Genomic DNA, 47,174 nt, shown 5'->3' with positions numbered 1-47,174 from the left:
GGATGATCGCACCAAATAATTGGCACTGACATTCATCGGCACACTGTTGAGTTCTCAAAGAACACGCACACACCATCGCGTTCCAGACTGTGTCTGACCCGCTCCGGGGCAACCGTTCCAATCTATCACCTTCGACCGGCGGACCGCAACTCGTGCGTTCCTCGATCTTCGGCTGTTCTGAGTGACGTTCAGGACACCACTGATCTCCGAACCTCTCGGTCCGGGGCGGTGTCCCTGTCGCTCGAACGAGGACTAAGTTACGCCCACGCTTCCGGGCCGTCAAATCGCCTGGTCAACGGCCCGGAAGCGAGTCAGAACCTTCGCGGTCAGCTGCGGTGCACGCGAACGCCGGCGAAATTACGCTTCCCCCGGCGGATCACGAGCCAGTGCCCGTGCAGGAGCTCTGCGTCGGACGGTGTCCACTCCTCCGACGAGACGCGGACGTTGTTGACCGACGCGCCGCCCTCCTTGACCGTGCGGCGCGCAGCGCCCTTGCTCTCGCACAGACCGGTCGAGACGAGCAGGTCGACGATGGTGCCGGGCTCCCCCGGACGCAGGTCCATCACCGAGGCCTCCGTGAGCGCCGCCGCAAGGGTGGGCTCGTCGAGGTCCGCGAGTTCCCCGCGCCCGAAGAGAGCGCGACTCGCCAATTCCACGGCTACGGTGTTCGCAGCGCCGTGGACGAGCGTGGTCATCTCCGCCGCGAGCCGCTTCTGGGCCTCGCGTGCATGGGGACGCTCGGCCGTCGCGGTTTCGAGTTCGGCCAGTTCCTCGCGGTCGAGGAACGTGAACCACCGCAGGTACTTGACGACATCGGCGTCCGCGGCATTCACGAAGTACTGGTACCAGGCGTACGGACTGGTCATCTCCGGGTCGAGCCACAGGCTTCCCCCGCCCGTGGACTTCCCGAACTTCTTGCCGTCCGAGGAGGTCACGAGTGGGACCGTCAGCGCGTGGACCGATGCTCCGTCGGTCCGTCGGTTCAGTTCGACGCCGGCGATGATGTTGCCCCACTGATCCGAGCCACCGACCTGGAGCGCGCACCCGTAGTCGCGGCGAAGCTGCACGTAGTCGTTCGCCTGCAGCAGCATGTAGCTGAATTCGGTGTACGAGATGCCGTCGCCTTCGAGCCGCCGCTTGACGGTGTCGCGTGCCAGCATCACGTTCACCGAGAAGTGCTTGCCGATGTCGCGCAGGAAGTCGACCGCCGTCAGGCGCCCCGTCCAGTCCAGGTTGTTCGCGACGACGGCACCGGTCGGCGAATCGTCGAAGTCCACGAAGCGTTCGAGTTGTCCCCGGATCCGATCCGCCCAGTCGGCGACGGTATCGGCGGAGTTCATCGTGCGCTCCCCCACGTCCCGAGGATCGCCGATCAAGCCGGTCGCTCCGCCGGCGAGGACGATCGGACGGTGGCCCGCGCGCTGGAATCGCTTGAGTGCGAGAAGCGGCACGAGGTGACCGGCGTGCAGGCTCGGTCCGGTCGGATCGAAGCCTGCATACAGGGTGATCGGACCTGCGTCGAGATCGCGTCGGAGTGCATCGAGATCGGTCGATTGGGCAATGAGCCCGCGCCAGGTCAGTTCGTCGAGAATGTGCTCAGTCACCGCTCGATCATCCCATTCGTGTTCGGAGTGCCGGCGCCCGTGGGCTCCGTCGATACGCCGAGACCCCCGGAGAGCCCGGAATCCACAGACGCCACGGCCGGTCTGCAGCGACGCTGATACCCACACGCGGGCCGGAGGCGACATCGACGTCGTCCCGTCGCTCGGGTAGTTCGAGGCGAACCCGCGACCGCGGGGAGAACACGTCGAGACCGTTGTCGGAGATATCCAATCCCAGTGCCGCGGCGAGGTTTCCGGGTCCGCGTGCAAGCTTGTCGGACGGCATCCCCGGGGTCCGTCGCCGGCTCGCGCACTGTTCGCCGTCCACGATCTCGCCGCCGCGCAGCAACACGGCGGCGGCCACGCCGTCGGGTCCGACCGAGATGTTGGCGCACAGATGCAGGCCGTAGCTGCGGTAGACGTACAGATGGCCGGCGGGCCCGAACATCACGGCGTTGCGTGCGCTCGGACCCCGATACGAATGAGCGGAGGGGTCGGGCCACGGACCGTCCTCCGGTCCGCCGTACGCCTCGACCTCGGTGAGCCGAATGGCGACATCGCCCACCCGGACCACAGCACCGAGCAGCGCACGAGCCGCCTCGACAGGGTCGAGGGATTCGAGGTACTGCGCGCTCATCGCGGCGGGGTCGGTCAGTCTCGGGTCCAGCCGGGAACACCCCGCGTGACGTAATCCTCGTGCTCTGCGTCACCGACGGCCACGGCCTCGTCGATCAGGAGAACCGGGATGCCGTTCTCGATCGGGTAGGCGCGGCGCAGCCGAGGGTTGTAGAGGACCGTGTCGTCGACGAGAAGCAGCGGCCCCTTGTCCTCGGGGCAGGCAAGAATGTTCAACAGCGTGGGATCGACGGCCACGGGGGTCCTTCCGACTTCGTACACAACGGAACGGGTTCAGCCTACCGGGCGGCGGGCGTGGCCCCCGCCGTGCCCGCTGCCCATTTCGTGGCGACCGCCTTGGTGAACCGCTTGTAGGTGCCGGTGTCCCGGTCCGCGTACCACGAGCGAACGGTCGGGGTCGGCAGGCCGTGTTCGCGCAGCTTGTCGGCGGCGGGACGGTAGGACGGCCCGATCGGGATGGACGGGACGATGTGCACCAGATCGGGGCGCTCCGCTTCGGGAACGACGTCGAGAGCGGCCGTGATCTCCGCTGCCGTCGGGGCCTTCTTACCGCGCAACGTACACGCGGCCACCGCGATATCGCTGTCCCCCAGAGTGATTCCGTACGAGACTGCAAGATCGATACGCGGAATCATCCCGAGCATGTCGATCACCGGCTGCGAGTACACCGGTCCGTGCGCGGTGACGACCACCCCGCGTTTGTTGTCGAGAAGCCAGTAGTCACCGTCCGCGTCACGGCGGAACAGGTTTTCGGTGGCGATCCACACGTCACCCGGTTCGAACACACCGCGCATGACGTCGCCGAGCGCTTCGTTGGACGCACCAGGTTTGCCGAGGAGAAGTCCGACCTCGCCGTCGGCGCACGAGCGTACGAAGCCACGGTCGTCTTCGATGAGCCGTCCGGTGAGCGGGTCGTAGGCCGCGAGACCGACCGCAGCGCTGCCGGGGAGCGGGCGTCCCTTGGATCCCACTTTCGAACCCGACACGTTGGCGAGGATCACGTCACCTTCGGTGGACGCGTAGAACTCGACCACCCGCGCGGGAGCAAAACGTTCGAGGGTGCGCCACCACAGCCCGGGCGGCATGCCGGAGCCGATGAACAATCGGATGGGGTGGCTGGCGTCGATGTGCAGGGAAGGGCTGTCGAGCACCTCTCGCATCATCGACCACGTGTACGTGACCACCGTGACGCCGTAGCGATGGACTTCCTCCCCGAACTTCGCCGGGTCCAGTCCGTTCGACAAGGCGATCCGCGCTCCACCCGCCAATGCACCGCCGAAGCTCACGAGCAGGCCCGACGAGTGATGCAGCGGTGCCAGGCAATACATCGTGTCGCGTCGCCCGAGCGACGCAGCGGTCGCCGTACCGAACGCCGACAGCGCCCAGCGATAGTTGGTGACCCGCTTGGTTTCGAGTGTCGGACCACTCCCCACGAAGAGGACGAACGCCAATTCGCGGGCGAGGCCCGGATCCGGGACGTACCAGCCCGGCAGGTGCACCCCGGAGATGTCGGTCCGCTCGAGATCGACGACGTCGGCGCCGGGCTCGACGTCGAGGTCGCGGACGTCGCCTCCACCCAGCACGAGAACCGGCAGGCCCGTGCCGATAGCGAGGTCGAGGTTTTCCGGGTCGGAGACGAGTTTTTCCACACCGCCGAGTCGGGCGGCGGCGGCCGCGTCCGGTCCAGGGGGGATCAGGACCGATACCGCGCCGAGACGGGAGACGGCGGCCACCGCCGCCATGGCGCTGGGCCGGACGTTCATGAGCACACCGACACGCATCGCCGGCCGGACGCCGTTGTCGACCAGACCGAGAACGATGTTGTCGATGCGGCGGTTGACCGCTTGGTAGGTGTAGACCCGGTCCTCGAAGATGAAGCACTCGCGCTGAGGCCCTCTCCTCCCCTGTTCTGCGAGGAGGCTGCCGACGGAGACACGGGTGCGGGGCTGGATCTGTCCCAGGCGGGCGAGACGCGGAAGTGCTCGCGCGGCTTCGCCCGACAGGTCGCGGGCACCGCGCACCGCGCCGGCCGCGACCTCGGCGATCCCCTTCCCGATATCGGCGCCGACATCGGCGAGCGTGGCGACCGTGTGCGCCACCCGGCTACTGATGGAGACGCCGGTCGCGCCCTCGTCGCTCGGCTCCGGCGCGGTCATGGGACTGACCCCGACGGGCCGGTCCCCGATTCCCTCCCGCCACTGCACCCATTCGCTCGTCGCAGGCCACGTCTGTTGCGCTGCAACGGATCCGACGACGAGACCGAAATGGCCCGCGCGGAGCGAATATTCGTAGACCTCGGCGCGCGGCGACGCTCTGCGAATTCCGCGTACTGCGAGAGGCTGGCCGATGTCGTCGACTTCTCCGAGGAACGCGAGGATGGGGCAGGTGATCTCCGCGAGCGTCACGGGCTTGTCGTTGATCACGAAGCCCCCGCTGACCATGCGGTTGTGCGCGACGAACTGGCGCAGCAGGTCGGCAACCGCGGGTCCGGACCACGCGACCCAGCCCTCGGTGTCGAGGAACCTGCGCTGGGGCTCCCGCGGAAGGAGAGCTTCGCGGTCGTGGAGCTGCCGGAGGAAGTCGATACGCGACCGCACCGTCTTGACCGGGTCGAGGAACTGGAATCCGGTACGAGCCATCCAGCCTGTGATCGCGAGACGGTTGAAGACGTGATCGGCCAGGAAATCGGCCGAGAGTGTCGCCACAGGGCCGGGGATGCCGAAGGGCAGTGCGGCGAGGGTATCGACGGGACTGCCGAAGGTGATGAGGCTGGCGATGTTGCGGCTGCGGCGATAGGCGGCAGCCTGGTAGCAGAACATGCCGCCCTGCGAGTAACCCCCGAGGTGGACGTCGCGTCCGGTGTACGCGTGAATCCGGTCGACGATTTCGTCGAGAGCGAGGATGTGGTCGGTGAGGGTGCGGTCCCACCCGCCTTCCTCTTGGTCGGGCGAGCCGAAGTCCACCACCCAGGGATCGAGTCCCGCGGCGTGCAGGACACCGACCGCACCGCTGTCGCGGGTGACGTCGTAAACGTCCGCGGACATCATCATCGGCGGCACCAACACCACGGGTGGACCGGACGCGGCGGTGTCCGAGTCGGGGAAATAGCGCCGGAGACGGTACATCCCGCACCGTTCGACGACCTGATACGGAGACGACGAGGTGCCCGGTTCGAGCCCCCCGAAGCGGATGACTTCGAGACCGTTCTGCGCCGTCGCGATGAGCCGACGCATCGGTCCGGTCACCGCTCTACCGTCCAGTCCCACGATCGCTTCCCTCCACGATGCCCATGACCCCGGTACATGACGGGTGTACGCGTAAGCCTGCCATATCCGTGATCCGGTCCCGGGCAATTCGGACGCCGCCCGGTCCCGGGCTATTCGGATGCCGCCCGGGACCGGAAGAGGAACAGACGCAGCGCGGCGCCCGCCTACGCGAGGGGCGTCAGGCCCGCACCCAGGCCCGCAGCGCCGCCGCGGTCTCGCGCACCCTGCCGAGTTGCTCGGCAACGCGGACTCCCGCGGTGCCGCCGCGAGCGTTCCGCGACGCGATGGAGCCCTCGACCGTGAGAACTTCACGCACCTGAGGGGTGAGCGCGGGATCGACTGCCGCGAGTTCGGCGTCGGTGAGGTCTTCGAGCCCCACCCCGCGCGTCTCCGCTGCCCGGACGCAGGCGCCGGCAGCTTCGTGGGCCACCCGGAACGGGACGCCCTGGCGCACCATCCACTCGGCGATGTCGGTCGCCAAGGTGAATCCTGCGGGCGCGAGTTCGGCCATCCGTTCGGTGTGGAACGTCAGCGTCGACACGAGCCCGGTGATCGCCGGAAGCAGAAGCTCGAGCTGGGCGACCGAATCGAAGACCGGTTCCTTGTCTTCCTGGAGGTCCCGGTTGTAGGCCAGCGGCTGTGCCTTGAGCGTCGCGAGCAGGCCCGTGAGGTTTCCGATGAGCCTGCCCGCCTTGCCGCGGGTGAGTTCGGAGACGTCGGGATTCTTCTTCTGCGGCATGATCGACGATCCGGTGGACCATGCGTCGGCGAGGGTGATGTACCCGAACTCCGGTGTGCTCCAGAGGATCACCTCCTCCGCCATCCGCGAGAGGTCGACCGCGATCTGAGCGAAGACGAACGCTGCTTCTGCGGCGAAGTCGCGCGCACTGGTCGCGTCGATGGAATTGTCGGCGGCAGCGTCGAATCCCAGATCGGCGGCGATTGCCTCGGGGTCGAGCCCGAGGGACGAGCCCGCGAGCGCACCCGACCCGTACGGCGAGACAGCCGTGCGCCGGTCGAAGTCACGCAGACGATCGACATCACGCAGCAAGGGATGCGCGTGCGCGAGCAGATGGTGCGCGAGCAACACCGGCTGCGCCGCCTGCAGGTGGGTCTTGCCCGGCATCACGGCGTCGGGGTGCGCGGCGGCCTGGCCTGCGATGGCCTCGACGACATCGAGCACACCGTCGCCGATACGCCGCGCGCTATCGCGCAACCACATGCGGAACAGCGTCGCGACCTGATCGTTGCGGGAGCGCCCGGCGCGCAGACGTCCGCCCACCTCGGGGCCGACCCGCTCGATGAGACCGCGCTCGAGTGCGCCGTGCACGTCCTCGTCGGAATCCGACGGGACGAACGCGCCCGATGCGACATCGGCGGCGAGGCCCTCGAGCCCGTCGAGCATGGTCGCGAGGTCGTTGTCACTCAGTAGCCCGGCCCGATGCAGGATCTTGGCGTGCGCCTGGGATGCCCGCACGTCGTAGGGCGCAAGCACCCAGTCGAAGTGGGTCGACTTGCTCAATGCCGCCATGGCGGCGGCCGGTCCGGATTCGAACCGGCCGCCCCACAGCGCACCTTCGTTGGTGCCGTGGGTGGCCATGACTACAGGCCCAGATCGCGCTTCGCGGCGACCTTCGACGACAGGCCGTGGATCTGGACGAAGCCCTTGGCGTTGGACTGGTCGAAGCTGTCGCCCTCGTCGTAGGTGGCGAGGTTGAAGTCGTACAGCGATTCGGGGCTGCGGCGTCCGTTGACGGTGATGTGCCCGCCGTGCATGGCCATCCGGATGTCGCCGGTGACGCGTTCCTGCGTGTTCTGGATGAACGCGTCGAGCGCGTACTTGAGCGGGGAGTACCAGAGGCCGTCGTAGACCAGCTCGCTCCACCGCTCTTCGACACGGCGCTTGTAGCGGCCGAGCTCACGCTCGAGGGTGACGTGCTCGAGTTCCTGGTGCGCGGTGATCAGCGCGATCGCGCCGGGCGCCTCGTAGATCTCGCGGCTCTTGATGCCGACGAGGCGGTCCTCGACCATGTCGAGCCGGCCGACACCCTGTGCGCCGGCGCGCTTGTTGAGTTCCTGGATCGCCTCGAGCACGGAGACGGGCTTGCCGTCGATCGCGACGGGACGGCCCGCTTCGAAGGAGACGATGAGCTCGTCGGGGGCCTGCCAGTTGAGGGTGGGGTCCTCGGTGTAGTCGTAGACGTCCTTGGTGGGGGCGTTCCACAGGTCCTCGAGGAAGCCGGTCTCGACGGCGCGTCCCCACACGTTCTGGTCGATGGAGAACGGGGACTTCTTGGTGACGTTGATCGGCAGGTTGTGCTCGGCGGCGAAGGCGATGGCCTTCTCGCGGGTCCAGGCGTAGTCGCGCACGGGTGCGATGACCTGCAGGTCGGGAGCGAGGGCACCGAAGCCGACCTCGAAGCGCACCTGGTCGTTGCCCTTGCCGGTGCAGCCGTGCGAGACGATGGTGCCGCCGTACTCCCGGGCCGCCTTCACGATGTGCTTCACGATCAGCGGACGGCTGATCGCGGAGACCAGCGGGTAGCGGTCCATGTAGAGCGCGTTCGCCTGCACGGTGGGCAGGCAGTACTCGTCGGCGAACTCGTCCTTGGCGTCGACGACGACGGACTCGACGGCGCCGCAGTCGAGCGCACGCTGACGCACCACTTCCATGTCCTCGCCGCCCTGACCGAGATCTATGGCGACGGCGACGACCTCCTTGCCGGTCTCCTTGCCGATCCAGCTGATGGCAACGGAGGTGTCCAGCCCGCCCGAGTAGGCGAGTACGACGCGATCGGCCATTGTCTTGTGCTCCTTCTTTTCTTTCGTGTACGTCTCTCGACGTGATGGTTCAGGCCAGTGATTCGAACAGGGCGGCCAGTTGCGCCCCTGTCATCGGTTCCCGGGCGATCACCGCAATGGTGTCGTCCCCGGCGATCGTGCCGACCACCTCCGGTAATGATGCCCGATCGAGTGCGCTGGCCAGATAGTGCGCTGCCCCCGGTGGCGTCCGGAGGACCGCGATGTTGCCGCTGGCGTCGGTGGAGACGAGCAGTTCACCGAGTAGCCGGGATAGTCGATCCGTGCCGCCGGACACTCCGCGGACGGGGCTGCCGTCCTCGGGCACGATGTACACGCCCGCTCCCCCGTCTGCGCCGCGCAGCTTGACGGCACCGAGTTCTTCGAGGTCACGGGAGAGGGTGGCGGTGGAGACCTCGATGCCTTCGGCCGCGAGGAGTGCCGCGAGTTCGGTGTGGCTGCGCACCGCGCGGGTTGCCAGGAGCGCGGTGATACGCGCCTGCCGCGCGGCCCGAGTCGGGGCGGCGCTGCCGGCCCGTTCGACGGCTCCCTCCGCGGTGTTCACGTTCAGCTCCTGCGCTGCTCGAGCAGCCACACGAGCAGGGCCTTCTGTGCGTGGAGCCGGTTCTCGGCCTCGTCCCAGACGACGGAGCGGGGTCCGTCGATGACCTCTTCCGTGATCTCCTTTCCGCGGTAGGCGGGCAGGCAGTGCAGCACGATCGACGCGGGATCGGACAGTGCCAGCAGCGTGTCGTCGAGCTGGTACGGCCGGAAGGGGGCCTCGCGGTCCTTGCCGTCGACTTCCTGCCCCATCGACACCCAGGTGTCGGTGACGAGGACGTCGGCGCCGGTCGCCGCTGCATGGGGATCGTCGGTGACGGTGACGCTGCCGCCGGTCTCCTCTGCCCGCGCGCGGGCTGCGGCGACCACTTCCGGGTCGGGAGTGAAGCCCGTCGGGGACGCGATGGTGACGTGGAGGCCGGCGGTGACGCCTCCCAGCATCAGCGAGTTCGCCATGTTGTTCGCGCCGTCACCGAAGTAGGTGAGTTTCAGCCCGTGGGTGCGGCCCTTGTGTTCGCGGATGGTCTGGAGGTCGGCGAGCACCTGACACGGGTGGAAGGTGTCGGTCAGCGCGTTGACCACGGGCACGGTGGAGTGCGCCGCGAGGGTCTCGATGCGGTCCTGCCCGAAGGTGCGCCACACGACCGCTTCGGCGAACCGGGAGAAGACGCGCGCGGTGTCCTCGAGCGTTTCGCCTTTGCCGATCTGCGTGGACCCGGCGTCCACGACGATCGCGTGACCGCCGAGCTGGGCGATGCCCGCGTCGAACGAGAACCGGGTGCGGGTGGAGGGCTTGTCGAACAACACCGCCACGCTGTAGGGGCCCTCGAGCGGACGCCGCGACAGCGGGGCTTTCTTGAGTTCCGCTGCCAGATCGAGGATTTCGTTCTGTTCGGCGGGAGTCAGGTCGTCGTCACGCAGAAGATGTCTCAGCACGGTGCGTCAGTTCCCTTCCCGGTCGGCGTTGTCGAGGATGGCGGGTAGCGCCGCGACGAAGCTTTCGGCCTGGCGCTCGGTGAGGATGAGCGGCGGCGCGAGCCGGATGACGTCGGGCGCCGGGGCGTTGACGAGGAACCCGGCCTCGCGCGCGGCGGCTTCGACCGCTGCGGACTTCGTGTCGGTGAGGACCACACCGAGAAGCAGGCCGGAGCCCCGCACGTGCGACACGAGGGGGTGCCCGAGGGACTCGATGCCGGTGCTCAGTGTCTTGCCGACGGCGTTGACGTGGTCGAGCAGGTTCTGCTCGTCGATGGTGCGGAGGACGGCGAGGGCCGCGGCGGCGCACACCGGGTTCCCACCGAACGTGGTTCCGTGCTTGCCCGGCTGGAAGAGGTCCGCGGCCGGCCCGGTCGCGAGGACCGCACCGATGGGCAGACCGCCGCCGAGACCCTTGGCGAGGGTCATCACGTCGGGCACGACTCCGGCTGCCTGGTGGGCGAAGAAGGTGCCGGTGCGGGCGATGCCGGTCTGGACTTCGTCGAGCACGAGCAGCGCGCCGCGCTCACGGGTGATGCGGCGGGCTTCCGCGAGGTAGCCCTCCGGCGGCACGACGACCCCGGACTCCCCCATGATGGGTTCGAGGAACACGGCGGCGGTGTTCTCGTCCACCGCGGCGTCGAGCGCGGCGATGTCGCCGTAGGGAACGAACTCGACGCCGGGGGGCATCGGCTCGAACGGTGCCCGTTTGTCGGGCTGACCGGTCAGCGCGAGGGCACCCATGGTGCGGCCGTGGAACGCCTTCTCACAGGCGATGATCTTCGGCCGGCCGGTGAGGCGGGCGATCTTGAACGCCGCTTCGTTGGCTTCGGTGCCGGAGTTGCAGAAGAAGGCTCGCCCGGGGTGTCCGAAGTGCCCGAGGAGTTGTTCGGCGAGTTCCACTACCGGTGCGGAGGCATAGAGGTTGGACACGTGGCCGAGCTGCCCGAGCTGAGCTGTGACGGCCTCGAGGATCGCGGGATGCCGGTGGCCGAGGCTGTTGACCGCGATGCCCCCGAGCAGATCCAGGTATTGCATGCCGTCGGCGTCGGTGACGACCGCGCCGTCGCCGGCGACGAGCGCCAGCTTGGGGACGCCGTAATTGTTCATGAGCGAGCCTGCCCAGCGTTGCTGCAGCTCGGACGTGCCGGTCATGCGTTTCCTTCCGTGACGGGGAGCACCGTCGGGCTGTGCGTGCCGGTGCCCCGGGCAGGGGTGACCATGGTGCCGATGCCTTCCTCGGTGAACAGTTCGAGCAGCACCGAATGCGCCTGGCGACCGTCGATCACGTGAGCGGTCGGTACCCCGCCCTGGACGGCGCGCAGGCACGCCTCCATCTTGGGGACCATGCCGGAGTCGAGGGAAGGCAGCAGTTCGGCGAGCGTGTCCACGTCGATGGACGAGGTCAGCGACGAGCGGTCGGGCCAGTTCGTGTAGAGCCCCTCCACGTCGGTGAGTACCACCAGTTTCTCGGCGCCGAGGGCCTCGGCGAGCGCGGCCGCGGCCGTGTCGGCGTTGATGTTGTGGACGACGCCGTCGATGTCGGGCGCAACGGTCGACACCACGGGGATGCGACCGGCGGCGATCAGGTCGAGGACGGCGGCGGGGTCGACGGTGGTGACGTCACCGACGAGCCCGATGTCGGTGTCCGTGCCCTCCACGACGACGGTGCGACGGGTTGCGGTGAACAGCCGCGCGTCTTCGCCCGAGATCCCCACGGCGTAGGGGCCGTGCGCGTTGATGAGGCCGACGAGTTCGCGTCCGACCTGGCCGAAGAGCACCATCCGCACGATGTCCATCACCTCGGGGGTGGTGACGCGGAATCCGCCGCGGAATTCGCCTTCCAGCCCGAGCCGCCGCAGCATGGCGTTGATCTGGGGTCCGCCACCGTGCACCACGACGGGGTGGATGCCGACGGTGCGCAGGAACGCCATATCGGCCGCGAACGCCGTTTTGAGGTCGTCGTCGATCATGGCGTTGCCGCCGTACTTCACCACGACGATCTTGTCGCGGAACTTCTGCAGCCACGGCAACGCTTCGGCGAGGACGAATGCTTTCTGCTGTGCGGACACGTTCGCGATGAGGTCTGCGGCCATGTCGGCTCCGGTCACGTGCGCGGTCACGACGAGTAAGCCGAGTTCTCTTCGACGTACGCGTGCGACAGGTCGGTGGTGCGGATCGACACCTCGGCGTCGCCGAGCCCGAGATCGATGTCGAGCGCGATATCGATACCGGTCAGGTCCACCTCGCGGGCACCGGGGGCGCCGACGCCGCCGATGCACACGGGCTGCCCGTTGAACGTGACGGTGATCGTGTTCGGGTCGAGTTCGATCGGGGCGATCCCGATGGCGGCGAGCACCCGTCCCCAGTTGGGGTCGGAGCCGAACAGCGCGGTTTTCACGAGGCTGTCGCGGGCGACGGTCCGGGCGCCGATGAGCGCGTCGTCTTCGCTCGCGGCACCGCGCACGGTGACGGTGACGCGTTTGGTGACACCTTCCGCGTCGGCCATCATCTGGTCGGCGAGACTGTCGCAGACGCCGAGGACCGCGGCGTCGAGTTCGTCCTGTGTGGGGCTGACCCCGCTGGCGCCGGAGGCGAGCAGCAAGACGGTGTCGTTGGTTGAGGTGGCACCGTCGATGTCGAGTCGGTCGAACGTCTTCCGGCTGGCGTGGCGCAGCGCCGCGTCGAGTTGTTCCGGGGTGGCGACGGCATCGGTCGTGAGCACGCAGAGCATGGTGGCGAGCGCCGGGGCGAGCATGCCCGCGCCTTTGGCCATGCCGCCGACGTTCCAGTTCGCCGCGTGGTGGAGCGCCGCCTGCTTAGGGACGGTGTCGGTCGTCATGATCGCGTGGGCGGCGTCGGTGCCGCCGGAGATTCCTCCGGCGAGTTCGTGGACGATCTCCTGCACGCCGGTGAGGACCTTGTCCATGGGCAGCCGGTCGCCGATGAGCCCGGTCGAGCACACGGCGATCTCACCCGCGCCGGTCTCGGTGCCCCAGTTGCTCAGTGCGTCGGCCAGCGTTTCGGCCGTGGTGTGGGTGTCCTGGAATCCGCCGGGTCCGGTGCATGCGTTGGCACCGCCGGAATTGAGGATCACCGCGCGCAATGCGCCGGTGGTGAGGACCTGCTGGGACCACAGGACGGGAGCGGCTTTGACCTTGTTGGTGGTGAAGACGCCTGCCGCGGCGAGCTCGGGTCCCTCGTTGAGGACGAGGGCGAGATCGGCGTTGCCGTTGGCTTTGATCCCGGCCCGGATGCCGGCGGCGCGGAACCCTGCCGGGGCGGTCACGCCCTGGGTGCGGATGAGCCGTCCTCCGGCGATCTCCTCGGCGTGTGCGTACGCGGCGTCCACGCTGTCCTCCGTGGTGGTGCTGTCGGTCAGATCGGTCACGGCGCCACTCCTACGGTGGACAGGCCGGCGGCCTCGGGCAGCCCGAGCGCCAGGTTCATGGACTGGACCGCAGCTCCGGCGGTGCCCTTGGTCAGGTTGTCGAGCGCGGCGATCACGATCAGCAGGCCCGCGTCGGGGTCGACGGTGACGGCGAGCTGAACGGCGTTGGACCCGATCACCGAGCCGGTGGCGGGCAGCACCCCTTCCGGTAGCAGGTGCACGAATGTTTCGTCCCCGTAGGCCTTTTCGTAGACGGCGCGCGCTTCCTCGGCGGTAGCCGTGGTCGGCGCCGTGCAGGTGGCGAGGATGCCCCGGGGCATGGGTGCGAGAACGGGGGTGAACGAGACGGAGACGTCGGTGCCGGCGAGCACTGAGAGATTCTGCTTGATCTCGGGGGTGTGGCGGTGGGCGCCGCCGATGCCGTAGGCCCGCACCGATCCCATCACTTCGGAGCCGAGCAGGTCGACTCTCGGCGACTTGCCCGCGCCGGAGGCACCGGACACCGCGACGACCTGCACGGACGGTTCCACGATGCCGGCTGCGACCGCCGGAGCGAGAGCGAGCAACGCGGAGGTGGGATAGCAGCCGGGTACGGCGATGCGGGTCGCGCCGATGAGCTTGTCGCGCGCGCCGGGCAGTTCCGGCATGCCGTACGGCCAGGTGCCCGCGTGGTCGGTGCCGTACCAGCGCGTCCAGTCATCGGAGGAGGTCAGCCGGAAGTCGGCGCCGCAGTCGATGACGACGGTGGTCTCGGGCAGTTGCTCGGCGATGACCGCGGAGTGGCCGTGCGGCAGGCCGAGGAAGACGACGTCGTGCCCGGCGAGGCTGTCGAGGTCGGTGGGTGCGAGAACCCGGTCGGCGAGCGGCAGCAGATGCGAATGGAATTCGCGGAGGGTGGCTCCGGCGTTGCTCCCGGCGGTGAGTGCACCGATGACGAGTGATCCGTCCTGGTACGCGGGATGGCCGAGAAGGAGGCGCAGGATCTCGCCGCCCGCGTAACCGCTCGCTCCCGCGACGGCCACCCGGAGCGGCGCCTGCGGCGTCGCCGTGAATACCGGTGAATTACCCATACGATTGATTATGCACGATGATGCAAACTATTTCATCCAGCTCTGGGTCACACCCAGTTCCGGGTCATTCCGAACGCAACGACCGCCGGATCTCCGCGAGCTTGTCGGCCGCGGCTGCCTGCCGCGCCTCGTACTCGTCGTCGAGGGTGCGCCCGGACACGCTTTCCCTCGCCAGTTCCTCTGCGCCGATCGCTGTCGCCGAACGGTGCTCGATCTTCTCTCGCACCGAGTCCAGCGTGGGCACGCCGTCGCGGGTGTACCCGGTGATCTCCTCGATCGTCGGCGCCCGCGTCCCCGAACCGACGGGGCCGGGATCGGTGGCCGGTTCGGGCTCGGCGGGCGGCACGTCCGGGATGTCCGGCGACGGCGGCACGTCGGGCACCGTGGGAGTCGCGGGTTCGGCCGGTGTGACGTCGGGCGCAGGCTCGTCCGGCGTCTCGGGCTCCGGTGTCCGGCCGTGGTTCCGTTCGTCGCTACTCATACATCCAGGTTACGTCGGACGGACCGAGAGCGGGGGCGCCGAGCCGTGACCCGGCGCGCCCCCGCCGAGGACAACGTCAGCGACGCATCTCGGCACCCACGGAGGCAGCAGCCGCAGCGACCGCAGCGTCACGGGCAGCGCTCGCCTCGTCCTCGGTGAGCGTGCGATCGGGCGCCCGGAAACGCAACGCGAACGCGAGCGACTTGCGGTTCTCACCCACCTGCGCGCCTTCGAACACGTCGAACAGCCTGATGTCTTCGAGCAGTTCGCCGCCACCCGCGCGCAACGCGGACTCGACCGACGCCGCCGGCACCTCCGCGTCGACCACCACCGCGACATCCTGCAGCACCGCCGGGAACGGCGAGACCACCGGAGCGGGCAGCGACTCGGAGATCGGGAGGGCGTCGAGATCGAGCTCGAAAGCACACGTGCGCGCCGGAAGGCCCGCCCGTTCGACGACGGCCGGATGCAACTCACCGGCGTGGCCGACGACCACCCCGTCGACGAGCAACTCGGCGCAACGACCAGGATGCCACGGAAGATACTGCGCCGCACGCCGTTCCAGCTGCACACCCGCGGCCCTGGCAATGGTCTCCGCGGCCGCGAAGGCGTCGGACGCCTCTGCGGCACGTCCGGATCCCCACGGTCCCGCGGGCTCGCGCATTCCCGCGAGCGCACCGCCGACGTGCACGGGCTGCGCCGGGAGCGACTGCTCGAGGGTCGCGATCTCGTCGTCGCTGGGACGCCGGTCGACCGGCAGCGGCGCGACCGCCACCGTGTCCGGACCCGGCTGCACCACCTGGGCGATGGAGAACAGCGCCAGGTCGCGCTGACCGCGCGAGACATTGCGCGCGAGCACCTCGAGGAGGCCGGGCAGCAAGGTGGTGGCCAGTTCCGGGCGGTCCGATTCGAGCGGGTTGAGCACCTTGGTGGTGACGCGGCGCGGATCGTCGGCGTCGAGTCCCCAGGTGTCGAACACGCCGGTGGGCAGGAACACCGGGGCGAGTACCTCGACGTAACCGTCGTATGCCAGCGCCTTGCTGACGGCGCGGCGACGCTTCTGGCTCGGCGTCAGTCCCCGTCCTGCGGGAGCGGCCGGGAGCACCGACGGGATCTGTTCGAGTCCCTCGAGGCGAAGCACTTCCTCGACGAGATCTGCGGGCTGACGCAGGTCGGGGCGCCACGACGGCGGCGTCACCACGAGCTGACCGTGGCCGTCCTCGCCGACACCGACCTCCACGGCACACCCGATCTGGGTCAGGCGACGGGCGGCGGTGCCGTTCGGGTAGGTGACCCCGGCGATGCGGTCCGGAAGGTCGATGTCCATCCGGATCGACACGGGTTCGGTCGGAACGACGATGTCGGTGAGGGTGGGCTCGACGGTGCCGCCGGCGATCTCGACGAGCAGCGCTGCCGCGCGATCGAGTGCGGCGCGGGCGACGGCGGGGTCGACGGTGCGCTCGAAACGCTTCCCGGCTTCACTGCTGAGCTTGTGACGCCGGTTGCCGCGGAACACGGCGAGCGGATCCCAGGTCGCCGCTTCGAGCAGGATGTCGGTGGTCGCGTCCCCGACTTCGGTGGTGGCGCCGCCCATGATGCCGGCAAGGGAGATGACGCCGGAATCGTCGCAGATCACGACGTCCTCGGGATCGAGGTCGCGCTCGACACCGTCGAGGGTGGTCAGCTTCTCCCCCGCCCGAGCCCGGCGCACGACGATATCGCCCTGCAGGGTGGCCGCGTCGAACGCGTGCAGCGGCTGGCCGAGTTCGAGCATCACATAGTTCGTGACATCGACGGCCGGGGAGATCGGGCGCACACCGGCGGTGTGCAGGCGCCGTTGCAGCCACCACGGGGACACTGCGTTCGGGTCGATGCCCGTTACCCGGCGTGCCGCGAACCGGGTGGCGTCGGTCTCCGGCTCGAGCCGGATCGGGTAGGCCTCGCCACCGTCGGCGGGCAGCGGGGTGACCTGAGCGGGGTCGACGAATTCGAGGTCGAAGCCGCAGGCGAGTTCGCGGGCCAGTCCGCGCGCGGAGAAGCAGTAACCGCGGTCCGGAGTGATGTTCAGTTCGACGACCGTGTCGCCGAGCCCGAGCAATTCGTTCGCATCCGCGCCCGGCTCGGCACTTCCCGGTTCGAGCACCAGAATGCCCGAGTGGTCGGTGCCGATACCCAGTTCGCTCACCGAGCAGATCATCCCGTCGGAGACCTGCCCGTAGGTCTTGCGGCTCGCGATGGCGAACCCGCCGGGAAGCACCGCGCCGGGGAGTGCGGCGACCACGAGGTCACCTTCGGCGAAGTTGCGGGCACCGCACACGATGCCGCGGGGCTCGTCTTCGCCCACCTCGACCTTGCAGAACCGGATGGGCTTCTTGAACCCCTCGAGTTCGGTGATCTCGGCGACCCGTCCGACGACCAGGTTGTCGATGCGTTCGAGGGTTTCGATGTCCTCGACCTCGAGCCCGACCCGGACGAATCCCGCGTCGAGTTCCTCGGGCGTGACGTTCCACTCCGGGGTGGCACGCTGCAGGATCTCGGTCAGCCAGGACTGCGCTATTCGCACTTGGGTTCAGCTTTCTCGTTCGTTCGGGGACGGATGGAGGTGGCGGGCGTCAGCCCTGCACACCGAAGGGCAGGGTGAAGCGCACGTCGCCTTCGACGATGTCGCGCATGTCGGGGATGCCGTTGCGGAACTGCAGCGTGCGCTCGAGACCCATGCCGAATGCGAATCCGGTGTACACGTCGGGGTCGATGCCCGAGGCCCGCAGCACATTCGGGTTCACCATGCCGCAGCCGCCCCACTCGACCCAGCCCGCGCCGCCCTTCTTGTTCGGGAACCAGACGTCCACCTCGGCGGACGGCTCGGTGAACGGGAAGTAGTTCGGACGCATCCGCGTCCGGGTCTCCGGTCCGAACAGGGCACGCGCGAACGCATCGAGCGTGCCGCGCAGGTGGCCCATGGTCAGACCCTTGTCCACCGCGAGACCCTCCACCTGGGAGAACACCGGGGTGTGCGTGGCGTCGAGTTCGTCGGTACGGAACGTGCGGCCCGGGCACACCACGTAGATCGGGATGTCGCGGTGCAGCATCGTGCGCACCTGCACCGGGGAGGTGTGGGTGCGCAGCACCTGACGCGACCCTTCCGGTGCGATGTGGAAGGTGTCCTGCATCGTGCGGGCCGGGTGGTCGGGCAGGAAGTTGAGGGCGTCGAAGTTGAAATGTTCGGTTTCGACCTCGGGCCCTTCGGCGATTTCCCATCCCATCGCGACGAACACGTCGGCGACCTGGTCGGAAATGATGCTGATCGGGTGCCGGGCACCGAGCGGGCGGCGAGTCGCCGGCAGCGTCACGTCGACGGCCTCGGCGACGAGGACCGCCGCGTCACGCTCGGCCTGCAGTTCCTCCTTGCGGGCGTCGAATGCGGCCTGCGCGGCGGTGCGGTGGGCGTTGACCCGCTTGCCCGCGTCGGCGCGCTCCTTGCCCGGCAGCGAGCCGAGCGCACGCTTGGCGAGGGAGATGGGCGCCTTGTCGCCGAGATGGTCGACCTTCGCCCGCGCGAGCGCGTCGAGGTCGGCAGCGGCCGCGAACGCCTCGATCGCAGCCTTCTCGGCCGCAGCGAGGGCCTCCTCGGTCAAGGCGCTCGGATCGACTGCCGGCGGGGTGCCGCCTTCATTCTTGGCCACGACCGGTGCAACTCCTTCTTCGGGCGAACGATGGTTCGAAATGTTCTCGCGGGCGCCGCCGCGACCGGATGGTCGACGGCGCACCGACAAATCCTATGTGATGGGTCCGGAGGCCCGAGTCTGCACCGGGGGCCGGTGCTGCACCCGGGAGCTGGCGTACAGGCAGATCGACGCTGCGGTAGCGAGGTTGAGAGACTCGGCACGACCCCGGATCGGGATACGGACCCGATGGTCTGCCCGCGCGGCGACCTCCGGATCGAGACCGTGGGCCTCGTTACCGAACAGCCACGCCGTGGGACGGGCCAGCAGTTCGTCGGCGTCGTCGAGTTCGACCTCGCCGTCGGCGGCCGTCGCGAGGATCTGCACGCCTGCGCCGGAGAGGGCGTCGAGAACACGCAGGGTGTCCCGCTCCCGCGCAACCGGCAGGTGGAAGATGCTGCCTGCCGACGCACGCACACACTTCCCGTTGTGCGGGTCCACCGAGTCGCCGGCGAGGATCACCGCGTCGGCGCCGACAGCGTCCGCGACACGGATCAGGGTGCCGGCGTTGCCGGGCTCCGCCATCGCGACGGGCACCGCCACGAGCCGGGGGCGCGGCGACAGTGCCGCCTCGAGAGGGACGTCGAGGGTGTCGCAGACGGCCACCAGTCCCGGCGGGGTCACCGTGTCCGACAGACGGGCGGCGGCTTTCTCGGTCACGGTGGCGACGCGCACCCCCGCGCGGTGCGCGGCGTCGACGCAGTCGCGGTAGCGTTCGGCCGCGGCTTCGGTGACGAACAGGTCGTGCACGTGACCGGCCGCGAGCGCTTCGGTGACGGAGTTCTCACCCTCGGCGAGAAACCGCCCGTTTTTGCGTCGTTCCGCGGCCCGCAAGAGTTTCACAGCAGAAACGACCCGCGGGGTGCGCTCGGTGAGCGGATCCACGGGCCGTTCCTGTGTTGTGTCGTCGTTCAGCGTCGTGCTCAGGCAGCCGGAGCGTTGACGTCGGCCGGCAGCGCAGCCTTGGCGAGCGCGACCAGGCCGGCGAATGCCTCGGCGTCGGAGACGGCGAGCTCGGCGAGGATCTTGCGGTCGACCTCGACACCCGCGGCCTTGAGGCCCTGGATGAAGCGGTTGTAGGTGATGTCGTTGGCGCGGGCCGCCGCGTTGATACGGCTGATCCACAGCTTGCGGAAATCACCCTTGCGGGCGCGACGGTCGCGGTAGGCGTAGGTCAGCGAGTGAAGCTGCTGCTCCTTGGCCTTGCGGTACAGACGCGAGCGCTGCCCGCGGTAGCCCTTCGAGGCCTCGAGAATCGAACGGCGCTTCTTCTGGGCGTTGACGGCCCTCTTCACGCGTGCCACTGGTTAAGTCCTGTCAAAGTTCGGGGGACGACATTGTTTCGTCCCCGGAGAGCGGGAAACGGTCGGGGAAGCTCAGAGGCCGAGCAGGCGCTTGACCCGCGGGGTGTCCGCGGGCGCGACCACTGCCACGCCGTCGAGACGGCGAGTGACGGTCGAAGGCTTGTGCTCGAGAAGGTGGCGGCGCCCGGCCTTCTGGCGCAGGATCTTCCCGCTGCCGGACACCTTGAATCGCTTCGCGGTGCCGCTGTGGGTCTTCGACTTGGGCATGGAGTCCTCAGTTCTTGTCGGTGTGTACATCGGTGCTCGCACGCAGCACCGGGTGTGCTGGTTCGAGCGGCTAGCTGCTTGGGGCGTCGCCCTGCTGCGGCGCCGGCGGCGGGGTCGCAGGGGCAGATGCCTGCGTTGCCTGCGCGGTGCTCGAGGGCTGCGCGGTGTTGACCGGTGCAGCATGGGCGGCTTCCTGCGCCTTCGCGCGGGTCTTCGCGCCCTTGTGCGGGGCCAGCACCATGGTCATGTTGCGACCGTCCTGCTTCGCGGAGGTTTCGATGAAGCCGAGTTCGGCGACATCCGCACCCAGACGCTGCAGCAACCGGTACCCGAGTTCGGGACGCGACTGCTCACGGCCACGGAACATGATGGTGACCTTGACCTTGGACCCGGCCTCGAGGAAGCGAACGACGTTGCGCTTCTTGGTCTCGTAGTCGTGATCGTCGATCTTGGGCCGGAGCTTCTGCTCCTTGATCACGGTCATCTGCTGGTTCTTGCGCGATTCGCGCGCCTTCTGCGCGTTCTCGTACTTGAACTTGCCGTAATCCATGATCTTGCAGACCGGCGGCCGAGCGTCGGGCGCCACCTCGACGAGGTCGAGGTCGGCTTCGATAGCCAGGCGGAGTGCATCTTCAACACGCACGATGCCGACCTGTTCCCCGCCAGGTCCGACGAGACGGACCTCGGGAACTCGGATGCGTTCGTTGATGCGGGTCTCAGCGCTGATGTGGCCTCCTAGGTAGAACGGTGGGTCGGTGTGACCGCACCGCAGCAGGTGGCCCGAGTTCCTCGACGAAAAGACCCCGCTGTGGTGCCGAGGCTCCACGCGGGGTCCGATACCGACCGGTCGACGAACGGCAGTTGCACTGCACATACGCCCCAGCATCCCGGAGGATGCGGCATCCGCGGTGCGAGCACCGGGAAGACCGGACCACTGAACTGCATCTATTGTGCCGCCAGAGGTGGGAGTCGGACTCCACTTTGCTGCCCATGCTGGTATGCACGGGCGGTCGTGGGGACAAGTCTAGCAAAGATGCACGTCGGCATCGAATCGCCCCGCGAGCGACCACCCGAACTGCGTCGCTCCCGGGCGCAGTGGGATCCTCGATGCATGACCGAGGCACCCGATTCCCAGGACCCGAACGTAGCGCCGGACGACGTGCGCGAACTCGCCGAGATCCCGGCCGTCGAGGTGATCAGCCGCGCTGCCGTGATGTTGATGAGTTCGGCCGCCGAGAAGCTGGGTCTCGGCGACGCCGACCCCCAGCAGAGCAGCCACCTCGATCTCGACGAAGCACGACGTGTGATCACTGCGCTGGCCGGCCTCGTCACGGCTTCCGTGGAATACCTCGGACCGCACGCCGGACCGATCCGCGAGGGCCTGCAGGCACTGCAGCGCGCGTTCCGTGAGGCATCGTCGACTCCCGACGAGCCCGGATTCGGTCCCGGCGAGAAGTACACCGGCCCCGTCTACTGATCCCACCCGCACAGCACGACACCCGGGACGCAGCGCTCGGCGCCGCTCCCGGGTGTCCTGGTGACTATTTCGCCGCGACCTTCTTCTTCGCCGCCCGCTTCCGGGCCGGAGCCTTCTTCGGCGCGGGCGGTACAGGCGCGAGTGCCTCGGCGAGGAAGCGCCCGGTGTAGCTCGCTTCCACCTCGGCGATGTCCTCGGGCGTGCCCTGTCCGACGACGGTGCCGCCCCCGGCTCCGCCTTCGGGGCCCATGTCGATCACCCAGTCCGCTGTCTTGATGACGTCGAGATTGTGCTCGATGACGATGACGGTGTTGCCCTTGTCGACAAGCCCGTTGATGACACCGAGCAGTTTGCGGATGTCCTCGAAGTGCAGGCCGGTGGTCGGCTCGTCGAGGATGTACGCGGTGCGCCCGTTCGACCGCTTCTGCAGTTCCGCCGCGAGCTTGACGCGCTGGGCTTCGCCGCCGGACAGCGTGGTGGCCGGCTGGCCCAGCCGCACGTATCCCAGTCCCACCTCGGTGAGTGTCTTGAGATAGCGGTGGATCGAGGTGACGGGCTGGAAGAACTCGGCCGCCTCCTCGATCGACATGTCGAGAACCTCGGCGATCGTCTTGCCCTTGTAGTGCACCTCGAGGGTTTCGCGGTTGTACCGCGCCCCGTGGCACACCTCGCACGGCACATAGACGTCGGGCAGGAAGTTCATCTCGATCTTCAGCGTGCCGTCACCGGAACACGCCTCGCAGCGTCCGCCCTTGACATTGAAGGAGAAGCGCCCCGGCTGGTACCCGCGCACCTTCGCCTCGGTGGTGGCCGCGAACAGCGTGCGGATCTTGTCGAACACCCCGGTGTAGGTCGCGGGGTTGGACCGCGGCGTGCGACCGATCGGAGACTGGTCGACGCGCACGAGCTTGTCGAGCTGGTCGAGGCCGTTGATGCGGGTGTGCCGGCCGGGCACCTGGCGCGCCCCGTTGAGCTTGTTCGCCATCACCGTCGCGAGAATGTCGTTGACCAGCGTGGATTTACCCGAGCCGGATACGCCGGTCACGCAGGTGAGCACACCGAGCGGGAACGACACGTCGATGTCGTGCAAGTTGTTTTCGCGCGCCCCCACGACGGTGATCTGCCGCTTCTGGTCCACGGGACGGCGGAGCGCCGGGATCTCGATGGCTTCGCGGCCGGACAGGTACGCGCCGGTCAGCGACTCGGGGTTGTCGAGCAACTCCTTGTAGGTGCCGCTGTGCACCACCCGGCCACCGTGTTCGCCTGCTCGCGGACCGATGTCGACGACCCAGTCGGACGCACGGACGGTGTCCTCGTCGTGCTCGACGACGATGAGCGTGTTCCCGAGATCGCGGAGCCGCGTGAGGGTGTCGATGAGCCGGCGGTTGTCGCGCTGATGCAGGCCGATGGACGGTTCGTCGAGCACGTACAGGACACCGACGAGGCCGGAGCCGATCTGGGTGGCAAGCCGGATGCGCTGCGCCTCCCCGCCCGAGAGGGTCGCGGCGGCGCGGGAGAGCGAGAGGTAGTCGAGGCCCACGTCGAGCAGGAATCCGAGCCGCGCTTGCACTTCCTTGAGCACCTGGCCGGCGATGGCCGCTTCGCGGCTGCCCAGGGTGAGGGTGTCGAGGAACTCGGCGCATTCGGCGATCGACAGGTCGCACACCTCTGCGATCGACCTGCGGTCGTGGTTGCCGGCGGTGATGGTGACCGAGAGGATCTCAGGACGCAGCCGAGCGCCTTTACATGCGGGGCAAGGGATTTCCCGCATGTACCCGTCATAGCGTTCCTTCATCTGATCGGACTCGGTCTGCTCGAGGCGACGATGCAGGAACGGCATCACACCTTCGAACTCGGCGTAGTACGAACGGACGCGGCCGTACCGGTTCTTGTACCGCACGTGCACCTGGTCGGTGCTGCCCTCGAGGACCGCCCTGCGAACCTTCGCGGGCAGTTTCTTCCACGGAGTGTTGATGTCGAAGCCCATGACGTCGGCCAAGCCGGTCAGCAGGCGCGTGAAATATTCCGCGCTCTGGCCCATCGACCAGGGCGCGATAGCACCTTCCGCCAGGCTGACGTCCGGGTCGGGCACGACGAGATCGACGTCGACTTCCTTCCGGACACCGAGGCCCGCGCACTCCGGGCACGCGCCGTAGGGCGAGTTGAAGGAGAACGAGCGCGGCTCGAGATCGTCGATCGCCAGGGGGTGCCCGTTGGGGCACGCCAGCGACTCGGAGAACCGGCGCTCGCGATCCGGCGCATTCTCGTCGCGGTCCACGAAGTCGAGGACGACCACGCCTTCCGCCAGGCGCAACGCCGTCTCGACCGAATCGGTCAGGCGCTGCTTGGCGCTCGGCTTCACAGCCAACCGGTCGACCACGACCTCGATGTCGTGCTTCTCCTGCTTCTTGAGCTTCGGCGGATCCGACAGCGGATACACCACGCCGTCGACCCGGACGCGGGAGTAACCCTGCACGGTGAGCTGCTCGAACAGGTCCACGAACTCGCCCTTGCGGGTACGGACGACCGGCGCGAGGATCTGGAATCGCGCCCCTTCCTCCATGTCGAGGACCTGATCGACGATCTGTTGCGGCGTCTGCCGGGAGATCTCCTCGCCACACACCGGGCAGTGCGGAGTGCCCGCGCGGGCGTACAGCAGACGCAGGTAGTCGTACACCTCGGTGATCGTGCCGACCGTGGATCGAGGATTGCGGTTGGTGGACTTCTGGTCGATGGACACAGCCGGCGACAAGCCCTCGATGAAGTCGACGTCGGGCTTGTCCATCTGTCCGAGGAACTGCCGGGCGTAGGCCGACAACGATTCGACGTAGCGCCGCTGGCCCTCCGCGAAAATGGTGTCGAACGCGAGGCTCGACTTGCCCGATCCCGACAGGCCGGTGAACACGATGAGGCTGTCGCGCGGTAGGTCCAGGTCTACTCCCCGCAGGTTGTGTTCCCGTGCTCCACGCACGATCAGGCGGTCCGCCACGCCATATCCTTCCTGTAGACACGGCCGAGGTTCGGCCTTGATCCATGGTAGGCGCGGGTACCGACAGAGGCCGGGCGCGCTTCGTCCCCTCCCGGGTGTGGCGGCGGTAGGTTTGCGGGTATGACGCAGCACACCGTGATCATCGAGGACACCTACACCGGCGACGTCACCCCGGGAGGGTCGGCCCAGCGACGCGCAGTCCCCGGCGCGGAGATCGTGAAACTCGCCGTCGGCCCGATGAACAACAACACCTACCTCGTCACCGACACCGCGACCGGCAAATCCGTATTCATCGATGCCGCAAACGAACCCGACACACTGGTGCGGTTCCTGCGCGACAACGCCCCGCACCTCGAACTCATCGTCACGACCCATCAGCACTGGGATCACTGGCAGGGTCTCGAGAAGGTCGCCGCCGAGACGGGTGTCCCCACCGCCGCGCACGCACTCGACGCCGGACCGCTGCCGGTCGCACCCGATCGAATTCTCACCGAGGGAGAGTCGATTCGGGTGGGTGACCTGGATCTCGAGGTGATTCACCTCGCAGGGCACACACCGGGGTCGGTCGCGCTGGTTCTCACCGAACAGGGCACAGGCAAGCACCACATCTTCACCGGCGACTCCCTCTTCCCCGGCGGCGTCGGCAAGACCCCGGACGACGACGCCTTCCGCTCGCTGATGAACGATGTCGAATCGAAGATCTTCGACCGCTTCGGCGACGACACGGTGTTCTACCCCGGGCACGGCAAGGACTCGACGCTCGGCGCGGAGCGTCCGCACCTCGGCGAGTGGCGCGAACGCGGCTGGTGACGGACTGCGTAGCAGGTCATCGGCCCGAGCCTCGACGCCGGCCGTTCGGGGACCCCGCATTCGAGGCGGAGCGAGGTTCCGGGCCGGTGATCCCGTACTGTCAGGTCATCAGGACCGTTCAGGTCCTCGAATGAGGGTGGCAGCATGGCCGACAAATCGCCTCGCAGTTCCATGTCCAAGAAGTCCGGCAAGTCGCTGAAGGAAAAGCGGGCCGACAAGAAGTCGGGCGCCAACTCCCAGGCCGATCCCGAGATCGTCGCGCACGTCAAGAAGCGCTGACACAACTCTCCCTCATCACCAAACCCGCAGGAGCACAACTACATATGCTTGATCTCGGTGTCCTGGCGCACTCTCGGAAGAAAAACGAGCGACGTCTGCCGATCCATCCGCACCACTTTTCCCGGATCGACGAGGATTTGCGTGCCCACATCTATCTGGAGCCCGGCTACGGCACACCCTTCGGTGTGTCCGATGCCGATCTGGAGCCCTTCGTCGCGGGATTCCGTTCCCGGGAGCAGTTGATCGCCGACTGCGACGTGATCGCTCTGCCCAAGCTTCAGGCGAGCGATCTCGCGGAGTTCCGGGAGGGCCAGACGGTGTGGGGCTGGCCGCACTGCGTCCAGGACACCGCGGTGACGCAGCAGGCCATCGACCGGCGGCTGACGCTGATCGCCTTCGAAGCGATGAACCACTGGCGCAGCGACGGAAGCTTCGGGCTGCACGTGTTCCACAAGAACAACGAGCTTGCCGGTTACAGCTCGGTGATCCACGGTCTGCAGATCATCGGGTGCACCGGTGACTACGGCCGTCGTCTGCGCGCCGTCGTCATCGGGTTCGGGGCAACGGCCCGGGGCGCGGTCACCGCCTTGAACGCACACGGCATCGACGATGTCCGGGTGCTCACCAACCGTGATGTGGCCGCCGTCGGATCGCCTATCCACTCGGCGCGCATCGTTCGGTTCGAACACGAGGCCACCGATCCGCATCGCAGCTTCGTGCTCACCGACGAGGGACGGGTGCCGCTGGCGCCGTACCTCGCGGAGAACGACATCGTGGTCAACTGCGTCCTGCAGGACACCGCGGAACCGCTCACGTTCCTCCACGAACAAGACCTGGATGCGTTCGCGTCCGGCAGCCTGATCGTCGATGTGTCGTGCGATGCGGGCATGGGGTTCAGCTGGGCGAGGCCCACCTCGTTCACCGAGCCGAGCTTCGTCGTCGGTAACAACATCCACTACTACGCCGTGGATCACAGTCCGTCGTACCTGTGGAACTCCGCGACGTGGGAAATCAGTGCAGCGCTGCTCCCCCACATGCGGACGGTCCTCTCCGGCCCGGACGCCTGGGCCGGCGACCAGGTCATCGCCCGAGCGATCGAGATTCGCGACGGAGTGATCCGGAATCCGAGTATCACCGCGTTCCAGCACCGCGCCGCCGACTACCCGCACGCGATGCTCGCTGAGACGGTGGACGCGACCGCGCGATGACGGGTGCCGCGACCGGCACCCGCCGGTCGCGGTTACACGATCGCGGGCATCCGGACGACCTGCCCGGCGTACGAAAGCCCGGCCCCGAACCCGAGCAGCAGTGCCGTGTCACCGGGCTTGGACGCACCGGATCGCAGCAACTCTTCCATGGCCATCGGAATCGAGGCCGCGCTCGTGTTGCCCGTTTCCGCGATGTCGCGAGCGACCGCCACGGTGTCGGGTAGTCCCAAGGTCCGGATCAGGGCATCGGTGATGCGGCTGTTGGCTTGGTGCGGCACGAAGGCATCGAGGTCGTCGACCGTGACGCCGGATTTCGCCAGGGCGTCTTTGCACGCCGTCTCGAGGAACGTCACGGCCCAGCGGAAAACGGCCGCGCCGTTCATCCGGATATACGGGCGTACCGGCGTCGGACCGCCGGCCAGCGCGGCGTCGACCTCGCCGAAATACTGCTGGAAATCCTTGTCCTGCTTGATGGCGTCGGTCTGGCTGCCGTCCGAGCCCCAGGCGACCGGCCCGATCCCTTCCTCGTCGGCCGGGCCCACGATTGCGGCCCCGGCGCCGTCGGCGAAGATGAACGCGCACGTGCGGTCGGTGGGGTCGAGCAGGTCGGACAGTCGCTCCACGCCGATGACCAGGACGTTGCGGGCCTGGCCGGCGCGGACGAGACTCGCCGCGTTGCCGAGCGCGTAGCAGAACCCGGCGCAGCCCGCGGAGACGTCGTAGGCGGCGGTGTTCTGCATGCCCAGTTCGGTGGCCACGACAGCCCCCGCGGACGGTCCCAGCACCATCTGCGACGAGGTGGCCAGTACGACGGCATCGATCTGATCGACATCCATGCCCGCCGCGGACAGCGCGTCGCGGGCAGCGGCCGTGCTCATCGAGACGATCGTTTCGTCAGGTTCGGCCCAGTGGCGGGCGGTGATGCCGGAGCGGGTCCTGATCCATTCATCGGTGGAGTCGATGCGCTCGACGATCTCCGAGTTGGGAACGACGCGGCGAGGCCGGTAGACCCCCAGACCGAGGAGGGCGGTGTGAACTGTCGGCGGTGCGGTGGTGATGTGTGCGGGCATTCGCACATCTTGCCCCTACCGCGCGCCGTTCGGAAGCACTTCCATGGCATCGCCACAACGCCCTCGCGCGCACGACTGGACGCCGGACAGGACAGCCGGCCGCTCTACTGCCGGTCCGCTTCCGATTCGTCCTCGCGATGTTCGTCGTCAGGCTCGGCGAACGCGGTACCGGAGACCATTCCGTCGGTACCCGGCACGGTTTCGGTGGGCCGTACCCCGGGTTCGTACATCTTGCGGACCTTCTCGGCTTTGTCCTGCGCCTGCCGCTTCGCGTCTTCGTCGAGGTTGTCCATCCACTCGGATCCTGACTGTCGTCCACGCCGGACTCCCCTCGTTCCGAAGTTCCGCCGGCGGAGACTGCCGGCATCAACAGCGTCCCCCCGATTCCCCTTCCCGGGGCTCGTTTCGTCGGGATCGGCCTTCTGATCCCGGTACGATTCGGTCGCATCAGGCCTCGCTCCTGCGAACTCCGGCACGGTGAACCATGGCGGCACTTCTGCTCGGCCCCGTCCTCAGGCACGTCGGTTCCACGGACGCCACGGTGTGGGTGGAAACATCTGCCCCCTGCACCGTCGAGATACTCGGCCGTTCCGAACGGACGTGGTCCGTCGAGGGACACCATTACGCGCTCGTGGTGATCGACGGCCTGGAGCCGGGTTCCACCACGCCGTACCGGGTGCGACTCGACGACACCGACGTCTGGCCACTCGAGGACGCCGACGCCTCTGTCATCCGGTCCCTGAGCGACGACGCCCGGTTCGATCTCGCGTTCGGCTCGTGCCGGGTCGCCACCACCGGCGCCGAGACCGACGGCGGGGGCGACGAGTCGCTCGGCGCGGACGCTCTCGCGGTTTACGCGCAGCGTATGAGGACGCAACCGCGCGACCTGTGGCCCGACGCGTTGATGCTGCTGGGCGACCAGGTCTATGCCGACGAACTGTCGCCCGAAATCCTGCAACGCGTCGGAGAGCGGCACGACCTGGACGAGCCGCCCGGCGCCCAGGTGCGGGACTTCGAGGAATACACCTGGCTCTATGCCCAGGCGTGGTCGGACCCGGAGGTGCGGTGGCTGCTGTCGACCGTGCCGACCTCGATGATCTTCGACGACCACGACGTGCACGACGACTGGAACACCTCGCAATCGTGGCGCGCCGAATTCGAGGCGAGCAACTGGTGGGAGGAGCGGATCGTCGGGGCGCTCATGTCGTACTGGATCTACCAGCACCTCGGAAACCTCTCGCCCGCGGAACTGCGCCGGAACGAGTTGTACGCCAAGATCCGCGGGACCACCGGCGACGCGACCGCCCTGCTGCGCGAGTTCGCGTCCGAGGCCGACGAGGAGGCCGACGGTGCGCGCGGTGTGCAGTGGTCGTATCGCCGGGATTTCGGGTCGGTGCGTCTTCTCGTGATCGATTCGCGCTGCGGGCGGGTCCTCACCTCGGAACGGCGCGAGATGGTCTCCGATCCGGAGTTCGACTGGATCGAAGACCAGACGGTGGGCGACTACGACCACCTCCTCGTCGGAATGTCGTTGCCCTGGCTGCTGCTCCGCGCGTTGCACGATGCGGAGGCCTGGGACGAGCAGTTGGCGTTCGGTGCGCGGGGACCGCGGCTCGCCCGCTGGGCGGAGAGTCTGCGCCGCGGCGCCGACCTCGAGCATTGGGCGGCGTTCCACGACTCGTTCGACCGTCTCGCGCGACTCTTCGGCGAAGTCGCCCGCGGAGACCGGACCGACGCGTCCGGCATCCCGCCGGCGACGATCTGTGTGCTGTCGGGCGATGTCCACCACGCCTACGCCGCGAGCGCGCGGTTCACCTTCCCGACCGACTCGCAGGTCTATCAGTTGACGTGTTCACCTCTCCACAATCGGGTTCCGGCCGCGGTCCGGGCGGGGTTCCGGGCGGCGTGGAGTCGCCTGGCGGAACGGTCGGTACGCGGGTTGCTCCGGCTTGTCACGCCGGTTCCCCGGTCGCCCGTGGAGTGGGATCGGATCGCCGGGCCGACGTTCGGGAACCAGATCGCGACGCTCCGGTTGCACGGCCGCGCGGCACGACTGTCGATCGAGCGCACCACGAGCCGTGGTAGCGCCGCCCCGTACTTCGAGTGCGTCACCGACCTGGTCCTGTCGCGGGACGACGCGACTACGGACGCGCCGCGACTGCATCGTCCGGACCGCGCGGAGACCTGACCTGCCGTAAATGCAATTCTCACGAAATCGCAACCACATAATCGCCGACGACATATCTTGTTGACATCGCACCGTCGGCGATGTTAGACATTCCGCACGTGCCGAACCCGCACGTGTTTGCGCTTTAATTCTCGAACCTGTTGGGGCACAAGCCTTCAGCGGACGCCTGACGGACTGTCCAGGTGAACGGAGAACCTGCCGCATGACACTTCCGCCGTCGTTTTCCCGCATACCGAACCGCCCTCTGCGACGAGCACTCCGGTGACCCGCACGCAGACTCCCCCAGCTGTCCGCGACGACGCCGCCGCGCGCGGGGTAGTCGGCACCTCGGTTCCGCGCATCGAGGATCTCCGCCTGGTCACGGGCGCCGGCACGTTCGTCGACGACGTGACACGGCCCGGGATGGTGCACGCCTGTTTTGTACGAAGCCCGTTGCCCCGCGCGCGAATAGGCGCGATCGATACATCCGCGGCACTGCAGCTCGAGGGCGTCTTCGCGGTATACACCGCCGCCGAACTGAACACCGTCGCGCACCAGATCTCCTACGCGCTCGACATGCCCGGCATGCCGCCGGTACCTCGGCCACCGCTCGCCGAAGAAGAGGTGCGATTCGTCGGAGACCCGGTGGCCCTGGTCGTTGCCGTCGACCGGTACGTCGCAGAAGACGCCGTCGAACTCGTGGAAGTCGAGTACGAACCGCTCGAACCGGTACTCGATTACGTCACCGCGGATTCGTCACCGCATCTCGTGCACGCCGGGTTCGCCGGCAACTCCGCCGGTGAGATGGCCGGACGTCCGGCATCGGATCTCGATCCGATCTTCGAGGCCGCCGCACATACCGTGCAGCAGCAGATCTTTCAGCAGGCCTACCTACCCGTTCCGATGGAAACCCGCGGGCTGGTGGCGGAGTGGTCGGCCTCGACAGGCGAGATGACGGTGTGGATCTCCACCCAGTCGCCCCACGAGGTGCGCGGCTTCTGTGCCCGGCTGCTGGGCATCGACGAACACCGGGTCCGGGTGATCGCGCGCGACACCGGAGGGGGTTTCGGACTCAAGGTTGCGCCGCTGCGCGAGGAGATCTGCATCCAGCTCGCGGCACGCACGCTCGGCACGGCGGTCAAGTGGATCGAGGACCGGCAAGAGAATCTGATGTCGTCCGGTATGGCGCGTCATGAGCACGCAGACGTGCGGATGGCCTTCGACGCGGAGGTCCGGATCCTTGCGGCGGGAATGGAACATGTGCAGAACGTCGGTGCCTACCCCACTCCTTCGCCTCTCACCGCCGGAGTCGTGGTGGGCATGCTGTTCCCGGGTCCCTACCGGGTCCCGGACGCGTCGTTCAGCGTGAAGTTCCACTACTCCAATACCGTCGGCCGGCTTGCCTACCGTGGTCCCTGGCAGTTCGAATCCGTCGCTCGTGAAGTGCTTCTCGACCATGCCGCCCGCCGGATCGGCATCGATCCCGTCGAGCTGCGACGTCGCAACATGATCCGCCGCGAGGACTTGCCCGCGTTCAACCCGCACGGCATGCCGCTCGATCACATCTCACCCCTCGACACTCTCGAGCAGGCTGTGGCGATGCTCGGCTACGAGGACTTCCGGGAAGAGCAGCAACGCGCCCGCGCCGAGGGACGGTATCTCGGCGTCGGTACGTGCACCTACGTCGAGCCGACTACGGGCGGAACCTCGTTCCACAGCACCGAGGGCGCCACCATCCGGATCGAGCCGACCGGCAAGGTGAACGTCTATGTTGCCGGTGGCTCCGCGGGCAACAGTCTCGAGACGACCGTCGTGCAGTTGACGGCAGATGCCCTCGGCGTTGCGATGGCGGATGTCCGGACGGTCCAGGGCGATACCGCCGTCACGCCGTTCGGGGCCGGCACCGGTGGCAGCAGGTCCGGGTCGATGACGGCAGGTGCGATTGCCGAGACCGCCGCGGGCCTGCGTGAACGGATCGTGGCGATCGCGGCGCACCGGTTGGACACGACTCCCGACGAGATCGACTTCGTCGACAGCACGGCGTCGGCGCGGAACGCACCGGACAAGACACTGTCGCTGGCCGAGATCGCGGATATCGCCTACTTCCAGGGTGAGGCCCTGCCACCGGGTGTCCCGCCGGGTCTGGAAGCGAGCGGGCGCTACCGGACACCACACATGATGATCTGGGCCAACGCCACCCACGTGTGCACCTGCGAGGTGGACGTAGCGACCGGCAAGGTGACCCTGCTTCGCTACATCGTGAGCGAGGACTGCGGCAAGATGATCAATCCGAGCGTGGTGGAGGGCCAGATCTGCGGCGGCACCGTCCAGGGAATCGGCGGCGCACTGTACGAGCATCTCGCGTACGACGACAGCGGCAATCCCGTCGCCACCACCTTCATGGACTACCTGCTGCCGACGGCATCCGAGATTCCGGCGATCGAGATCGGGCACATCGACACCCCGAGCCCGGGGCCCGGAAACTTCAAGGGCGTGGGCGAGGGCGGCGCGATCGGCGCGACGCCCGCAGTGCTCAACGCGGTGATGGACGCGCTTGCTCCGTTCGGAGTCGAACTGAAACAGCTGCCGCTGTCCCCCTCCGCCGTTCTGACGATGATCGACGACGCGCGCACCGCCGCGAAGGACGACGAATGAAGCCCGCCGCGTTCGACTATCACGCACCGGAGACGGCCGACGAGGCGGTTCACCTGCTCGCCGAACTCGGTGACGAGGCCAAGTTCATCGCCGGCGGGCAGAGCCTGATGCCGCTGCTCGTCCTGCGGCTCGCCGTGTTCGACCACCTCGTCGACCTCCGGCGACTCACCGATCTGGCGGACATCACGGCCGGCACCGACACCGTCCGGATCGGGGCCACCACCACGCACACGATGGTCGGCCGGTCCGAGACGATCGCCCGAAGCGTTCCCCTGCTCGCCCGCGCGACACCGCTCATCGGGCACTTCCAGATCCGCAACCGCGGCACGATAGGCGGTTCCCTCGCGCACGCAGATGCCGCAGCGGAGTATCCGGCGGTGGCCCTGACCCTCGATGCCGACATCGAAACGCGCTCCCCCCGGGGGTTGCGCACGATCCCCGCCGCCGACTTCTTCCAGGGGATGTGGACGACGGCGATGGAACCGGACGAGCTGGTGACCGCAGTGACATTCCCGGTGTGGCGCGGCCGGTGCGGTTCTGCGATCGAAGAATTCACCCGCCGCAGCGGCGACTTCGCGGTGGCGGGCGCTGCGGTCGCGCTCCGCGTGGATGCGGACGAGCGGATCGAACGGTGCGCGGTCACGGTCTTCGGAATGGGCCCGACACCGATCCGCGCGCGAACGGTCGAAAGGGAACTGCTCGGGCGCGGGGCGTCGACGATCTCCGCCGAGGAGGTCGGCCGCAACGCGACCGCACATCTCGACGCGGTTCCGTCGGACGGTCACGGCACGGCCGGGTACCGACGCCGCGTCGGGTCCGCGATGGTCGCTCGCGCGTGGAACCGCGCCGTGAAGGAGGCACTCGATGACTGACGTCGATATCCGTGTCCGGATCAACGGCGCGACCCGCCACGATCGCGTACCACCGCGCTTGACGCTGGCCGATTACCTGCGCGAGCGGTGCGGCCTGACCGGCACACATCTGGGATGCGAGCACGGAGTGTGCGGGGCGTGCACCGTCCTCTTCGACGGCGAGGCCGTGCGCGCGTGCCTGATCTTCGCGGTCCAGGCCGACGGAGCCGAACTGACGACCATCGAGGGCCTCGCCGGCGCCGACGGGGAACTGTCCTCCGTCCAGGCAGCCTTCCGCGACCAGCACGGACTCCAGTGCGGTTTCTGCACACCGGGATTCATCGTCTCGGCAACCGCTTTCCTGCGCGAGAACCCGTCACCGTCCGACGACGAGATCCGGGAAGCGATCTCGGGCAACCTGTGCCGCTGCACCGGTTACCAGGGCATCGTCCGCGCGGTACGCGCCGCGGCCGGTGGCCCCGACTCCAGCGGCGAGCCCGGCACCGTCCCCGCATCCGGCGCCTGACGCACACGACAACACCGAGTGAAGACGATCCCGCCCGAATATCCCTGTACCGCGAAGGAACAGCTGTGACCATCGATGACGCACCCGTCGACCGGGACCGTAAGCACCCCCGGGCCCATTTCGACCGGCACACCCCGGAATACCGGCATCGGTTCGAGGAGATCACGCATGATCTTCACGCCCGGTGCCCCCTCGCCTGGACCGACACCTACGACGGGCACTGGGTAGCCAGCGGGAGCGACGAGGTCTTCGAGCTCGCACGCAGTGCCGACGTGTCGAACGACCACGACGTTCACGGCACCCGGCGCGGATACAAGGGGATCTCGATTCCCACCGCACGTCGCGCGGCAATGGTGCGCGGCGGCATTCTCGAGATGGACGACCCCGAGCACCGCCTCTACCGGCAGGTCCTCAACCCCTACCTGTCCCCCGCCGCGGTGAAACGGTGGGAGCCGTTCATCGACGAAGCAGTCCACGCCGCACTCGACGAGAAGATCGAATCCGGACGGATCGACTTCGTCGACGACCTGGCCAACGTCGTGCCCGCCGTCCTCACCCTCGCCATGCTCGGTATCCCGATCGAGAAATGGTCCGTGTACAGCGAACCGGTGCACGCGTCGGTCTACACACCGGAGAATTCGCCGGACGCCGAGCGGGTCGCCGAGATGCACCGCGCCATGGGCATCGACCTGCTGTCGAATCTGGCCGAGATCAAGACGAACCCTCGTCCGGGACTCGTCAACGGGCTCGTCGAGTTGCGCATCGACGGCGAGCCGGCGCCCGACCTCGAACTGCTGGGCATGCTCGGACTGCTGATCGGTGGCGGTTTCGATACGACGACGGCGCTCACCGCCCACTCGCTCGAGTGGTTGTCGTCGAATCCCGACCAGCGTGACGTGCTCATCCGCGACCGCGAACAGTTGCTCGATTCGGCCACCGAAGAGTTCCTGCGGTTCTTCACCCCAGCACCCGGCGACGGACGGACGGTTGCGGCCGATTGCGAGGTGAGCGGCGCGGAATTGCGCGAGGGTGACCGCCTGTGGTTGTCGTGGGCGATGGCCAACCGTGACCCGGCGCTGTTCCCCGACCCGAACGATATCGCTCTGGATCGAAAAGGGAACCGTCACTTCAGTTTCGGACTCGGTATTCATCGTTGTATCGGATCCAACGTCGCCCGGACTGTGTTCAAGTCGATGCTCTCGGCGGTACTCGATCGCATGCCGGACTTCCGGTGCGATCCGGAAGGCACGGTGCACTACGACACGATCGGCGTGATCCAGGGCATGCGGCATCTGCCCGCATCGTTCACCCCCGGCCCCCGCCGCGGACCCGGACTCGACGCCACGCTCGCGAAGCTGCAGCGGATCTGCGACGAGCAGCAACTTGCCGCTCCGGTCACTGCCCGGCCCGATGTAGCGCGTATCGACTGAGCCGATATGGCCCTGGCACGGCGGGGGACTCGTGTCCGCTGCGCAGCGAATTTTCGGGATATCAATGATTTCCGTCCGGTTCGAATGTGGACCAAGCAAGGAATCGGACACTCCGGTCAGGCCCATGACGGACGGCGGGCATATTCCTGCAGGGGTCGGGGTACACGGGTTCCGGTGGCAACACACCCGACTACGGGAGGAATTACATGATCGTCCGGAGACTCGCGAGACCGATGCTCGCGTCCATTTTCATTGCCGGGGGCGTCGACGCCCTCCGCAATCCCGCTCCGCGGGCGAACGCGGCTCAGCCCGCGTTGGATCAGGCGGTGAATGTCCTGCCCGCCTCGGTCACCGATCGGCTCCCGAGCAACCCCGAGACGCTGATCCAGCTCAACGCCGCCGTGCAGATCGGTGCCGGCGCGCTCTTCGCGCTCGGTAAGGCACCTCGACTCTCGGCACTCGCCCTCGCAGGTTCGCTCATACCGACCACCGCCGTCGGACACGACTTCTGGAACGCTCAGGATGCGGAAACCCGTTCCAAGCAGCGCACCGAGTTCATCAAGAGTGTCAGCCTGCTGGGCGGGCTCCTCATCGCCGCGGTGGACACCGAAGGCAAACCGTCGCTCGGATGGCGAGGCCGCCGCGCGGCGCGGCACGCCCAGGCTTCCGTGGCAGCGGCTCTCCCCCTCGCAGCTTCCTCCGATCGCGGCACTGCGGAGGCCTTCAGCAACGTCGCCGATCGCGTGAAGTCCCTGACCGGTGACGCAGCCGAACACGGCGGTCATCTGCTCGATGTCGCCAAGGAACGTGGTCCCGTCCTCGCCGAGGTGGCGAAGGAACGCGGCACCGACTTCCTCGAGGTTGCGCGTGATCGTGGCCCCGTACTCGCAGAACGCGCACGGGAGCGCGGCACCGGCCTGATCGACATCGCGAAGGAACGCGGCCCCGTGTTCGCGGACACCGCACGCGAGCGCGGCACCGAACTGCTCGACGTCGCGAAGGAACGCGGCCCCGAGATCGCCGAGGTCGCCCGTGTACGCGGCACCAAGTTCCTGGACACCGCCCGTGATCGCAGCAGCGAGTGGGCACAGCTTGCAGACGAGCGTTCGGCGGTGCTCAACGCCAAGGCGCTCAAGGCCGCTGAGAAGGCACGGATCAGCGCCGAGAAGGCCCGCAAGCAGGCAGAAAAGACCATCGAGAAGAATCGTAAGGCGCTCGAGAAGAAGCGGTAAGACCGCCTCGAGACGAGCACAGCGAGCGGAGTGATCGGCTTCCGCGGCAGGCACGTGGATCCACCCGGATCCGCGTGCCTGCGCTTTGTCTCCGGGTGTTCCTCGACGCCCCCGGCGATCCGACTAGACTTCTCGGGCACTTCCGTCGACGCCCCCACGCGTTCGATCTGTCCCTATCCGAGGAGTTCATGTGCCGGCCGATGGCGCGTCCCACCCAGACCTCGAGCCTGAGCAGGCCTACGTCTCGATGCTCTACCGGCACCTCGACGACCTGCGCGACTACGCGAAGACGAGGCTGACCCGCGTGCTCCGGGAGTCGGGGGGCACCCCGCAGGCACGCTCCGAACGTGAGTCGTTCACCCAGATGTATACCGAGGATCTCGCGAAGTACGACGCCGCGGAACACGGCCTGTGCTTCGGGCGGATCGACGTGCGGGACGACGAGGTCGACAACGACGGGGGCCTCGACAGCCGATACATCGGGCGCATCGGAATTCTGGACGAAGACAACGACTACGAGTCGCTTCTCCTCGACTGGCGGGCACCGCAGGCGCGGCCTTTCTATCTCGCCACGCCGGCAACACCCGACGGCGTGGTGCTGCGTCGCCACATCCGCAGTCGTGGACGTTCGGTGACCGCCCTGAACGACGAATACCTCGATCTCGACGCCGCGCAGGAGCACTCCGACACCCCGGCTGCAGGCGGAGTCGCCGGCGAGTCCGCCCTGCTGGCGGCCCTCAACGCCGCCCGCACCGGGCAGATGCACGACATCGTGGCCACCATCCAGGCCCAGCAGGACGCGATCATCCGCTCCGAGCACCGAAGCGTGCTCGTGGTGCAAGGCGGGCCGGGAACGGGCAAGACTGCGGTGGCGCTGCACCGCGCCGCATACCTGCTATACACGTACCGGAAGCAACTCGCGAAGAGCGGCGTGCTCATCATCGGCCCGAATCCCACCTTCCTCGACTACATCGGTCAGGTGCTGCCCTCCCTCGGTGAGACGGGCGTGCTGCTGTCCACCATCGGCGACCTGTATCCGGGTGTGAAGGCCACGCTGGACGACAGCCGCGAGGCCGGTGAACTCAAGGGGTCGTCGGCCATGGTCGACATCCTCAAGAAGGCGGTGCGGGACCGGCAGGAAGTCCCGAGTTCCCCGGTGCCCGTCTCGTTCGACACCTACCGCCTCATGCTCGACCGGAAATCTGTCTCGCGTGCACGCGGCCGGGCGCGCTCGTCGCGTCGGCCACACAATCTGGCTCGTCCGATTTTCGTGTCCGCGGTCATCGAAGCGCTCGCAGACCAGCTCGCCTCCATCATCGGTACCGACCTGGTCAACGGCGGAAACCTGCTCAGCCGCGACGACATCGACGACATCCGGTCGGAGATGCGGGCGGACCGGGACATCGTCTCCGCGATCGACGCCTTGTGGCCGGAACTGACCCCGCAGCAGGTGCTCACGGATCTGCTCGGCTCACGGGAACGTCTTGCCTCGGCCGCTCCGCACTTCTCGGAAGACCAGATCGAGGCTCTCTACCGCCCGGACGGTGCAGGACGTTTCAGCGCCGCCGATGCCCCGTTGCTCGACGAGATCGCCGAACTGCTCGGGGTCGACGACGCGGCGGAACGAGAACGCGCGTCCCGTAGGTGGCGCAGGCAGATCGCCGATGCCCAAGGCGCACTCGACATCCTCACCGGTTCCGCACCGCAGGATCTCGAGGACGACCTCGACCCCGAACTGCTCATGGCGTACGACCTGATCGACGCGTCCCAGCTTGCGGAGCGCCAGGACCACCGGGACCACGAGACCACCGCGGAACGTGCTGCCGGTGATCGGACCTGGACCTACGGGCACGTGATCGTCGACGAAGCGCAGGAACTGTCGGAGATGGCGTGGCGGGCGCTGATGCGCCGAATCCCGAACCGGTGGATGACCCTCGTGGGCGACACCGCCCAGACCGGTGATCCGGCGGGCAGCACGTCGTGGCAGCGGGTCCTCGAGCCGTATGTCGCGAACCGGTGGAAGAAGGCCGAACTCACCGTCAACTACCGGACACCGGCAGAGATCATGCGGGTCGCGCACGCGGTGCTCGCGGAGATCGACCCCGAGCAACTCCCGCCGGAGTCGGTGCGCGAATCCGGCTACGAACCCTGGGCACGTTCGGTGGAGGCCGAAAGCTTGGTCGACGCGGTGCGCAGTGCACTGGACGAGGAGTCGGGACCGGGCACGACGGCGGTTCTGGTACCTGCCCGCCTGGTGGCGGAGTGGGCGCACCTCGCCTCACCGTCGGTGACGGTCGCTGCCGTCAAGGACGTCAAGGGCCTCGAGTTCGACGCCGTGCTGCTGGTGGAGCCGTCCGAGATAGTGTCGGAATCTCCCCGCGGCATGAACGACCTCTATGTCGCACTGACCCGAGCGACCCAGAGACTCGGCGTGCTGCACACCACCCCGCTCCCCCGGGTGCTCGACGGACTCGCCGCCCAGGCGCGGTGTTGAGCGGGGGCCGTCTCGAGGTAGCGGTGTGGAAGCAGCACGCCGTGGATCGGAACGATTCCGTTATGCCGGGAAGGTACGGTCCTGTGCACGGTGCCGTACGCCACGGCACCGCCGACAGAAACGTCCGGTTCGTCGACGGTGTGAGGTGAGGGTGATGGGACGGGGACGGTGGCCGATCGGCGCCGCGGCTCGGGTTCTGCTCGCCGGCGCGGCAGTGCTCGCGGCTGCCGCATGCTCGGCCGGCACAGCCGACCCCGTCGAGGCGGTGGAGACACCCACGGCCACGGCCGCGGCCGAGCCACCGGTGCTGGACGCGCGCGCGACACGCATGAAGGAGACGCTGGACGAAGCGGGACTGGTCGCGGATGTTCCGGACGAGACCCTGCTCGCGGTCGCGCGCGGACTGTGCGACCAGCTCGCAGCCGGAATGCCGGAGGAACGCATCCTGGAGACAGCGCGGCCGATCGCGTCGTACGCCGCGGCGGCGACGCATACGACGATGCCGGGCGACGATGCCGCCCGGCACTATGTCGAGATCACGCGCGAGACCTACTGCTGACTCCCGCGCGTTCGCGGAACTCTGTCAGCGGACGGTGTGCACGACCAGCACGTCGGAGGTCGCTTTCCGGGCCACGTCCGACGGCACCGAGCCGAGGAGCCTGCCGGTGAGGGTGTTCAGTCCGCGGTTACCGATCACGATGAGATCCGCCTCGACCTCTGCGACGAGGGCGAGGAGGGATTCCACGGGTGAACCGACGACGGGCCGTTCGACGATGTTCTTCGCGCCCGCCACGGTGGCCTTTTCCCGTGCCGTGCGGAGGATTTCGTAGGTCGGTGCGGATCCGGTGACCTGGTAGGCCTCGTCGCGCAGCACGTCTGCGGCGTGTGCGGTGTCCTTGGGATCGGCCGGGTAGTACGCACAGGCGATCACCAACTTGGCGCCGGCGTCTCCCGCGAGGGCAGCTGCCTTCTCCACCGCCTTGTACGACGATTCCGAACCGTCCGTCCCGACGACAATGGTCCGGTAGGCGCTCATTCGTTCCTCCATCGTGTTCCGGTCACCGGCGCGTGCCGCCGATGGTGCCGGTGGAAGAAATGCGAACCCTCCCCCGGCGCTGGCGTAGACAGTATCGGGACACCGGGGCGCATGGGGGATTTGGGTCCCACGCCACAGGGACGCGTCCCGGACCCTCGCGGCCGCCGGGAGCGGTTCTCCGGATCTACTTCAGACCGGCGGCGTCCATCCCCCGCAATTCCTTCTTGAGATCGGCGATCTCGTCGCGGAGCCGACCCGCCAGCTCGAACTGCAGATCGCGTGCGGCCTGCATCATCTGGTCGGTGAGTTGCTGCACGAGGTCGGCCAATTCGGCGCGCGGCATCGTCGTGGTGTCGCGACCTTCGACGACACCGGAACTCGTCGCGCGTCCCGACTCACCCTGGGCGCGACGTCCGCGCGAGGCATTGCGGCCCGATCCGCCCACCTCGATGGCTTCGGTGTCCTCAGCTTCCTGATACACCTGGTCCATGATGTTGGCGATCTTCTTGCGCAACGGCTGCGGGTCGAGGCCGTGCTCCTTGTTGTAAGCGATCTGCTTCTCTCGCCGGCGGTCCGTCTCGTCGATGGCGCGCGCCATCGAGTCGGTGATCTTGTCGGCGTACATGTGCACTTCGCCGGAGACGTTGCGCGCCGCGCGCCCGATGGTCTGAATCAGCGACGTGCTCGAGCGGAGGAACCCCTCCTTGTCGGCGTCCAGGATCGCCACCAGCGACACCTCGGGGAGGTCGAGACCCTCACGGAGCAGGTTGATGCCGACGAGGACGTCGTACTCGCCCAGACGCAACTGCCGGAGCAGTTCGACGCGGCGCAACGTGTCGATGTCGGAGTGCAGGTACCGCACCCGGATACCGAGTTCGAGCAGGTAGTCGGTGAGGTCCTCGGCCATCTTCTTCGTCAGCGTCGTGACGAGCACACGTTCGTCGCGCTCGGCCCGCTCCCGGATCTCGTGGATCAGGTCGTCGATCTGGCCCTTGGTGGGCTTGACGACGACCTTCGGGTCTACCAGTCCGGTCGGGCGGATCACCTGTTCGACGAATTCGCCGCCGGTCCGTCCGAGTTCGTACGGTCCGGGCGTCGCCGACAGGTAGACGGTCTGGCCGATTCGAGAGGCGAACTCCTCCCAGGTGAGCGGGCGGTTGTCGACGGCCGAGGGCAGGCGGAAACCGAATTCGACAAGGTTGCGCTTGCGCGACATGTCGCCTTCGTACATCGCGCCGATCTGCGGCACGGTGACGTGGGACTCGTCGATGACGAGGAGGAAGTCTTCCGGGAAGTAGTCGATCAGCGTCGCGGGTGCGGTGCCGGCGGGCCGGCCGTCGATGTGCCGCGAGTAGTTCTCGATGCCGGAGCAGAATCCGACCTGCCGGATCATCTCGAGGTCGTACTGCGTGCGCATCCGCAGCCGCTGCGCCTCCAGAAGCTTGCCGCGGTTCTCGAGATCGGCGAGACGTTCCTCGAGTTCGGCTTCGATGTCCTTGACCGCGCGTTCCATCCGCTCGGGTCCGGCGACGTAGTGCGTCGCGGGGAAGATCCGCAACGAATCGACCTTGCGGACGACGTCGCCGGTGAGCGGGTGCAGGTAGTACAGGGCCTCGATCTCGTCGCCGAAGAATTCGATGCGGACCGCGAGTTCCTCGTAGGCAGGGATGATGTCGACGGTGTCGCCCTTCACACGGAACGAGCCGCGGGTGAAGGCGAGGTCGTTGCGGTTGTACTGCACGTCGACGAGCAGGCGGAGCAGGGCGTCGCGCGGAACTTCGAGGCCGACCTCGAGCTGGATCGAGCGGTCGAGGTAGGACTGCGGGGTGCCGAGGCCGTAGATGCAGGACACCGAGGCGACCACCACGACGTCGCGGCGGGAGAGCAGCGACGAACTGGCCGAGTGACGCAATCGCTCGACATCGTCGTTGATCGACGAGTCCTTCTCGATGTAGGTGTCGGTCTGCGCGATGTACGCCTCGGGCTGGTAGTAGTCGTAGTACGACACGAAGTACTCGACCGCATTGTTGGGCAGCATCTCCCGCAGCTCGTTGGCGAGCTGCGCGGCGAGAGTCTTGTTGGGTGCCATCACGAGGGTGGGACGTTGCAGCCGCTCGATGAGCCACGCGGTGGTAGCGGACTTGCCGGTACCCGTGGCACCGAGCAGGACGACGTCTTTCTCCCCCGCCTTCAGCCTGCGCTCGAGTTCGTCGATCGCGGCAGGCTGGTCGCCGGCGGGTTCGTATTCGCTGACGACCTCGAACGGGGCGTCGGTGCGTTCGATCTCCCCCACCGGACGGAACTCGGAATGGGCGACTACAGGATGCTCACTTGCGAACGCCATGTTTCCAGGGTAATTGCTCCCACCGACACGTGCGGCGAGCCGCCGAGCCCGCCGCTCGCCGCCAGGCGCAACGCCCGTTCCCGCGCGGACGGTAACGTGCGGTCATGGCGCCGCACCTTCACCCCGTCAAAGAGGAACGTTTCGATGTTCCCGCGCAGACCAACACCGACCCGAAGGGCAATGTGCGGCCGGTGGACGTGTACCGGGTCGAGCCGTGGGGGCTGTACATGGCGCGGCCGGCGGACCACCACGAGTTCGGGTACGTGGAGTCCTGGCTGCTGCCGTCCCGGCATCTACGCGTGACGATCTTCCATTACCGACCCGGGCACGAGCGCGACCTGGATCGGTACGTCGATGTGGGCGAGTACTGGCGAGACGGTGACGTGTGGCATTCGCGCGACCACTACCTCGATCTTCTCGTCCGCACCGGCCGTGGCACCGCGGTAGAAGATGTCGACGAACTGTTCGCCGCCGTCGCCGCGGGTCTGCTCGACACGGACGACGCCGAACTGGCCGTCCTGCGCGCGTTCGAAGCGGTCGACGGCATCGCCGCCCACGGTCACGACGTCGACGCGTGGCTGAGCTCGGTCGGGCTGCCGATCAGCTGGCAGTGACGCCCGCCGCTCCCCTGCTCATTCCCGGGCTCCGGCCCCGCTCGCAGCCGGAGCTACGAGCCGGTGCGGCGACCCGGGACGACCTCGCGACCGAGGATCTCGATCTGCTCGAGCACCACGTCGAGCGGCAGACCGGCGTGATCCATGAGGAACAGCTGACGCTGGTAGTCGCCCGCGTAGTCGGCGAAACCGAGGGTGCGCTCGACGACCTGTTCGGGGGTGCCCACGGTGAGCGGGGTCGTCGCAGAGAATTCCTCGAGGGACGGGCCGTGGCCGTACACCGGCGCGTTGTCGAAATACGGACGGAAGATGCGCCTGGCCTCGGCTTCGGTTCCGCCATGAATACCTGGCCGCCGAGTCCGACGACGGCCTGCTCGGCCGCGCCGTGCCCGTACTGTTCGAAGCGGTTCCGGTACGGGGTGATCATCTGCTGGGTGTGTTCCTTGTTCCAGGAGCCGTCGCCGTAGAACGCTGGCTGTTCAGCGATTCCAGGCCACCGAGAACTACCACCTGCTCCGGCGCCTATGTCGCGAGAGAAGTGACTGGGAAGACAAGTTCCGAACCCCGCTGCGGTTACAGTGACGCGTCACCGGTTACGAGTTGGGGCGAACCGTCGGGGACATCGGCTTTCCGGTGCCCGACGTCGAGTACGTCGTTGAGGAGTCCAGCGGACAGTCCCGTCCGCGTGTGGTGGTCGATCATTACTAAGGCCTTCGCGAGTGAACGTCGCGGCGATCAGCGGCCCGGACGGAGCCGGTACAACTTCCAACGAGAGAATCGGCAAAGGACGGTGCTGGCTCATCGGTACTCGGTGGAGCTGGTGGACGGGCCTCTCGAAATCGAACGTTGTGTGCGAGCACAAGTGCAAGGACCAGTGTGCGTTCGGGTCAGTACCAGCCAACTCGTGAATTCCACCCACGGCGAGAATTTGCGATACGCGGTCGCGAATGGGGAGACTTTCTGGCCGTTTGCTCGCTACTCAACGGTCAAGGCCGCTCCCATTACGAGCGGTCTCTTGCGATCCGTGAGGCACTGCGACACGGGTGCGACGAAGACGCGGTGTTTCGCACCAAGACCAATCCAGGCGACTGGCAAGAGACACACTGGCAAGGGGTACTGTTTTGATGTCGGATTCCACGATCGAGAAACGACCGAGGACAATCGTGAGCGGGCGGTTGCACGTGGACAAGTAGTCGTACGACATGACGAAGCATCTGCACCGCCCGAGCGCCCGCGACCTCGAAGTGATCGCGCGGGACCGACACCTCCTTCGCCTGTGTTCCGACCGGATCGACACGGCAGCTTCCCTGATGAGTCTTACTCACGTAAATTTCGCGGGGTGATGACAAGACCGGTCGGGCCAGCAATTCTATACGGAATGTTCGCAGCCAACAGTCTCGCAAATGGAATATGGATTGCACTGTGGGCAGTCTACTTTGTCTCTGTTGCAGACGTGAGCCCAGCCGTTGTTTCTACGGTCTCCCTCTCCGGCGGGGTTGCGGGCATGGCTCTTGCATATCCCGTGGGATCACTTGGAGACCGCGTCGATGACCGCTACTTGCTAGCTCTGTTATTAACGCTGCGGGGGTATCGCCGCCCTCCTTGTGTCGCTTTCGAGTAGCACGGTCCTGCTACTCGCAGCACTGTTTATTACGCTTGGCCTTCAATCCGCCCAAACAGGCCTATCGACTAGCATCGTCGCGACTCGCGTGGATCCCATGAGCAGAGTGAAATCGCTCTCATGGATCCGGACTCTGCAACATGTGCTCTACGCCCTAACAGCTGTCGCCGCATCTCTTGTTCTCGCCTCCGGCGCTGAGATCTTTTTCCGGATTGCTTTGGCTATTGGCGGCACCATGCTGTTCGCGGGAGCACTTATGTGCACTCGGATAAGCCGCCGGTCAGCTGTGACCTCGTCGCGAGCGGACCGTCGGATCGGTGGCTCGACAGCCGTAAAAGACCGGGCGTTCCTGCTAATGATGCTGGGGTCGAGTCTTCTCATGCTGTGCTGGCCGGTTCTCACTGTCGGATTGCCGTTGTGGATTACCGAATCAACTGTAGCCCCGCCCGCAATGGCGGGAGTTTGTTTGGCGATCAGCGCGATTATCATTATAACTATCCAGATCCCCGTAGGAAACAAAGTCGTGACATTGAAGCACGGCAGATACGTAAACCTGGCCGGATCCATTTTTCTATCCGTAGTATGTGCGGGATTTGTGATCGCAGGCGAAACGGAGTCCACCCGCGTCGCTGTCGCAATAATTCTCGGCGTTACTTTGCTCCACGCTTTGGCCGAAGTTTTGGTCGTAACTTCAAAATGGTATTTTTCTACCAGCATGATGAATGATGACCACGCGGGCGGATATCAATCGATCGCCGCGATTGGAGACGGACTGGCAGTAGCAGTTGGTCCGGCCATCATGATTGCTCTTGTCGGAACGGGTAATACGGGCTGGTGCGTTTTAGGGTTGACGTTCTTCATTGTTGGTGTCTTTCAAGCGATTTACTCTCGGAGAATACTTGTACGTACCGCCGAGCGCGCAGGCCCGTCGATGGCTCCGAAGCCAGAAGCTTGAGGGCTGCATATGATGCGGCGTTGTGACCAAGCAATTCGGCTCGCGTTGGTGGCGGTCGAGTACCTCCTTGCGCTGATCCGCGCCTGGCCCGGCACCGGCTCGCTACGAGTTCGTCTCGCGTACATTGCACCGACCCCCTAATCGGGAGATGTATGCGGTGTGGCGATGCAGTGCCAGGCCAACCCAACCATCCATGCACTGCGGGCAGCGCTTCCGACGACGCCCTACGCCTCACGGTCGAAACAACAGATCGCACACTCACCGCTCGATAGATCAGCCCGCCCGCAGAGGCGAACATCCCGCCCAGTGGGCGGACTGTTGATAATGGATCACATCGTGCCGGCTTCGGTCGAGGACCGACCGCGGCCGCGCCTCACCCGTCCGGTAACAACTCGCAGTGGCGGAAAGTCACGCTGTCGAGCCTGTTGGGCACCACCATCGAGTACTACGACTTCCTGCTGTACAGCACCATGGCCGCGTTGGTCTTCGGGAAGCTGTTTTTCCCTCGTCGAGCCCGGCAGAATCGACGATCGCCGCGTTCGGGACGCTGGCGGTCGGCTACGTCGCACGGCCCTTGGGGGGGGTTTGGTATTCGGGCATTGCAGCGATCGGCTAGGCCGCAAGTCGATGCGGCGCGGCGTTGATGGTCGCGGAGCACTCCGGCGCCCGTCGACGGGGCTTCTGGACCGGCCTCATGCAACTCGGCTCCCCCATCGGATTTCTGCTGTCCACCCTGGCGGTCATGCTCGTCACTCTGCTTCCGGACGAATCGTTCGAGTCGTGGGGCTGGCGCATTCCGTTCATTGCCAGCGCGGCACTCCTGGCGATCGGCCTGTACGTCCGCTTGAGCGTCGTCGAAAGTCGGGTCTTCGAAGAGGCCGCGGCGAAGGCACGGCGAGCGCGACACCGCCGGTGCTGCAACTGCTTCGCCAGCCTCGTCCACTCGTCCTTGCCTGCGCAGTGGGCATCGGACCTTTCGCGTTGACCGCGCTCATCACCTCGCACATCATCTCGTAGACCACCTCGATCGGGTACGAGTCTTCCACTGTCATGCGGATTCTGGTGGCGATGGCAGCAACCTCGATCATCACGATCCCGCTGTTCTCGGCCCTGTCCGACCGCATCGGCCGGCGGACGGTGAGCCTCACCGGCGCGGCTGTGGCCGTGCTGTATGCGTTCCCTTGTATTCGATGATCGACGCCGGTTCGGTTGCGGTGCTGACCGTCGCGCTGATGCTCGGGCAGGTGGTGCAGTCCGCGATGTACGCGCCCCCCGTTACCTTCTTCGTAGTCCCGCGCCGCGGGGCCACGGTCGCCGGGTTCGGTATGACTTTCTTCCCCTGT

At 67.2% G+C, this 47,174-nt stretch carries 41 protein-coding genes and 1 pseudogene; 16 read left to right on the top strand and 26 right to left on the bottom strand.

The window, feature by feature from the left end:
* Positions 1-326: 326 nt before the first annotated feature.
* From tyrS to infC, 19 genes are all read right to left on the bottom strand, one after another.
* Entirely contained in the window at positions 327-1,604 is a 1,278-nt protein-coding gene (tyrS, locus tag HF877_RS20265; protein ID WP_169622998.1) for a tyrosine--tRNA ligase, read from the bottom strand.
* A gap of 7 nt (positions 1,605-1,611) precedes the next feature.
* The gene (locus HF877_RS20260; RefSeq protein WP_169622997.1) at positions 1,612-2,238 is read right to left on the bottom strand and encodes a DNA-3-methyladenine glycosylase; all 627 of its coding nucleotides are present in this window, start codon (positions 2,236-2,238) and stop codon (positions 1,612-1,614) included.
* Between the two features lie 14 nt (positions 2,239-2,252).
* Entirely contained in the window at positions 2,253-2,474 is a 222-nt protein-coding gene (locus tag HF877_RS20255) for a Trm112 family protein (protein WP_169622996.1), read from the bottom strand.
* 41 nt (positions 2,475-2,515) lie between these two features.
* On the bottom strand, positions 2,516-5,503 hold the full coding sequence (locus HF877_RS20250; RefSeq protein ID WP_169622995.1) for an alpha/beta fold hydrolase: 2,988 nt from the start codon (positions 5,501-5,503) through the stop codon (positions 2,516-2,518).
* A 178-nt stretch (positions 5,504-5,681) separates the two neighbouring features.
* Positions 5,682-7,103 carry an argininosuccinate lyase gene (gene argH, locus HF877_RS20245; RefSeq protein WP_169622994.1) on the bottom strand — a complete coding sequence of 474 codons (1,422 nt, stop codon included), beginning with the start codon at positions 7,101-7,103 and terminating at the stop codon, positions 5,682-5,684.
* Positions 7,104-7,105: 2 nt separating this feature from the next.
* Positions 7,106-8,305, bottom strand: coding sequence for an argininosuccinate synthase (locus HF877_RS20240; RefSeq protein WP_169622993.1), 1,200 nt, complete (start codon positions 8,303-8,305; stop codon positions 7,106-7,108).
* 49 nt (positions 8,306-8,354) lie between these two features.
* Positions 8,355-8,867, bottom strand: a complete 513-nt coding sequence (locus HF877_RS20235) for an arginine repressor (RefSeq protein ID WP_169622992.1) — start codon at positions 8,865-8,867, stop codon at positions 8,355-8,357.
* Positions 8,868-8,869: 2 nt separating this feature from the next.
* Complete coding sequence (gene argF / locus HF877_RS20230) at positions 8,870-9,799, bottom strand: ornithine carbamoyltransferase (RefSeq protein WP_169622991.1); 930 nt, start codon at positions 9,797-9,799, stop codon at positions 8,870-8,872.
* Between the two features lie 6 nt (positions 9,800-9,805).
* The gene (locus tag HF877_RS20225; protein WP_169622990.1) at positions 9,806-10,993 is read right to left on the bottom strand and encodes an acetylornithine transaminase; all 1,188 of its coding nucleotides are present in this window, start codon (positions 10,991-10,993) and stop codon (positions 9,806-9,808) included.
* Positions 10,990-11,934 (bottom strand): acetylglutamate kinase, encoded by a 945-nt coding sequence (argB, locus tag HF877_RS20220; RefSeq protein ID WP_169623003.1) that lies wholly within the window; start codon positions 11,932-11,934, stop codon positions 10,990-10,992. The genes HF877_RS20225 and argB overlap by 4 nt, the downstream gene beginning before the upstream one ends.
* 23 nt (positions 11,935-11,957) lie before the next feature.
* On the bottom strand, positions 11,958-13,190 hold the full coding sequence (gene argJ / locus HF877_RS20215; RefSeq protein ID WP_169623002.1) for a bifunctional glutamate N-acetyltransferase/amino-acid acetyltransferase ArgJ: 1,233 nt from the start codon (positions 13,188-13,190) through the stop codon (positions 11,958-11,960).
* A 35-nt stretch (positions 13,191-13,225) separates the two neighbouring features.
* Positions 13,226-14,299 (bottom strand): N-acetyl-gamma-glutamyl-phosphate reductase, encoded by a 1,074-nt coding sequence (gene argC / locus HF877_RS20210; RefSeq protein WP_169622989.1) that lies wholly within the window; start codon positions 14,297-14,299, stop codon positions 13,226-13,228.
* A 64-nt stretch (positions 14,300-14,363) separates the two neighbouring features.
* Positions 14,364-14,780 (bottom strand): hypothetical protein, encoded by a 417-nt coding sequence (locus tag HF877_RS20205; RefSeq protein WP_169622988.1) that lies wholly within the window; start codon positions 14,778-14,780, stop codon positions 14,364-14,366.
* Positions 14,781-14,856: 76 nt separating this feature from the next.
* A complete protein-coding gene (gene pheT, locus HF877_RS20200; RefSeq protein ID WP_169622987.1) occupies positions 14,857-17,343 on the bottom strand; it encodes a phenylalanine--tRNA ligase subunit beta in 2,487 nt (828 codons plus the stop codon).
* A gap of 49 nt (positions 17,344-17,392) precedes the next feature.
* Entirely contained in the window at positions 17,393-18,463 is a 1,071-nt protein-coding gene (gene pheS / locus HF877_RS20195; RefSeq protein ID WP_169622986.1) for a phenylalanine--tRNA ligase subunit alpha, read from the bottom strand.
* Positions 18,464-18,556: 93 nt separating this feature from the next.
* Positions 18,557-19,387, bottom strand: coding sequence for an RNA methyltransferase (locus HF877_RS20190; RefSeq protein ID WP_169622985.1), 831 nt, complete (start codon positions 19,385-19,387; stop codon positions 18,557-18,559).
* Between the two features lie 38 nt (positions 19,388-19,425).
* Positions 19,426-19,806, bottom strand: a complete 381-nt coding sequence (rplT, locus tag HF877_RS20185; RefSeq protein ID WP_169622984.1) for a 50S ribosomal protein L20 — start codon at positions 19,804-19,806, stop codon at positions 19,426-19,428.
* A gap of 72 nt (positions 19,807-19,878) precedes the next feature.
* A complete protein-coding gene (rpmI, locus tag HF877_RS20180) occupies positions 19,879-20,073 on the bottom strand; it encodes a 50S ribosomal protein L35 (RefSeq protein ID WP_072698932.1) in 195 nt (64 codons plus the stop codon).
* Positions 20,074-20,143: 70 nt separating this feature from the next.
* The gene (infC, locus tag HF877_RS20175; RefSeq protein WP_206037422.1) at positions 20,144-20,845 is read right to left on the bottom strand and encodes a translation initiation factor IF-3; all 702 of its coding nucleotides are present in this window, start codon (positions 20,843-20,845) and stop codon (positions 20,144-20,146) included.
* A 339-nt stretch (positions 20,846-21,184) separates the two neighbouring features.
* Here infC and HF877_RS20170 point away from each other — a divergent pair, with 339 nt between their 5' ends.
* Positions 21,185-21,550 (top strand): DUF1844 domain-containing protein, encoded by a 366-nt coding sequence (locus HF877_RS20170; RefSeq protein WP_169622983.1) that lies wholly within the window; start codon positions 21,185-21,187, stop codon positions 21,548-21,550.
* A 64-nt stretch (positions 21,551-21,614) separates the two neighbouring features.
* On the opposite strand, the gene uvrA is transcribed toward HF877_RS20170, so the two are convergent.
* Entirely contained in the window at positions 21,615-24,539 is a 2,925-nt protein-coding gene (gene uvrA, locus HF877_RS20165; RefSeq protein ID WP_169622982.1) for an excinuclease ABC subunit UvrA, read from the bottom strand.
* 120 nt (positions 24,540-24,659) lie between these two features.
* On the opposite strand from uvrA, the gene HF877_RS20160 reads away from it, so the two are divergent.
* The 3 genes from HF877_RS20160 to HF877_RS20155 all read left to right on the top strand — a co-directional run bounded on the left by HF877_RS20160 (position 24,660) and on the right by HF877_RS20155 (position 26,836).
* Positions 24,660-25,349 (top strand): MBL fold metallo-hydrolase, encoded by a 690-nt coding sequence (locus HF877_RS20160; protein WP_169622981.1) that lies wholly within the window; start codon positions 24,660-24,662, stop codon positions 25,347-25,349.
* Between the two features lie 144 nt (positions 25,350-25,493).
* A complete protein-coding gene (locus HF877_RS21565; protein WP_277350493.1) occupies positions 25,494-25,628 on the top strand; it encodes a hypothetical protein in 135 nt (44 codons plus the stop codon).
* 44 nt (positions 25,629-25,672) lie between these two features.
* Positions 25,673-26,836: a N(5)-(carboxyethyl)ornithine synthase gene (locus tag HF877_RS20155; RefSeq protein ID WP_169622980.1), complete on the top strand. Its 1,164-nt coding sequence runs from the start codon at positions 25,673-25,675 to the stop codon at positions 26,834-26,836.
* A 32-nt stretch (positions 26,837-26,868) separates the two neighbouring features.
* Here HF877_RS20155 and HF877_RS20150 read toward each other — a convergent pair whose 3' ends face one another.
* Positions 26,869-27,906: a beta-ketoacyl-ACP synthase III gene (locus tag HF877_RS20150; RefSeq protein WP_169622979.1), complete on the bottom strand. Its 1,038-nt coding sequence runs from the start codon at positions 27,904-27,906 to the stop codon at positions 26,869-26,871.
* Positions 27,907-28,010: 104 nt separating this feature from the next.
* Positions 28,011-28,199, bottom strand: coding sequence for a hypothetical protein (locus HF877_RS20145; protein ID WP_169622978.1), 189 nt, complete (start codon positions 28,197-28,199; stop codon positions 28,011-28,013).
* A gap of 191 nt (positions 28,200-28,390) precedes the next feature.
* On the opposite strand from HF877_RS20145, the gene HF877_RS20140 reads away from it, so the two are divergent.
* The 8 genes from HF877_RS20140 (at position 28,391) to HF877_RS21430 (ending at position 39,820) form a co-directional block, all read left to right on the top strand.
* Entirely contained in the window at positions 28,391-30,094 is a 1,704-nt protein-coding gene (locus HF877_RS20140; protein WP_169622977.1) for an alkaline phosphatase D family protein, read from the top strand.
* Between the two features lie 261 nt (positions 30,095-30,355).
* The gene (locus HF877_RS20135; protein WP_169622976.1) at positions 30,356-32,728 is read left to right on the top strand and encodes a xanthine dehydrogenase family protein molybdopterin-binding subunit; all 2,373 of its coding nucleotides are present in this window, start codon (positions 30,356-30,358) and stop codon (positions 32,726-32,728) included.
* Positions 32,725-33,600, top strand: coding sequence for a xanthine dehydrogenase family protein subunit M (locus HF877_RS20130; RefSeq protein ID WP_169622975.1), 876 nt, complete (start codon positions 32,725-32,727; stop codon positions 33,598-33,600). Before HF877_RS20135 ends, HF877_RS20130 begins: the two co-directional genes overlap by 4 nt.
* Positions 33,593-34,105: a (2Fe-2S)-binding protein gene (locus HF877_RS20125; protein WP_169622974.1), complete on the top strand. Its 513-nt coding sequence runs from the start codon at positions 33,593-33,595 to the stop codon at positions 34,103-34,105. The genes HF877_RS20130 and HF877_RS20125 overlap by 8 nt, the downstream gene beginning before the upstream one ends.
* A 65-nt stretch (positions 34,106-34,170) precedes the next feature.
* Positions 34,171-35,535 carry a cytochrome P450 gene (locus HF877_RS20120; RefSeq protein WP_169622973.1) on the top strand — a complete coding sequence of 455 codons (1,365 nt, stop codon included), beginning with the start codon at positions 34,171-34,173 and terminating at the stop codon, positions 35,533-35,535.
* Between the two features lie 206 nt (positions 35,536-35,741).
* Entirely contained in the window at positions 35,742-36,767 is a 1,026-nt protein-coding gene (locus tag HF877_RS20115) for a DoxX family protein (protein ID WP_169622972.1), read from the top strand.
* A gap of 247 nt (positions 36,768-37,014) precedes the next feature.
* Positions 37,015-39,261: an ATP-binding domain-containing protein gene (locus HF877_RS20110; protein WP_169623000.1), complete on the top strand. Its 2,247-nt coding sequence runs from the start codon at positions 37,015-37,017 to the stop codon at positions 39,259-39,261.
* Positions 39,262-39,415: 154 nt separating this feature from the next.
* Positions 39,416-39,820 carry a DUF732 domain-containing protein gene (locus tag HF877_RS21430; RefSeq protein WP_240952817.1) on the top strand — a complete coding sequence of 135 codons (405 nt, stop codon included), beginning with the start codon at positions 39,416-39,418 and terminating at the stop codon, positions 39,818-39,820.
* 24 nt (positions 39,821-39,844) lie between these two features.
* Here HF877_RS21430 and HF877_RS20100 read toward each other — a convergent pair whose 3' ends face one another.
* Together HF877_RS20100 and uvrB are read right to left on the bottom strand one after the other, a co-directional pair.
* A complete protein-coding gene (locus tag HF877_RS20100) occupies positions 39,845-40,297 on the bottom strand; it encodes a universal stress protein (RefSeq protein ID WP_169622971.1) in 453 nt (150 codons plus the stop codon).
* 184 nt (positions 40,298-40,481) lie between these two features.
* Entirely contained in the window at positions 40,482-42,641 is a 2,160-nt protein-coding gene (gene uvrB / locus HF877_RS20095; protein ID WP_169622970.1) for an excinuclease ABC subunit UvrB, read from the bottom strand.
* Between the two features lie 104 nt (positions 42,642-42,745).
* Between uvrB and HF877_RS20090 the strand changes: the two genes are divergently transcribed.
* Positions 42,746-43,255, top strand: a complete 510-nt coding sequence (locus tag HF877_RS20090) for a DUF402 domain-containing protein (protein ID WP_169622969.1) — start codon at positions 42,746-42,748, stop codon at positions 43,253-43,255.
* Between the two features lie 74 nt (positions 43,256-43,329).
* Here the strand turns inward: HF877_RS20090 and HF877_RS20085 are convergent.
* A pseudogene (locus tag HF877_RS20085) lies at positions 43,330-43,763 on the bottom strand (5,10-methylene tetrahydromethanopterin reductase); the annotation flags it as partial.
* Between the two features lie 65 nt (positions 43,764-43,828).
* A complete protein-coding gene (locus HF877_RS21560) occupies positions 43,829-43,957 on the bottom strand; it encodes a hypothetical protein (protein WP_277350492.1) in 129 nt (42 codons plus the stop codon).
* Positions 43,958-44,844: 887 nt separating this feature from the next.
* Here HF877_RS21560 and HF877_RS20075 point away from each other — a divergent pair.
* The 3 genes from HF877_RS20075 (at position 44,845) to HF877_RS21670 (ending at position 47,025) form a co-directional block, all read left to right on the top strand.
* Complete coding sequence (locus HF877_RS20075) at positions 44,845-45,831, top strand: MFS transporter (protein WP_346765255.1); 987 nt, start codon at positions 44,845-44,847, stop codon at positions 45,829-45,831.
* A 643-nt stretch (positions 45,832-46,474) separates the two neighbouring features.
* The gene (locus tag HF877_RS21675; protein WP_346765254.1) at positions 46,475-46,816 is read left to right on the top strand and encodes an MFS transporter; all 342 of its coding nucleotides are present in this window, start codon (positions 46,475-46,477) and stop codon (positions 46,814-46,816) included.
* 83 nt (positions 46,817-46,899) lie between these two features.
* Complete coding sequence (locus tag HF877_RS21670) at positions 46,900-47,025, top strand: hypothetical protein (protein ID WP_346765253.1); 126 nt, start codon at positions 46,900-46,902, stop codon at positions 47,023-47,025.
* Positions 47,026-47,174: the final 149 nt, after the last annotated feature.

This window comes from Rhodococcus sp. BL-253-APC-6A1W (assembly GCF_012843405.1).
In the GTDB taxonomy this organism is placed as follows: domain Bacteria; phylum Actinomycetota; class Actinomycetes; order Mycobacteriales; family Mycobacteriaceae; genus Rhodococcus.
Note: the sequence above shows the minus strand (reverse complement) of the source record. Positions and strands in the feature narration are given on the sequence as shown.

Bases quoted from the DNA above. Each gene is read 5' to 3' on its own strand.
- HF877_RS20260 (WP_169622997.1), bottom strand. From the start codon at position 2,238: ATGAGCGCGCAGTACCTCGAATCCCTCGACCCTGTCGAGGCGGCTCGT.
- argH (WP_169622994.1), bottom strand. From the start codon at position 7,103: ATGGCCACCCACGGCACCAACGAAGGTGCGCTGTGGGGCGGCCGGTTC.
- HF877_RS20240 (WP_169622993.1), bottom strand. From the start codon at position 8,305: ATGGCCGATCGCGTCGTACTCGCCTACTCGGGCGGGCTGGACACCTCC.
- HF877_RS20225 (WP_169622990.1), bottom strand. From the start codon at position 10,993: ATGACCGGCACGTCCGAGCTGCAGCAACGCTGGGCAGGCTCGCTCATG.
- argB (WP_169623003.1), bottom strand. From the start codon at position 11,934: ATGGCCGCAGACCTCATCGCGAACGTGTCCGCACAGCAGAAAGCATTC.
- argC (WP_169622989.1), bottom strand. From the start codon at position 14,299: ATGGGTAATTCACCGGTATTCACGGCGACGCCGCAGGCGCCGCTCCGG.
- HF877_RS20205 (WP_169622988.1), bottom strand. From the start codon at position 14,780: ATGAGTAGCGACGAACGGAACCACGGCCGGACACCGGAGCCCGAGACG.
- rpmI (WP_072698932.1), bottom strand. From the start codon at position 20,073: ATGCCCAAGTCGAAGACCCACAGCGGCACCGCGAAGCGATTCAAGGTG.
- HF877_RS20170 (WP_169622983.1), top strand. From the start codon at position 21,185: ATGACCGAGGCACCCGATTCCCAGGACCCGAACGTAGCGCCGGACGAC.
- HF877_RS20160 (WP_169622981.1), top strand. From the start codon at position 24,660: ATGACGCAGCACACCGTGATCATCGAGGACACCTACACCGGCGACGTC.
- HF877_RS21565 (WP_277350493.1), top strand. From the start codon at position 25,494: ATGGCCGACAAATCGCCTCGCAGTTCCATGTCCAAGAAGTCCGGCAAG.
- HF877_RS20155 (WP_169622980.1), top strand. From the start codon at position 25,673: ATGCTTGATCTCGGTGTCCTGGCGCACTCTCGGAAGAAAAACGAGCGA.
- HF877_RS20150 (WP_169622979.1), bottom strand. From the start codon at position 27,906: ATGCCCGCACACATCACCACCGCACCGCCGACAGTTCACACCGCCCTC.
- HF877_RS20145 (WP_169622978.1), bottom strand. From the start codon at position 28,199: ATGGACAACCTCGACGAAGACGCGAAGCGGCAGGCGCAGGACAAAGCC.
- HF877_RS20140 (WP_169622977.1), top strand. From the start codon at position 28,391: ATGGCGGCACTTCTGCTCGGCCCCGTCCTCAGGCACGTCGGTTCCACG.
- HF877_RS20130 (WP_169622975.1), top strand. From the start codon at position 32,725: ATGAAGCCCGCCGCGTTCGACTATCACGCACCGGAGACGGCCGACGAG.
- HF877_RS20125 (WP_169622974.1), top strand. From the start codon at position 33,593: ATGACTGACGTCGATATCCGTGTCCGGATCAACGGCGCGACCCGCCAC.
- HF877_RS20115 (WP_169622972.1), top strand. From the start codon at position 35,742: ATGATCGTCCGGAGACTCGCGAGACCGATGCTCGCGTCCATTTTCATT.
- HF877_RS20110 (WP_169623000.1), top strand. From the start codon at position 37,015: ATGCTCTACCGGCACCTCGACGACCTGCGCGACTACGCGAAGACGAGG.
- HF877_RS21430 (WP_240952817.1), top strand. From the start codon at position 39,416: ATGGGACGGGGACGGTGGCCGATCGGCGCCGCGGCTCGGGTTCTGCTC.
- HF877_RS20100 (WP_169622971.1), bottom strand. From the start codon at position 40,297: ATGAGCGCCTACCGGACCATTGTCGTCGGGACGGACGGTTCGGAATCG.
- uvrB (WP_169622970.1), bottom strand. From the start codon at position 42,641: ATGGCGTTCGCAAGTGAGCATCCTGTAGTCGCCCATTCCGAGTTCCGT.
- HF877_RS20090 (WP_169622969.1), top strand. From the start codon at position 42,746: ATGGCGCCGCACCTTCACCCCGTCAAAGAGGAACGTTTCGATGTTCCC.
- HF877_RS21560 (WP_277350492.1), bottom strand. From the start codon at position 43,957: ATGATCGACCACCACACGCGGACGGGACTGTCCGCTGGACTCCTCAAC.
- HF877_RS21675 (WP_346765254.1), top strand. From the start codon at position 46,475: ATGGTCGCGGAGCACTCCGGCGCCCGTCGACGGGGCTTCTGGACCGGC.
- HF877_RS21670 (WP_346765253.1), top strand. From the start codon at position 46,900: ATGGCAGCAACCTCGATCATCACGATCCCGCTGTTCTCGGCCCTGTCC.